This window comes from Nocardia sp. PE-7, from assembly GCF_030486425.1.
Classification (GTDB): Bacteria; Actinomycetota; Actinomycetes; order Mycobacteriales; family Mycobacteriaceae; genus Nocardia; species Nocardia salmonicida_A.
The window spans coordinates 1,894,742-1,951,272 of record NZ_CP129614.1 but is presented as its reverse complement, the minus strand read 5'-3'; the positions used below and the strand labels follow the sequence as shown (position 1 = coordinate 1,951,272).

Annotated in this window: 56 protein-coding genes (1 of these 56 cut by a window edge); 18 read left to right on the top strand and 38 right to left on the bottom strand. The window is 67.3% G+C overall.

Features of this window, described 5'->3' with window-relative positions; translation table 11 throughout:
* The 3 genes from QX204_RS09180 to QX204_RS09170 all read right to left on the bottom strand — a co-directional run.
* On the bottom strand, window positions 1–394 hold the beginning of the coding sequence (locus QX204_RS09180) for an alpha/beta fold hydrolase (protein ID WP_301906158.1). The gene continues 437 nt to the left of window position 1, outside the view; 394 of the gene's 831 nt are visible here — the first part of the coding sequence; its start codon is at window positions 392–394; its stop codon lies beyond the left edge, outside the window.
* Between the two features lie 93 nt (window positions 395–487).
* On the bottom strand, window positions 488–949 hold the full coding sequence (locus QX204_RS09175) for a VOC family protein (protein WP_056823283.1): 462 nt from the start codon (window positions 947–949) through the stop codon (window positions 488–490).
* 46 nt (window positions 950–995) lie between these two features.
* The gene (locus tag QX204_RS09170) at window positions 996–3,170 is read right to left on the bottom strand and encodes an MMPL family transporter (protein ID WP_367620169.1); all 2,175 of its coding nucleotides are present in this window, start codon (window positions 3,168–3,170) and stop codon (window positions 996–998) included.
* 173 nt (window positions 3,171–3,343) lie between these two features.
* On the opposite strand from QX204_RS09170, the gene QX204_RS09165 reads away from it, so the two are divergent.
* Both QX204_RS09165 and QX204_RS09160 read left to right on the top strand, forming a co-directional pair.
* Entirely contained in the window at window positions 3,344–4,168 is an 825-nt protein-coding gene (locus QX204_RS09165; protein ID WP_301906157.1) for a metalloregulator ArsR/SmtB family transcription factor, read from the top strand.
* The gene (locus QX204_RS09160) at window positions 4,165–4,755 is read left to right on the top strand and encodes a dihydrofolate reductase family protein (protein ID WP_301906156.1); all 591 of its coding nucleotides are present in this window, start codon (window positions 4,165–4,167) and stop codon (window positions 4,753–4,755) included. Before QX204_RS09165 ends, QX204_RS09160 begins: the two co-directional genes overlap by 4 nt.
* Here the strand turns inward: QX204_RS09160 and QX204_RS09155 are convergent.
* On the bottom strand, window positions 4,737–5,678 hold the full coding sequence (locus QX204_RS09155) for an alpha/beta fold hydrolase (RefSeq protein WP_301906155.1): 942 nt from the start codon (window positions 5,676–5,678) through the stop codon (window positions 4,737–4,739). The two genes, QX204_RS09160 and QX204_RS09155, sit on opposite strands and share 19 nt — an antisense overlap.
* A gap of 90 nt (window positions 5,679–5,768) precedes the next feature.
* Between QX204_RS09155 and QX204_RS09150 the strand changes: the two genes are divergently transcribed.
* Window positions 5,769–6,617 (top strand): SDR family NAD(P)-dependent oxidoreductase, encoded by an 849-nt coding sequence (locus QX204_RS09150; protein ID WP_301906154.1) that lies wholly within the window; start codon window positions 5,769–5,771, stop codon window positions 6,615–6,617.
* Window positions 6,618–6,825: 208 nt separating this feature from the next.
* Complete coding sequence (locus QX204_RS09145; RefSeq protein WP_056822989.1) at window positions 6,826–7,176, top strand: histone-like nucleoid-structuring protein Lsr2; 351 nt, start codon at window positions 6,826–6,828, stop codon at window positions 7,174–7,176.
* Window positions 7,177–7,234: 58 nt separating this feature from the next.
* Here QX204_RS09145 and QX204_RS09140 read toward each other — a convergent pair whose 3' ends face one another.
* Window positions 7,235–8,536, bottom strand: a complete 1,302-nt coding sequence (locus QX204_RS09140; RefSeq protein WP_301906153.1) for a lipase family protein — start codon at window positions 8,534–8,536, stop codon at window positions 7,235–7,237.
* Between the two features lie 312 nt (window positions 8,537–8,848).
* Here QX204_RS09140 and QX204_RS09135 point away from each other — a divergent pair, with 312 nt between their 5' ends.
* Window positions 8,849–9,493 carry a TRADD-N-associated membrane domain-containing protein gene (locus tag QX204_RS09135; RefSeq protein ID WP_301906152.1) on the top strand — a complete coding sequence of 215 codons (645 nt, stop codon included), beginning with the start codon at window positions 8,849–8,851 and terminating at the stop codon, window positions 9,491–9,493.
* A gap of 89 nt (window positions 9,494–9,582) precedes the next feature.
* Here the strand turns inward: QX204_RS09135 and QX204_RS09130 are convergent, their stop codons facing one another.
* A complete protein-coding gene (locus QX204_RS09130; RefSeq protein WP_301906151.1) occupies window positions 9,583–9,921 on the bottom strand; it encodes a cupin domain-containing protein in 339 nt (112 codons plus the stop codon).
* Between the two features lie 79 nt (window positions 9,922–10,000).
* Between QX204_RS09130 and QX204_RS09125 the strand changes: the two genes are divergently transcribed.
* The 3 genes from QX204_RS09125 (at window position 10,001) to QX204_RS09115 (ending at window position 13,174) form a co-directional block, all read left to right on the top strand.
* The gene (locus tag QX204_RS09125; protein ID WP_301906150.1) at window positions 10,001–11,410 is read left to right on the top strand and encodes an aminotransferase-like domain-containing protein; all 1,410 of its coding nucleotides are present in this window, start codon (window positions 10,001–10,003) and stop codon (window positions 11,408–11,410) included.
* 122 nt (window positions 11,411–11,532) lie between these two features.
* Entirely contained in the window at window positions 11,533–12,435 is a 903-nt protein-coding gene (locus tag QX204_RS09120; protein WP_301906149.1) for an alpha/beta fold hydrolase, read from the top strand.
* Window positions 12,436–12,445: 10 nt separating this feature from the next.
* Complete coding sequence (locus QX204_RS09115; protein ID WP_301906148.1) at window positions 12,446–13,174, top strand: MerR family DNA-binding transcriptional regulator; 729 nt, start codon at window positions 12,446–12,448, stop codon at window positions 13,172–13,174.
* Between the two features lie 227 nt (window positions 13,175–13,401).
* Here the strand turns inward: QX204_RS09115 and QX204_RS09110 are convergent, their stop codons facing one another.
* Window positions 13,402–14,280 carry an alpha/beta fold hydrolase gene (locus QX204_RS09110; protein ID WP_301906147.1) on the bottom strand — a complete coding sequence of 293 codons (879 nt, stop codon included), beginning with the start codon at window positions 14,278–14,280 and terminating at the stop codon, window positions 13,402–13,404.
* Window positions 14,281–14,388: 108 nt separating this feature from the next.
* On the opposite strand from QX204_RS09110, the gene QX204_RS09105 reads away from it, so the two are divergent.
* Window positions 14,389–16,395 (top strand): AfsR/SARP family transcriptional regulator, encoded by a 2,007-nt coding sequence (locus tag QX204_RS09105; RefSeq protein WP_301906146.1) that lies wholly within the window; start codon window positions 14,389–14,391, stop codon window positions 16,393–16,395.
* On the opposite strand, the gene QX204_RS09100 is transcribed toward QX204_RS09105, so the two are convergent.
* The 4 genes from QX204_RS09100 to QX204_RS09085 are packed head-to-tail and all read right to left on the bottom strand — an operon-like array spanning window position 16,388 to window position 20,215.
* Window positions 16,388–17,872, bottom strand: coding sequence for a flavin-containing monooxygenase (locus tag QX204_RS09100; RefSeq protein ID WP_301906145.1), 1,485 nt, complete (start codon window positions 17,870–17,872; stop codon window positions 16,388–16,390). The genes QX204_RS09105 and QX204_RS09100 overlap by 8 nt on opposite strands.
* Window positions 17,869–18,429 (bottom strand): NAD(P)/FAD-dependent oxidoreductase, encoded by a 561-nt coding sequence (locus tag QX204_RS09095; RefSeq protein ID WP_301906144.1) that lies wholly within the window; start codon window positions 18,427–18,429, stop codon window positions 17,869–17,871. The genes QX204_RS09100 and QX204_RS09095 overlap by 4 nt, the downstream gene beginning before the upstream one ends.
* Window positions 18,426–19,352 carry a ferritin-like domain-containing protein gene (locus QX204_RS09090; RefSeq protein ID WP_301906143.1) on the bottom strand — a complete coding sequence of 309 codons (927 nt, stop codon included), beginning with the start codon at window positions 19,350–19,352 and terminating at the stop codon, window positions 18,426–18,428. The genes QX204_RS09095 and QX204_RS09090 overlap by 4 nt, the downstream gene beginning before the upstream one ends.
* A 26-nt stretch (window positions 19,353–19,378) precedes the next feature.
* Complete coding sequence (locus QX204_RS09085; RefSeq protein ID WP_301906142.1) at window positions 19,379–20,215, bottom strand: SDR family NAD(P)-dependent oxidoreductase; 837 nt, start codon at window positions 20,213–20,215, stop codon at window positions 19,379–19,381.
* A 101-nt stretch (window positions 20,216–20,316) separates the two neighbouring features.
* Here QX204_RS09085 and QX204_RS09080 point away from each other — a divergent pair, with 101 nt between their 5' ends.
* Window positions 20,317–20,976, top strand: a complete 660-nt coding sequence (locus QX204_RS09080; RefSeq protein WP_301906141.1) for a TetR/AcrR family transcriptional regulator — start codon at window positions 20,317–20,319, stop codon at window positions 20,974–20,976.
* A 38-nt stretch (window positions 20,977–21,014) separates the two neighbouring features.
* Here the strand turns inward: QX204_RS09080 and QX204_RS09075 are convergent, their stop codons facing one another.
* The gene (locus QX204_RS09075) at window positions 21,015–22,034 is read right to left on the bottom strand and encodes a phosphotransferase family protein (RefSeq protein WP_301906140.1); all 1,020 of its coding nucleotides are present in this window, start codon (window positions 22,032–22,034) and stop codon (window positions 21,015–21,017) included.
* Entirely contained in the window at window positions 22,031–23,239 is a 1,209-nt protein-coding gene (locus tag QX204_RS09070; protein WP_301906138.1) for an acyl-CoA dehydrogenase family protein, read from the bottom strand. The genes QX204_RS09075 and QX204_RS09070 overlap by 4 nt, the downstream gene beginning before the upstream one ends.
* A gap of 128 nt (window positions 23,240–23,367) precedes the next feature.
* Here QX204_RS09070 and QX204_RS09065 point away from each other — a divergent pair, with 128 nt between their 5' ends.
* On the top strand, window positions 23,368–24,327 hold the full coding sequence (locus QX204_RS09065) for a TetR-type transcription factor C-terminal domain-containing protein (RefSeq protein ID WP_301906136.1): 960 nt from the start codon (window positions 23,368–23,370) through the stop codon (window positions 24,325–24,327).
* Between the two features lie 108 nt (window positions 24,328–24,435).
* Here the strand turns inward: QX204_RS09065 and QX204_RS09060 are convergent, their stop codons facing one another.
* From QX204_RS09060 to QX204_RS09050, 3 genes are all read right to left on the bottom strand, one after another.
* Window positions 24,436–25,578, bottom strand: coding sequence for a N(5)-(carboxyethyl)ornithine synthase (locus QX204_RS09060; protein WP_301906135.1), 1,143 nt, complete (start codon window positions 25,576–25,578; stop codon window positions 24,436–24,438).
* Window positions 25,579–25,614: 36 nt separating this feature from the next.
* The gene (locus QX204_RS09055) at window positions 25,615–27,099 is read right to left on the bottom strand and encodes a sugar porter family MFS transporter (protein ID WP_301906134.1); all 1,485 of its coding nucleotides are present in this window, start codon (window positions 27,097–27,099) and stop codon (window positions 25,615–25,617) included.
* 258 nt (window positions 27,100–27,357) lie between these two features.
* Entirely contained in the window at window positions 27,358–27,648 is a 291-nt protein-coding gene (locus QX204_RS09050) for a hypothetical protein (protein WP_301906133.1), read from the bottom strand.
* A gap of 791 nt (window positions 27,649–28,439) precedes the next feature.
* Between QX204_RS09050 and QX204_RS09045 the strand changes: the two genes are divergently transcribed.
* Window positions 28,440–29,162, top strand: coding sequence for a GNAT family N-acetyltransferase (locus QX204_RS09045; RefSeq protein ID WP_056822950.1), 723 nt, complete (start codon window positions 28,440–28,442; stop codon window positions 29,160–29,162).
* Window positions 29,163–29,166: 4 nt separating this feature from the next.
* On the opposite strand, the gene QX204_RS09040 is transcribed toward QX204_RS09045, so the two are convergent.
* On the bottom strand, window positions 29,167–30,012 hold the full coding sequence (locus QX204_RS09040) for an alpha/beta fold hydrolase (protein ID WP_301906132.1): 846 nt from the start codon (window positions 30,010–30,012) through the stop codon (window positions 29,167–29,169).
* A 69-nt stretch (window positions 30,013–30,081) separates the two neighbouring features.
* Window positions 30,082–31,338: an aspartate kinase gene (locus QX204_RS09035; protein ID WP_301906131.1), complete on the bottom strand. Its 1,257-nt coding sequence runs from the start codon at window positions 31,336–31,338 to the stop codon at window positions 30,082–30,084.
* 201 nt (window positions 31,339–31,539) lie between these two features.
* Between QX204_RS09035 and QX204_RS09030 the strand changes: the two genes are divergently transcribed.
* Together QX204_RS09030 and QX204_RS09025 are read left to right on the top strand one after the other, a co-directional pair.
* Window positions 31,540–32,685 carry an ACT domain-containing protein gene (locus QX204_RS09030; protein WP_301906130.1) on the top strand — a complete coding sequence of 382 codons (1,146 nt, stop codon included), beginning with the start codon at window positions 31,540–31,542 and terminating at the stop codon, window positions 32,683–32,685.
* 49 nt (window positions 32,686–32,734) lie between these two features.
* Window positions 32,735–33,229, top strand: coding sequence for an SMI1/KNR4 family protein (locus QX204_RS09025; protein ID WP_301906129.1), 495 nt, complete (start codon window positions 32,735–32,737; stop codon window positions 33,227–33,229).
* Window positions 33,230–33,356: 127 nt separating this feature from the next.
* On the opposite strand, the gene QX204_RS09020 is transcribed toward QX204_RS09025, so the two are convergent.
* Window positions 33,357–33,632 carry a YggT family protein gene (locus QX204_RS09020; RefSeq protein ID WP_301906128.1) on the bottom strand — a complete coding sequence of 92 codons (276 nt, stop codon included), beginning with the start codon at window positions 33,630–33,632 and terminating at the stop codon, window positions 33,357–33,359.
* A 178-nt stretch (window positions 33,633–33,810) separates the two neighbouring features.
* A complete protein-coding gene (locus QX204_RS09015) occupies window positions 33,811–34,698 on the bottom strand; it encodes an alpha/beta fold hydrolase (RefSeq protein WP_301906127.1) in 888 nt (295 codons plus the stop codon).
* 90 nt (window positions 34,699–34,788) lie between these two features.
* Here QX204_RS09015 and QX204_RS09010 point away from each other — a divergent pair, with 90 nt between their 5' ends.
* Window positions 34,789–35,385: a TetR/AcrR family transcriptional regulator gene (locus QX204_RS09010; RefSeq protein WP_301906126.1), complete on the top strand. Its 597-nt coding sequence runs from the start codon at window positions 34,789–34,791 to the stop codon at window positions 35,383–35,385.
* Between the two features lie 51 nt (window positions 35,386–35,436).
* Here QX204_RS09010 and der read toward each other — a convergent pair whose 3' ends face one another.
* From der to QX204_RS08950, 12 genes are all read right to left on the bottom strand, one after another.
* Window positions 35,437–36,852: a ribosome biogenesis GTPase Der gene (gene der / locus QX204_RS09005; RefSeq protein WP_301906125.1), complete on the bottom strand. Its 1,416-nt coding sequence runs from the start codon at window positions 36,850–36,852 to the stop codon at window positions 35,437–35,439.
* Window positions 36,849–37,553 (bottom strand): (d)CMP kinase, encoded by a 705-nt coding sequence (cmk, locus tag QX204_RS09000; protein ID WP_301907955.1) that lies wholly within the window; start codon window positions 37,551–37,553, stop codon window positions 36,849–36,851. Before cmk ends, der begins: the two co-directional genes overlap by 4 nt.
* 38 nt (window positions 37,554–37,591) lie before the next feature.
* Entirely contained in the window at window positions 37,592–39,022 is a 1,431-nt protein-coding gene (locus QX204_RS08995; RefSeq protein ID WP_301906124.1) for a pseudouridine synthase, read from the bottom strand.
* A gap of 8 nt (window positions 39,023–39,030) precedes the next feature.
* Complete coding sequence (gene scpB / locus QX204_RS08990) at window positions 39,031–39,687, bottom strand: SMC-Scp complex subunit ScpB (RefSeq protein ID WP_301906123.1); 657 nt, start codon at window positions 39,685–39,687, stop codon at window positions 39,031–39,033.
* Window positions 39,684–40,547 (bottom strand): segregation and condensation protein A, encoded by an 864-nt coding sequence (locus QX204_RS08985; RefSeq protein ID WP_301906122.1) that lies wholly within the window; start codon window positions 40,545–40,547, stop codon window positions 39,684–39,686. Before QX204_RS08985 ends, scpB begins: the two co-directional genes overlap by 4 nt.
* A gap of 17 nt (window positions 40,548–40,564) precedes the next feature.
* Window positions 40,565–41,398, bottom strand: a complete 834-nt coding sequence (locus QX204_RS08980) for a ParA family protein (RefSeq protein ID WP_131816759.1) — start codon at window positions 41,396–41,398, stop codon at window positions 40,565–40,567.
* Window positions 41,399–41,648: 250 nt separating this feature from the next.
* Entirely contained in the window at window positions 41,649–42,581 is a 933-nt protein-coding gene (gene xerD, locus QX204_RS08975) for a site-specific tyrosine recombinase XerD (RefSeq protein WP_301906121.1), read from the bottom strand.
* Between the two features lie 56 nt (window positions 42,582–42,637).
* A complete protein-coding gene (locus QX204_RS08970; RefSeq protein WP_301906120.1) occupies window positions 42,638–43,303 on the bottom strand; it encodes an NUDIX domain-containing protein in 666 nt (221 codons plus the stop codon).
* 21 nt (window positions 43,304–43,324) lie between these two features.
* Complete coding sequence (locus QX204_RS08965; RefSeq protein WP_301906119.1) at window positions 43,325–45,046, bottom strand: CTP synthase; 1,722 nt, start codon at window positions 45,044–45,046, stop codon at window positions 43,325–43,327.
* 203 nt (window positions 45,047–45,249) lie between these two features.
* A complete protein-coding gene (locus QX204_RS08960; RefSeq protein ID WP_301907954.1) occupies window positions 45,250–46,191 on the bottom strand; it encodes a copper transporter in 942 nt (313 codons plus the stop codon).
* Window positions 46,188–47,387, bottom strand: coding sequence for a putative cytokinetic ring protein SteA (gene steA, locus QX204_RS08955; protein ID WP_301906118.1), 1,200 nt, complete (start codon window positions 47,385–47,387; stop codon window positions 46,188–46,190). Before steA ends, QX204_RS08960 begins: the two co-directional genes overlap by 4 nt.
* A 76-nt stretch (window positions 47,388–47,463) precedes the next feature.
* On the bottom strand, window positions 47,464–48,075 hold the full coding sequence (locus QX204_RS08950; protein WP_301906116.1) for a TetR/AcrR family transcriptional regulator: 612 nt from the start codon (window positions 48,073–48,075) through the stop codon (window positions 47,464–47,466).
* A gap of 89 nt (window positions 48,076–48,164) precedes the next feature.
* On the opposite strand from QX204_RS08950, the gene QX204_RS08945 reads away from it, so the two are divergent.
* From QX204_RS08945 to QX204_RS08935, 3 genes are all read left to right on the top strand, one after another.
* Window positions 48,165–48,596, top strand: coding sequence for a tautomerase family protein (locus tag QX204_RS08945; protein WP_301906115.1), 432 nt, complete (start codon window positions 48,165–48,167; stop codon window positions 48,594–48,596).
* Between the two features lie 134 nt (window positions 48,597–48,730).
* Window positions 48,731–49,021: a hypothetical protein gene (locus QX204_RS08940; protein WP_301906114.1), complete on the top strand. Its 291-nt coding sequence runs from the start codon at window positions 48,731–48,733 to the stop codon at window positions 49,019–49,021.
* A 121-nt stretch (window positions 49,022–49,142) separates the two neighbouring features.
* Window positions 49,143–49,562 carry an SRPBCC family protein gene (locus QX204_RS08935; protein ID WP_301906113.1) on the top strand — a complete coding sequence of 140 codons (420 nt, stop codon included), beginning with the start codon at window positions 49,143–49,145 and terminating at the stop codon, window positions 49,560–49,562.
* Window positions 49,563–49,664: 102 nt separating this feature from the next.
* On the opposite strand, the gene recN is transcribed toward QX204_RS08935, so the two are convergent.
* The 6 genes from recN to QX204_RS08905 form a co-directional block, all read right to left on the bottom strand.
* Complete coding sequence (gene recN, locus QX204_RS08930) at window positions 49,665–51,434, bottom strand: DNA repair protein RecN (protein ID WP_301906112.1); 1,770 nt, start codon at window positions 51,432–51,434, stop codon at window positions 49,665–49,667.
* Complete coding sequence (locus QX204_RS08925; RefSeq protein WP_301906111.1) at window positions 51,434–52,363, bottom strand: NAD kinase; 930 nt, start codon at window positions 52,361–52,363, stop codon at window positions 51,434–51,436. The genes recN and QX204_RS08925 overlap by 1 nt, the downstream gene beginning before the upstream one ends.
* Window positions 52,360–53,181: a TlyA family RNA methyltransferase gene (locus QX204_RS08920; protein WP_301906110.1), complete on the bottom strand. Its 822-nt coding sequence runs from the start codon at window positions 53,179–53,181 to the stop codon at window positions 52,360–52,362. The genes QX204_RS08925 and QX204_RS08920 overlap by 4 nt, the downstream gene beginning before the upstream one ends.
* A 1-nt stretch (window position 53,182) precedes the next feature.
* Window positions 53,183–53,467 (bottom strand): hypothetical protein, encoded by a 285-nt coding sequence (locus QX204_RS08915; protein WP_301906109.1) that lies wholly within the window; start codon window positions 53,465–53,467, stop codon window positions 53,183–53,185.
* A 13-nt stretch (window positions 53,468–53,480) separates the two neighbouring features.
* Window positions 53,481–54,374, bottom strand: a complete 894-nt coding sequence (locus tag QX204_RS08910; RefSeq protein ID WP_301906108.1) for an HAD-IIA family hydrolase — start codon at window positions 54,372–54,374, stop codon at window positions 53,481–53,483.
* Between the two features lie 292 nt (window positions 54,375–54,666).
* Entirely contained in the window at window positions 54,667–55,605 is a 939-nt protein-coding gene (locus QX204_RS08905; RefSeq protein WP_301907953.1) for a tetratricopeptide repeat protein, read from the bottom strand.
* Between the last annotated feature and the right edge of the window lie 926 nt (window positions 55,606–56,531).

Below are 56,531 nucleotides of genomic sequence, written 5' to 3'. Positions count from 1 at the left end.
CCCATGCGGTTCGGGTCGGTCGCAAGGTGGCCGGGGTGAGCGGGCTGCTGAGCACCAGCGACCGCACCCGGTCGGGATCGCGCCGCGTGTACAGCAGCGACAGCGCACTGCCGAAACAGTGGCCGACCAGCGTCACATCGCGCAGATCCCGCTCCTCGATGAACGCGGTGACCATGGCCAGATAGTTTTCGACCGTGTACCCGGTGTCGGGCGCGTCCGAATCGCCGTATCCGATGAGGTCGATCGCGAAGACCCGATGGTTGCGCTTCAGTGCGTCGAATTGCGCACGCCAGATGTGGCGGTCGCCGCCGAGGTTGTGCAGGAAGACGATCGGCGGCCCCGCACCCGCCTCGTCATAGGCGATCGAGGTTCCGCGAAAGTCGAAATGCCGCATCCCGGGGCTTCCTTCCAGTGGCAGCCACGTGACCACGTCGTCGTGGTCTCACCACGGTAGCGCCGATACCCGCGAGCGGGATGGCGGTCGGCATCAATCCAGACAGAACTCGTTGCCCTCGGGATCGGTCATCACGATCCATCCCGCACTCATCGGCGGCTCGGGTTCGAAGCGCTCGACCCGCTTGCCGCCCAGCGCGACCAGCCGCTCGCACTCGGTCTCGAGGGCCGCCATCCGCTCGTCGCCCTGCAACCCGGGCGCCGCCCGAACGTCGAGATGCACCCGATTCTTGGCGACCTTGCCCTCCGGCACCTGCTGGAAGAACACCCGAGGGCCGTGCCCCTCCGGATCCTCGATGGCCGACTTCGAGTTCCGCTCTTCGGCCGGAACACCGATCCGCGCGAGAAACTGGTCCCACACGACCAGCGGGTCGACCCCGGCAGGGACCTCGACTCCGGGTGGCCCCGGATGCACATAACCCAGCGCGTCACGCCAGAAGGTCGACAGCGCGGCCGGGTCGTGCGCGTCGAAGGTGATCTGAATATGGCGGCTCATCATGACTCCGTTCATGGCGGCTGAACACAGGTGGGAGACCTTTCCGTCACCGTATGTCAGGGGTCCGACAATCTGCCGCGATGGTTGCCGGGGCCGGTGATTCGCCCAGTCCGAATCTGTCGTGGACGGTCTTCATCCACGCCGGCGCCCACCAGCAGTCGTCGCCGAGCAGTTTCATCGTCGCGGGAACGAGGAGCATGCGCAGCACGGTGGCGTCGATGATGAGCGCGGCGATCATGCCGTAGGCGACGTATTGCATCAGGACCAGGTCCGAGAACGCGAAGGCGCCGGTGACCACGAGCAGGATCAAGGCGGCGGCGGTGATGATGCGGCCGGTGTGCGCGGTGCCGATACGGACCGCCTCGGTGGTGGTGGCGCCCTTGGCCCGCGCTTCGACCATGCGCGAGAGCAGGAAGACCTCGTAGTCGGTGGACAAGCCGTAGATGATCGCGATGATCATCACCAGCATGTTGGCCTGAATGGGTTGCGGGGTGAAGTTCAGCGGGCCCGCGCCGTGACCGTCGATGAAGATCCAGGTGAGGATACCCAGCGTCGAGCCGAGGCCCAGAGCGCTCATGAGGGCGGCCTTGATCGGCAGGATCAGCGAACCGAAGGTCAAGAACATCAGCAGCGTGGTGACGAGCAGGACGAGGGCGATCATCCACGGCATGCGCTCGAGCAACGCGTCGAAGCTGTCCTTCTGGATGGCGGGGACGCCACCGACGAGCATCCGCACGCCGTCGGGCAGTTCGATGTCGCGGAGATAGTCGATGGTGGCGTCGGCGGAATCGGAGTCCGCGAGTGTCGTTTTGGTGCGGTACACATCCGACTGCACCGGCGACCGCGACGGCAGTTCGAACTTCGCCGCCAGACCGGGCGCTTGATTGGCCAGTTTCAGGGCGGCGCCGATCGCGACGCTGTCGCCGGAGACGAAGATCAGGTCGATCGGATCGGATCTGCGGCCCGGGAAGGTCGCGTCGATCTGCTCCTGCGCGACGCGAGTGCTGTTGTCCGGCGGCAGATATCGTTCGCTGAAGCCACCGAAGGCGAGATTGCGAGCAGGCAGGATCAACAGCACCAACACCACGCACAGCACCCCCGCCACCTTCACCGGATGCTTCATCACCCACTGGGTGCTGCGGCCCCAGAAACCGTTCTCCACCTCGTGCGCGGATTTCGTTCGCCGAAGCCGCCTACTTCCCCACATGTCCACGCGCGCCCCGAGAATCGCGAGCATCGCGGGCAGCAAGGTGATGGCGGTGAGCGCGGCCAGCGACACGGTCGCGATGGCTCCATAGGCGATGGATTTCAGGAACCCCTGCGGGAACAGCAGCATGCCGCCCGCGCTGGCGATGATCATCGTCGCGGAGAACACCACGGTGCGCCCCGCCGTCGTCATCGTGCGCCGTACCGCCGCCGCGGCGGCGTGGCCCTCGGCGAGTTCTTCGCGGAAGCGACTCACGATGAACAGCCCGTAGTCGATGGCCAATCCCGCACCGATCATCGAAACAACCGGCGCGACAAAAGAGTTCACCTCGGTGACGTAGGTGAAGGTGCGCACGATCCCGCTCGCGCCCAGCATCGTCAGCCCGCCGACGATCAATGGCAACGCGGCAGCGACCACACCGCCGAAGATGAAGAACAGCAGCAGCGCGACCACCGGAAACGCGAGGAATTCCATCCGGCGGATGTCGTCGGCCAGGGTGTCGTTGAGCGTTCCCGCCACCGGTTGCAGGCCGCCCACCTGCACATCGACCCCGGGAATCGCGAAGGCGTCCTTCGCCTTTCTGGTGTTGCGCAGCATCTCGGTGTCGTTGTCGCCGACGATCGCGACAGCGGCCACAGCACGGGTGCGGTCGGATGTGGCGAACAGGGAACCGCTCGCCCGACCGGTTTCCGTCTGCCAGTAGGCCCCGTTGACGCCGGCAATCACCCCGGAGTACGCCTGCGGCAGGCTGTTGAGATTGTCGACGATCTTGCGGCTGAATTCGGGATCGTCGACGGTCTTGCCGGGCGGCGCGGTGTAGAGCACGACCACGTCGAGGTCGTGATTGCGACCGAACGCACTGTCCGCCAAGCGCCCCGCCAGCGCCGATTCCGAGCCGGGGTCGTCCATGCCACCGGAACTCAGCTCGTCGTGCAGCCCGAGCCCGTACCCGCCGAGCCCGAGCAGTGCGGCCACCACCACGCCGAGCACACCGAACCGGAACCGATAGACCACATCCCCCCAGCGCGTGAACACTAGCTCGTCGTCCGTTCGTCGGCTCCGAGTGCAATCTTCAAGAGGCCGCATCCTTTCAGGTGGTCCGCCCGATGTGCCTCCCACCAAAAGTACCGCCTCCCCGCTAGTTTCCATGGAGCGATTTATATTCCTTGACAGGAATATTCACTGGAGTGAATACTCAGATCATGGACGCGGTCGCATCAGCTCTCGGAGACGGCGCACGGTGGCGCATCGTCGAACTCCTCGCAGAGCACCCCCGCTCGGTCGGCGAACTGGCCGACCTGACCGGTTTGCGGCAGCCCCAAACCACCAAGCACCTGCAAACATTGGCGCGGGCCGGGCTCGTCACGGCCTTTCCACTGGGGCAACGTCGCGTCTACGCCGTCGAGTCGGCACCGCTACAGGAACTCGCGAGCAGACTCACCGACCTGGTCGCAACCATCTCCACTCATGCGGACGAGCGCGCGGTCATCGAGCGATACCGCGCCGCTATCGAGGCGGAATCGCTTGCCGCGCAACGGGATCGCTGGGCGGACGGGCGGAAATTCACCTTCGAGCGCGAGCTGACCGCGTCCCGGGATCTCGTCTGGCAGCACTGGTCAGATCCGACCCTGCTCCGATCCTGGTGGGCCCCAGCGTCGATGACGATCACGCACTGCGTCATCGAGCCGAAGAAGGGCGGTCGCGCCGCACTGGACTACCGCGATGCCGAAGGACGGCGATACCGCTCCGAGGGGCGAGTCACGGCCGTGAGGAGACCGGGCCACCTCGAGTTCGACCTCTCGGTGCTCGATGCGGCGGGCGCCGTCTCCTTCACCGGCCACTACACCCTGACCCTCGAGCAGCGGTCCGGCGCCACCCGCCTGAGCCTCGACCTGACCATCACCGAAACCACCGTCGAGGCCGTCCCCTACATCGCCGGCATCGAAACCGGCTGGAGCCGAGTCCTCGACAACCTCGCCGACACACTCCCCCACAGCAAGGAACAGCCATGACCGAGCGCACTGTGACCGCGAATATCGGCCTCACCCTCGACGGACGCTACAACGGCCCCGGCGGCCCCGGCGACATGCAGGCGATCGTCCGCTACGCCACCACCGAGGTCGCCCGCGATCACCTCACCCGCATCTGGGAGGGCGCGACGACGGCGCTGCTCGGCCGGGTCAATGCCGAAGGCTTCCTGGGGTTCTGGCCGACGGTCGCCGCCGACGAGAACGCCGACCCGCGCGACCGCGCCTACGCGAAATGGCTGGTCGACACCGAGAAGGTCGTGTTGTCGACCACGCTCACCGAGTCGCCGTGGGAGCGCACCCGCATCGCGAACGCACCGGCCGCCGACGTCGTCACCGCACTGAAAGCCACCGGTACGGGTGACATTCTCGTCAACAGCAGCCCGACCGTGATCAAGGATCTGCTCGCGGCGGACCTGATCGACCGACTGCACCTGCTGCTGTGCCCCGAGATCGCCGGCGACGGACAGCGACTGTTCGACGACGGCCTACCCGGCTCGCGGTGGACGCTCACCCGTCACGAGGTCGGCGAACTGGGCGAGACGGCCCTGACCTACGACCGCGCGCGCTGATCGACACCGACCTCACGCAGCGCGGTGACCAGGAAGTCGTTGACCGCGTCGGTTCGCTCGAGGTGCACGAGATGGCCCGCACCCGGAAGTTCCACTACCGCACGGAGATCGGTGACATTCGCCCGCAGCGTGGCAAGCGGGTCGCGGCCGCTGAAGCCCTCCATGTCGGGGTCGTTCTCGCCGTAGAGGAAGTAGGTCGGGACCTCGATCCGGGCATCGGCGAACGGCTCGGCGAGTTCCCAGTTGCGGTCCAGATTGCGGTACCAGTTCAATCCCCCGGTGAAGCCGGTCCGCTCGAAGTCCGTGGCGATGGTGTCGAATTCACTGTCACTGAGCCAGGTCCACGGCAGTGCGGGCGCCTGGGGCAGCACATCCAGATAGCCGAGCCCCGGCGGGTTCTTCCAGGTGTCGAGATAGTGGTAGTCCCCGGAGAGCGAGAAGTAGACGCGGGACAGGAATTCCCTCGGCCGCGCGGCGAGTTCGACATCGGCGACGCCGGGCTCCTGGAAGTAGGACAGGTGCAGGAAATGGCGTTGGGCGGCCTTCGTCCAGAAGGCCGACGGCGGACGCGGCGGGCGCGGCGAGTACGGATTGTTCAGCACCACCAGCGCTTCGACGCGTTCGGGAGCGCGCAGCGCCAGCTCCCACACCAGTTGGGCACCGAAATCGAGGCCGACGAACACAGCCTTGTCGGCGCCGATGTCGTCGAGCAGCGCCAGGAGGTCACCGATCACGGCCTCGTTGGTGTACGCGGCGACCTCAGCGGGCGCCTCGGTTCGACCGTAGCCGCGAAGGTCGGGCGCGATGGCCCGGAATCCCGCCTCGGCCACGGCCGCTATCTGCCGGTGCCAGATAAACCCCGTGTGCGGAAATCCATGACAGAACACCACCGGGTAGCCCTGCCCCTGCTCGGTGACATGCATCCTGATTTCGCCTGTATCGAGAAATCTCTGCTCCACTACCGCCTCCAATTTCTAGAACGTGTTCTGATTTGACGGTAGTGTCCTCAGGTCATGAGCGGAACACCCAAGATTCTGGCCGGGCGCGTCGCGGTCGTCACCGGGGCAAGTCGCGGCATCGGCAAAGGCATCGCCCTCGAGTTGGGCGCGGCCGGGGCGACCGTGTACGTCACCGGACGCACCACCGAGCCCGGGAAGCTGCCCGGCACCGTAGGCGAGACCGCCGCGATGGTCACCGAGCTCGGCGGACGCGGCGTCGTGGCAGTCTGCGATCATCGCGACGACGATGCGGTCGAGAAGCTCTTCACCCGGATCCGCGAGGAGCAGGGGCGCCTCGATGTGCTGGTCAACAATGTCTACAACTCCCCCGCCGCCGCCCGCTGGCTGGGCCGCAAGTTCTGGGATGTGCCACCGAAGGCGTGGGACGAGACCTTCGAGATCGGCGTGCGATCGCACTATGTGGCCAGCGTTTTCGCCGCACCGCTGCTGATCGAGTCCGCGGGCCTCATCGTCAATGTGTCCTCCCCCGGCGCGCGGCGGTACATGCACAATGCCGTCTACGGCGTCGGCAAGACCGCTCTGGATCGCCTCACCGCCGACCTCGCGCACGATCTGACCGGCACCGGCGCGACCGCGGTCTCGATCTGGCCCGGGATCGTGAATACCGAACTGTTGCAAATGGTTCCGGCCGACGAGCACGGCCGTCGCCAGGTCACCCTGCCCGGCGAAGGCACCTTCGATCTCGACACCGCCGAGTCCCCACGCTTCCCCGGGCGCGCCGTGGTAGCGCTGGCCGCCGATCCCGGCCGGTCGACGCGCACCGGGAAATCCTGGAAAGTCGCCGATCTCGCCGAGGACTACGGGTTCACCGACGTCGACGGACGCATCCCTCGCGCCGACTGAGCACTCCTCGGTGGATTCTTCGGCGACGTCCGAACACCGGTCGACGAACTCGGCATGCTGCTGAAAGTCGACGGCGGCGACACCCGCTTCCGCGATGAGCTGCCACGTCGCGCAGGCTGATCGCGATTGGTGCCGAGCGAATAACCCGCGGCGCGGTCAACTAAGATCGGCGACGGTAATTCTCGGCACCCGAACGAACAGGACTCCCATGGCGCGCAAAGTCGTTGTCACACTTGTCGATGATTTCGATGGCACGTCCGCTGCCGATGCGACTGTCACATTCGGAATCGATGGGGCGGCCTACGAAATCGACCTGTCCGATGCCAACGCGGCAGAGTTGCGTGAGGTGTTCGAACAGTGGGTTCCGTACGCGCGTCGCACCGGTCGGGCCAAAGCAGGCGCCGCACGTCGCCTCGGCTCGGCACCGGCAGCCGAATCCACCCGCCGCAACGATCTGACCGAGATCCGCGCGTGGGCTTCGCAGAACGGGCACACCGTGTCCAGCCGCGGCAGGATCTCGGCGGAAGTCATCTCGGCCTATGAGCAGGCTTCGGCCTAAAGCTTCGGTTCGTCGACAGCACGGCGCGCATTCCCTCCGCGCGCCGTGCTGTTTTCGTCTAGTTGGGCATCGGAATATCGGCTTTGAATCGCTCACCCGGCGGCAGACCGCGCAGCACCGCACTGGTCCAGGCCACCGCGGGCGGCCAGCCCGCGACGGCGTTGACGATGTGTTCGGGCAGCGGCATCGTGTAGAACCGCAGGTCCGCGCCGCGGTTCCAGTAGTCGTTCACCGTCGGCAGGACCGCCGATGTCGGGATCAGTTCGTCCCAGATTCCGTGCCACCAGAAGATCGGGCTGTCCGGAATATGGTGCCCCAGACTCTGGTCCGCGAGAACCTCCATCACCCCCGGCGCCGTTTCCAGTGACTTCCCCGGCTGGAAATAAGCACTGATCGGCCGGTACGCGCCCGCTGCGGCGATCGTGTAAACGCAGCGACTCCGCATATCCGCCACGATCGCCTGACCTTCGGGGGTCAGCAATTCCTTCGCGTCGAACTGGTCGGGGAATTCCCGCGACAACGCGGCGAAGCCGAGCCACATCGTGAAATTACTGGCGCCGGTGAGGCCCGGCTGCTGGGCGATCGCGTAACGGGCCTGGGCGCGGAGATCGGCGGGGAATCCACCCACCGCGGTGCCGAGCAACCGCACATCGGGGGCGTAACTCTCGCGAAGTTCGGCCGCGCGGATCGAACCCGAGCCGCCGCCGGAGTACCCGTAGAGCGCGATCCCGGAGTCCGTCAGGCCCAACGCCGAGTTCTTCATGGCGCGCAGACTGTCGAGCACCATTTTGCCTTCGTCATAGGTGTTGAAGGTATTGAACTTGCCGTCGAAGTCGGCGACGTTGATCGCGAATCCCTGCGCGAGCCAATAGACCGCGAGCGCGGCTTCTTTCATCGTGCCCGTCTGCAACGTGTACGACGGGTTGCACGATGAATCGGTCGCGTCGATGGCTTCCTGGAACGAGACCACCGGTCGCGAACTGCCCGACCACGGGATGCCGGGAACGATCACCGAGGTCGCGGTCGCGATCGGATTGTCGTGGACGTCGTTGCTTCGGAACAGCAGTTGCTCGGTGTGCACCGGGAACGGCAGTCCGAGCAGACGCGTCTGCACCGTTCGGGAGCGGATGATCTGTCCCGGCGCGTAGGAATTCAGGTCGGCCGGGTCGTCGTACCAGGGATCCTCGGCGGGCACCGGGATCGGCAGCAGGTCGTAGAGCTGGGGTTCGGCGGGCAGCTGCGGGAGCTGGTTCTGGTCCGGCGGGAAACTCGGGTACGGGTCGGCGGCGGCGTTGCCCGCGCTCGACACCGCCAGACACACCGCTGCCAGCGGCACTGCCGCCCACCTCGTTCTGAACATTCGTCCCCGGTTCGGTCGACCGCGTCCACCCCGGCGACTCGGGTGAATGGTGGCTGCCGCGCTGCGCTGCATGGCGTCTCCTCTACTTGGTGACGCCGATTACAGCACGAGCGCTTGTTTCTAACAAGAGTGCTTGTTCTTAACTGCCGCCGACAAGGGCTCCGCCGCGACGACCCGGTGACCGGGCCATCAGCTCGGCGATGACCACGAATAACCTTGCGCGAGTGGACAACAGGAAGAGTGGACAACAGCGCACGGTAGAGTGCGCGGGATAGTTCGCAGGGGTGTGGGAGCTGGAATCGGGGGGATACCGTGAACGAAATCTTGGCCTTGATCGGGGTCGGTGGGCTGATCCCGACTGTGATCGCGGCGGTGTCGGCGTGGTTCTCGACGACATTCAGTCGCCGAATCAACAAGCGGACGATCGAAACCACCATGACAGGCGACGCCGTTGCTCCCGCCGTCTCGATACCGACCGAACCAGCGGCGCCGGACACCGACCACATCCTGACGCCGCGACCTCGAACGGAGGAATATCTTCGGCAGGTGCGCAGCGCGATGGCGCAGAGCACGGCGTTCTTCTGGGCGTACATGATCAGCGGGTGCTGTGGAGTCGTGGTCGTTCTCGCCGCGGCGTCGATGGTGGCGTTCGGCAATCGAGACGCCGCCGCCGCGACCTCGATCATGGGTGCGGTGCCGGTCGGGATCACCGCGTTGTTCTACAAGCGTTCCACCGACCTCGACAAAATCGTGGGCGAGAATCTCGCCCGCCTCGGCAAAGCCGACGAGATCGCCGAAGCCAACCGCACCGCGCACGATGTGGTGTCACGCATGGGAGTGGGCGCCGATCAGGACCGGCTGCTGGCCATGATCGGGGTGCGGCAACTCTTTCCGTCCGCGACACCCGCCGAAGTCGCTGAACTCCTGCGGACCGTGCCGGTCGAATCCGGACACTGAGCCGTCCGGTACGACTGCCGGTACTGCTACGCGCGACACCCACGGCGTCGAATGATGTGCACGGAGCGTGTCGCCGACACCGGACCAGTTCAGTTGCCGTATTGCGCTGTCTCCGGGCGCTCGATCAAGAGCACGTGCGCGACCTCGTCGGCGACCGGGCGGTGCCGGATTCCCTTGGGCACCACGAACAATTCGCCCGGATGCAGGGTGACGGGGGCACGGTCTTCCAGTTCGATCCGGAAGGCGCCGTCCCAGCAGAGGAAGAGTTCGTCTTCGTCGTGGTGGTGCCAGGGGAATTCGCCCGACAGTTGGGCGACGCGGACAACGGTGTCGTTGACCATGGCCAGCTCCTGCTGTTGGAAGGGGCCGGGCAGGGCGGCGATGGCCGCGGGGATCGATACCGAACCGGTAGTGCTCGAGGCTGTCATGGTGATCATCGTCGAGCTGCTCGGGGCGACGATCCAGCGCCAATCGGCCATAATTGGTTTGGCTATGGATCCAATTACTGTGACAGATCGGCTCGGTCGCTGGTCGGCGGGGCGCGGGCCGCTGTATGCCCTGCTCGCGGCGGGGTTACGCGGGCTGATCGAGGACGGCGAACTACCTCCTGGCGCGCTGCTGCCGCCGGACCGCAAGCTGGCCGTCGCCCTGTCGGTCGGGCGGAGCACGGTCGTGGCGGCCTATGACTTGCTGCACGACGAAGGGCGGATCGTTCGACGACAAGGTAGTGGCACCCGTGTCGCGGGTTCGCCGCAGGTCGATCCGCCGGAAACCACCAGCGAGCCGATGTTCCTCGACCTGCTCGAGCCGCGATCCGACGTGATCTCGCTGGCGTGCGCGGCACCGGATCGACCTCCCCTCGCATTGACCGAGTCCTATGCGGCGATGCTGCCCGCCTTGGCCGCCACGACCGACGACATCGGCTACTACCCGTCCGGCCATCCGGCGCTTCGGGAGGCCGTCGCCGAGTACTACCGAGGGCGGGGTCTACCGACCGAGGCCGGGCAGATCCTCGTCACCACCGGTGGGCAACAAGCACTTTCACTGCTCGCACGCGCCTTCCTCCGGCCTGGCGATCGCGTTCTCGTGGAGGCTCCGACCTATCCCGGCGCGTTGGAAGCCTTTCGCGCGGAAGCGGCCGTCGTGTCCGGCCTGCCGCCCGGGCTGGACGGTTTCGCGGAAGCGATCCGCGACCAGCGCCCCACACTCGCCTACGTGATCCCCACCTTCCAGAACCCGACAGGCTCGGTGCTGTCCACGCTCACACGGCGCAGGATCGCGGAAACATCAGCAGCAGAGGGGATTCCGCTCATCGATGACGAAGTCCTGGCCGAGCTCGGGTTCCTCGGCCACGAGACTCCGCGACCACTCGCCGCGTTCGCGGACACCGTGATCACCATCGGTTCACTGAGTAAGAGCGTCTGGGGCGGACTGCGAGTCGGCTGGATCCGCGCGGCCTCCCCTGTCGTCACCAAGCTCGCCAGGCTTCGCGCGGTGCACGATCTCGGCGGCAATCTGCCCGCCCAACTGGCCGCGGCCGAGCTACTCCCCCGCCTCGACGACCTGCTGCGCGCGCAAGCCACCGAGCGCCGACTTCGCCACAACCATCTCCGCGCGGAACTCACCCGCCGCATCCCCGAATGGGAGGTTCCGCCGGTCGAGGGCGGACAGACCCTCTGGATCCGGCTGCCACACGGCGACGGCCCTTCCTTCGCGCAAGCCGCACTGCGCCGACATGTTTCGATCCTCGCGGGCAGCGGCCTGGATCCGACCGGCGGCAGCGAGCGCTACCTGCGGCTTCATTTCCTCCATCCGCTGGAAACCCTCACGACGGCAGTCGACCGTCTCGCCGAAGCCTGGCGCACCTACCGCCCACCGAACAGACCCACTGTCACGACACCGCCTCTGGCGATGTGACGTCTCATCTCGGTGTTCCTCCGTCTCGACGTGCGCCCGAACCCAGGCGAGAGCGGTCGGCATCGCCCGCCGCCTCGGCACGGGTTGACCCTGACGCTGCGTCAGGGTTGCACCCTTGTCGCATGACGAACGACAACACGTCCTCGACCCGGCACGCCCCGCCGGTCGGCGGATTCGAGGAGATCGACGGCACGCGCGTCTTCGCGCACCGGTCGGGCAGCGGCGGACCGGCGGTGGTGTTCCTCCCCGGTGCGAGCGCGGTCGGTCTGGACTATTTCGTTGTGCAGCAACAGGTTTCTCAGTTCACCACCGCCGTCGTCTACGACCGCGCCGGCACCGGCTACAGCGATCCACTGCCCTTGCCTCGCACCGCCGAAGCGGTTGCCGAGGAACTGCAACAGCTGCTGCGCGCCCAAAACATCTCCGCCCCTTACATTCTCGCGGCGCACTCCCTCGGCTGCCTCTACGCCCACCGGTTCGCTCAGCTGTACCCGCAGGACGTGGCCGGACTGGTCTGGCTGGACGGCCTGCATCGCGACTGGGACGAGTTCATGCCGTCGGCGATGCGGCTGGCGGCGGCCGCGGCGCCCACGCCCGATCTCGAACAGGTCGAACAGATGCGCACCGCACTGCGTGAGCTGCGCGGCGAGTTGCTCGCGGACTACCCCGAGCACGTGCGGCAGCCGCTGATCGACGCCAAGTCGAGTGCCGAATGGATCCGTGCGGGCTTCGCCGAACGCAGCGGATTGACCGAAGTGGCAACCGAACTGCGCGCCGGGCCGAACCTTCCCGATGTTCCCCTGGTAGCGCTCAGCGTGCTGGGCGCCGACCCCAGCCAGTCCGCTGAGGCGCTGGCCGAGATCCACGACGCCAGGCGACGAATGGACGCGGCCGTCGTCCACGGAGTCTCGCGGGGAGAGCAGCGCATCATCACCGACACCGTGCACCACCGACTCTGCTTCGACCGTCCCGATGCCGTGGTCGAGGCGATCCGCGATGTCGTCGACCAGTTGGCAGGCCCCTAGAATCGGCGCGGTGCTCACCATCGGCCAACTCGCGGCGACTGCCGATGTGACCGTGCGCACCGTGCGCCATTATCACCAGGTCGGGCTGTTGCCCGAGCCGGAGCGCGACGCCTCCGGCTACCGCCGCTATCCCGCGCAGGCGGCGGTGGATCTCATCCGGATCAGGACCCTCGCCGACGCCGGCGTCCCCCTGTCCAGGATCGACGCACTGCTGCACGCGCAACCGACCGAATTCGCCTCCGCCATCAGCGATATCGACGCGGCGTTGCAGCGCAAGATCGATCAGCTCGCCGAGTACCGCCACCGGATCGCCGAACTGGTCGGCGGCGAAAGCCTCTTCCTTCCCACCGAAGTGGTCGCCATCCTGAACCGGATGCGCGGTCTCGGCATCAGCGAACAACGCGTGCGACTGGAACGCGACTCCTGGATCCTGCTGCAAGCGTTGGACGCCGACGCCCTCCCCCAACGAATCCGCGAGAAGAACGCCGAATTCGACGACCCCGAAACCACCCGCCTCTACCTCGCAGTGGACGAATCGGCCGACTGGGACCCCCACGATCCACGCCTCGACCAACTCATCGACGACCTGGACACCTGGCAAATCCGACACCACCGCCCCACCACCCGATCCACCGAACTCGTAGCCTCCCGAATCTCGGAGTCCACCCCCGCCTGGCAACGCATCGTCAACGCCCTCACCCACCGAGCCCAACAGCGGGCCACCGAGCACGGCCGGTGACGTCCCTCAGAAGCGGAGCCGGGCGACGATGTCGCAGGCGGTGAGCCAGCCGAGGCCGAATTGTAGGGGTGGGGCGTTGGTGACGGGGATGACGGTGACGTCGGGCGGACGTAGAACAGGGGGCTTGTTCGGTGGTCAGTAGACGCCTTGCCTGCGCCGACGAGGACGAGGATCTCCTGAAAGGTTCGGCGACGCTTCACCGTCGGGTACTGAGCTGCGTACCCGGCTCAGCGCAGGACCAGCTCGCGAAGGGCCGCGGCCACGGATTCGGGGTCCTCTTCGGCCATGAAGTGACCCGCGTCGACGGTGCGGTGGTCGAGATCCGGTGCCCAACTCGACCACAGCGCCGCCGCTTCGAATCCGAGCGCCGCGCCCCAGTCCTGCTGCAGGACCGTCACGGGCATGGACAGCCGAGCACCTGCCGCGCGGTCGGCGCGATCGTGGTCGATATCGATGGTCGCCGAGGCGCGATAGTCGGCCACGATCGAGGGGACGGCTTCGCGACTGGCCTCCAGATACGCGGCGCGCACGGGCGCGGGGATTGCGGCGGGATCCTTGGTCCACAGGTCGAGGAAGTAGGCGAAGAACGCGTCGGCGGCGGCCGAGATCATCTGTTCGGGCAGACCCGACGGCTGGGCCATCAGGTACAGGTGGAACCCGACTGCGGCGTCGACACCATGCAGAACTTCCCACATGTCGAGGGTGGGTAGCACGTCCAGGCAGGCGAGGTGGGTGATCGTCGCGGGGTGGTCGAGTCCGGCGCGGAAGGCCACGAGGGCACCGCGGTCGTGGCCGGCGAGGGCGAAACGTTCATGGCCGAAAGCCGCTGCCACGGAAACGATGTCGGCTGCCATGCGCCGCTTGGAGTAGGTATCGGGTGCGGCGTCGGCGGGTTTGTCGCTGTCTCCGTAGCCGCGTAGGTCCGGCACGATCACGGTGTGGTCGGTGGCCAGGTCGGCCGCGACATGACGCCACATCAGGTGGGTCTGTGGGAAGCCGTGCAGCAGCACGATCGGGGCACCCGAACCGGCGACGGCGACGTTGAGCGCGACCTCGTCGGCGACGGGGAAGCGGTGGTAGTCGAATCCAGCAATAGTGCGGGTCATCGCGTTGACCTCTTTCGTTCGAAGGCTGGTCCGCGGGGTCTGAGCGGATCGAGTTCGAGCGTGCGGTGTCGCGATGAGCAACCGATGAACGCGCACTACATTGGCCTGATGCGGTTTCAGGTGCTCGGTCCCGTCGCCGCGCACGACGACCTGGGCGGACCGGTCGCGCTGCGCGGGCCGCGCTACCGCGAGGTGCTCGCGCGGCTGATCGTCGCCGACCGGCGCGTGGTTCCGGTCAGTCGTTTGGTCGACGATCTGTGGGACGAGCCGCCCGCGGACGCGGTGGGCGCGGTGCGCACCTTCGTGGCCGGACTGCGGCGCGCGCTCGAGCCCGACCGCCCGCCGCGCACACCGGCGCGTCTGCTGGTCACCGAGGGGCTCGGTTACGCGCTGCGGGCCGAACCCGATGCCGTGGACGCGTGGCGGTTCGACGATGCGGTCCGGATGGCATCGACTCTGCCTGCCGGACAAGCCTTCTCGGTACTCACCGAGGCTCTGGGCTGGTGGCGCGGACCTGCCTACACCGACTTCGCCGATGCGGGGTGGGCCCAGGCCGAACGATCGCGGCTCACCGAGCAGCGACTGCTGGCGGTCGAACGCCGTGCCGAGGCCCAAGTGGCACTGGGCGCCGCCGCGGCAGCGGTTCCCGACCTCGACGCGCACGTCGCCGAGCATCCGTGGCGCGAAGACGCGTGGGGCCTGCTGGCCACCGCCCTGTATCGCTCGGGCCGTCAAGCCGACGCGCTCGCCGTCCTCGCCAGGGCCCGGCGGATGCTGGCCGAGGACCTGGGCATCGACCCGGGACCGGCGTTACACCGCCTGGAACACGACCTGCTGCGCCAGGCGGCACACCTCGACCCGGTCGCGACCGATTCCACCGCGCAGGTCTGGGAACAGGCACGCGCCGCGTACGACAGCGCCGTCCCGCCACGCACCAGAACACGCCTGGAATCGACCGCCGGACTGATGCGCGACCTCGCGGTGACGGGCGGTGGCGGGTTGGCAGCGGCACGCGCACACCGGATTTCCGCTGTCGTCGCCGCCGACGAACTCGGCGACCCCGAATTGACCGCACGGGTGGTCGGCATCTACGACGTACCCGCGATCTGGACCCGTTCGGACGACCCCGCGCAGGACCGACGACTCGTCGACATCGCCGAGAAGACCCTGTTGCTACTGCCCGCCGACGACGATGCCGACCGGGCCAGACTGCTCGCGACGATCGCCGTCGAATCGCGCGGCGGCCTGCCGGTGGACGATCCGACCGAGGCCGGTCTGCGCCCGTTGCGCGCCGCCCGCCAAGCCGAGGACATCGCCCGCCGACTGCACGACCCCGCACTGCTGGCCTTCGCCCTCAACGGAGTGTTCATGCAGAGCTTCCAGCGGGCCGGACTGGCGCAGCGGCGCGACGCCGTCGGCGCCGAGATCGTCGCGGTAGCGACGAAGAACAAGCTCGCCACCTACGAGGTGCTCGGCCATCTGATCCTCGTTCAAACGCGCTGCGCCCTGGCTGATCACCCCGGCGCCGACCGGCACGCCGATGCCGCCGACGCGCTCGCCCAGCGCTACGAACTGCCGCTGGTCGAGGTGTTCACCACCTGGTTCCGCGCCCTACGCACGAGCGCGACAACAGATCTCGCGACCGGCGAGGCGGCGTATCAGGCAGCCGCTACCGCCCTCACCGGTGCCGGTATGCCGGGGCTCGAGCACGGCCTGTTGCCGCTGGCCGAGCTGAGCCTGTATCTGCGACACCAGCAGACCGCGCGGATCGCGGCGATCGCCCCCGACACCGACTGGGGACCCTACCGACCCTGGGTCGAGCCCACCCTGCTCGTCGCCCGAGGGAGGCTCGACGACGCGCGCAATGCCCTGCGCGACATCACCTCACCACCGCGTGACCTGTTGTTCGAAGCGCTGTGGGCGATCGTGGCCCACGCGGCCGTCGCCGTCGATGACGTCGAGATGATGCGCCGAGCCCGGACCCAGCTGACCCCCGCCGCGGCCGAAACCACCGCGCAGAGCGGACTTCTCAGTGTGGGTCCGGTTCGGACCTACCTCGACGACATCGAATCGGCGTTGTCGTCACGCCATCGGGACGACCAGCGGGCTACGTGAAGACATAGTCGGTGAGCGGGAAATGCGTACTGCGCCAAGCGGCTTCGACGGTAGAGCTGGGACGCAGGGGCACGTCGCCGTGTTTGTCGAAGTAGTAGCTGTTGGCGGTGGCGCAGCTTTCGTCCCAGAACACCTGGCCGCCGCGACGGGCGAGCATCTCACGGAAGAAGCGGTCGTTGGCTTCCTCGCTGACCTCGATGCGGTCCGCGTCGTGCGCGCGGGCGTGGTGCAGGCAGCGCAGGATGTGGCGGGTCTGGTTCTCGATCAGGGTGAAGTACGACGCGCCGTTGTAACCGTAGGGGCCGATGATGGAGAAGAAGTTCGGGAACCCGGGGACGCTGACGCCCTCGTAGGCTTGCAGCCGGTTCTTGTCCCACCAGGTCTCCAGATCGCGGCCGTCGACGCCGCGCAGGTCATAGGTCGGCATATTGCCCGATTCCATGACTTTGAAGCCGGTGGCGAGGATCAGCACGTCGGCCCGGTGTTCGGTGCCTGCGGCGGTGCGGACGCCGGTGGCGGTGATCTCGCTGATCGGATCGGTTTCCAGCGTCACGTTCGAACGATTGAAGGTCGACAGATAGTCGTTGGAGAAGCTGGGCCGTTTGCACCCGAGGGCGTATTGCGGGGTCAGCGCGGCCCGCACGGCGGGGTCCTTCACCTGGCGCCGCAGATGGGCAAGGCCCGCGCGTTCGCCGATCGCGGCGGTGGGCAGCGAGTTGTGATAGTGGGCGGCCAGCGGAAAGGTGAACTCGACGTAGGTCTGACTCACCAGTCGGGTCAGCGTTCGTCCGCCGGGGACCTTCAGGGCCAACCGAGCGGCGAGGGGCAACGGCAGGTCGGGGCGGGGCAGGCACCAGATCGGCGTGCGCTGGAAAACCGTCAGGTGCTCGACCTGCGAGGCGATCTCCGGGATCACCTGGACCGCAGAGGCGCCGGTGCCGATGATCGCCACACGCTGTCCCCGCAGATCCTGGTGGTGATCCCAGCGTGAGGTGTGCATGACGGTTCCCGCGAAGGACTCGATGCCGGAAATCTCAGGGAGTTTGGGTCTGGTGAGCACGCCGGTCGCGCTGATCACGAAACGCGCGGTCACGTCGCTGCCGTCGGCGGTGTGCAACACCCACCGGTCGGCCTCCTCGTCGAAGTCCGCGCCGGTCACGGTGGTGCCGAAGCGAATGCGCGGTCGCAGTTCGTATTTGTCCACGCACGACTCCGCGTAGGCCTTGAGCTCGCGGCCGGGCGCGTAGACCCGCGACCAGTCGGTGCGCTGCTCGAAGGAGAACTGATAGCTGAACGACGGAATATCTACAGCGACACCGGGATAGGTGTTCCAGTGCCAGGTACCGCCGACACCGTCGGCCTCGTCGATGATCACGAAGTCGTCGAACCCGGCCTTGCGCAACTCGATCGCTACGCCGATCCCGGAGAACCCCGCTCCCACGATGACGATCTCGTGCTCGATTCCGGTGGTGGTCATGCGATCTCCTTCATCAGTTCCGCCGACGGGTGCAGGCGGCCGGGCCGAGCGACCGTACGTACGACATGGCCTGCGTCATCGGCGTAGACAATGGCGTCCACCCGGTGCTCGATGCCGTCGACGGTACGCACGCCCAGCGGCACCAGTCGGGCGATCGGCCAGGTCACCAGCGTGCAGTGTGGTTGTCGCAGGGCGCGGTAGTAGCTGTTGTGTACCGCGACGCCCGCGGTGTCGTCCGGCGTCAGGCGGTGACGCAGCCACGAATCACGCACCTGGACAAAGAGATTGACGCGAGCGGCGAGCCGAAGCAGTCCTTGCGGTGCGCGGCGCAGCGTCGTCGCCGCGGGCGCCGGTAGGCGTGGGAGGACCCAGACCGCCTCGGTCTGGAACACCGTCACCCGCGCGGCTTCGGCGGCGATGCCGGGCAGCAGTCGCGCGGCCGCCGCCCCGCTGCCGATGATCGCGACCCGCTGACCGGCGAATTCGTGCCGGGGTGCGAAGGCCGTGCGGTGTACCTGGGGGCCGGTGAAGGTATCGGCGTCACGCAGCGTCGTCATTTCGCCACCGGTTCGTAGGTGAGCTCGTCCGACCAGGACGGGCGACGGCCCAGGACACGGATCGGGAACCAGTCGATACAGGCATTGGAGACGTCGGCCAGCAGCTGGAACGGCTGGCGACGGTGAATAGTGGCTTTCCCGTGCATCTTCACCACGTGATACAGCGGGACCCGGCGGATGGCCGGGCTGCGCTCCCCCACGTTCTCGTAGCGGCGCACCGCCTGCCACAGCTTCTCCTCGTCGAGGCCGAGCGCGATGATGTTGGTCGACATCCGCGACAGCAGTGGCGCGTACAGCAACGCGCCGAGCACGAACGACGGACGCACCGCGAAACCGGCTGTCTCGATGGCGATCCGGCGCAGCGGGCCCGCGCCGAGCTGTTCGAGGACCTGGAATCCGACTGCCAGGTGCCGGGATTCGTCGCTGTTGATGTGGCGGAACACCTCGTGGCACACCGGGTCCTCGACCTCGTCGAGCAGGAATTTCACCAGTGCGCCGTCGAGCGCGGTCTCCAGCGAGGGGATCACGGTGCCGAGCACGGGCAGGGTGAGCTGGTCGGCGTAGCGGTCGAGCCAGCTGATGACCAGGCGAATGTTCTTGTTGGGCAACGGCATCGCATCACCGTCGGGGAGCATTCCCCAGCGGCGCATCAGCGCGAGCTCGGCGTTGGCGTGCTTCTGTTCCTCGGCGTGGAAGTAGCGGTAGATCTCACGCAGTGGGCCGGGCGGCGCCTGGTGGGTCAGCGCGGCGAAGCCCCGGGCGCCGACGTGTTCGATCCACACCAGGTCGGCCATGAAGGTGGCCAGCCGTGGACGTTGCTCGTCGGTGATGGTGTCGGCACCCGGTGCGTCCCAATCGATATCGGCCAGCGCCCACTGCTTGGCGCGAATGGTGGCGAGCATCTCGGGATAGGCGAACGTCATTGTTCGATCTCCTTCGGTGGGGTGGATCAGCGCACGACCCGCTCCAGCAGGCCCGCCGAACGGGTATAGGTGGTGGGCAGCCAGCGTTTGGCCTGCCAGAGCATCTTGGCCTCGAGCTGCGGCACCACATAGAGCTCGCCGTGGTCGACCGCGTCGAGGGTGGTGCGGACGATGGCCGCCGGTGCGCGTCCGGTCCAGCGCAGGAGCAATCCGCCCAGGCGTTCGGCGGTGTCGTCCATGGGCGAATCCGCCTGCATGATATTGGTTTTCACGCCGGTCGGGCACAGCACCGTGACGCCGACGCCGGTGCCCGCCAGCTCGGCCGACATCGTCTCCGACAGCGCGAGCACGCCGGCCTTGCTGACGTTGTAGGCGGCCATCCGCGGTGCCGCGCCGAACGCGGCCGCCGAGGCGACGTTCACCAGCGAACCGCGCCCGGCCGCGCGCAGGATCGGCGCGAAGACGTGGCAACCGTGGATGACGCCCCAGAGATTGACGCCGAGCGTGCGCTGCCAATCGTCGAGGGCGAACTCGCCGACCACCGGCCCGCCCGCGCCGATGCCCGCGTTGTTGACCACCACGGTGGGAGGGCCGCCGAACCAGTCCTGCGCGGTCGCGGCCAATTGCGTGACCTCATCGATCACGGTGACATCGCAGCGGGTCCCGATCGCTTTGCCGCCCGCCGCTTCGACGAGTTCGGCGGTCTCGTCCGCGTGGTCCCGATCGATGTCGGAGCACAGCACGCGACCGCCGCGGCGACCCAATTCGACGGCGAACGCGCGTCCGATCCCACTGCCCGCGCCGGTTACCACCGCATCGGCGTTCGTGGTCCGGCGATGACCGCCGAAGGGGAACAATCGCATGGCAACTCCCGGGTCTACCGGCGAGACTCAAATTGGTGGCATCTGCCACCAGTGGCCGCACCTGACACCAATTAGGCGCGCGGAGGTGTACTTTGTCAACCATGGATGTGCGCGCACCGGCACGGACGTGGGGCGGGCGGACCGCCGAGGAGCGCAGGGCACGGCGACGGGTCGGCCTGGTCGAGGCCGCCCTCGATATCTGGCTCGACCACGGGTGGGCCGCGGTCACCATGCGCGGGGTCTGTCAACGGGCCTCGCTCAACGACCGCTACTTCTACGAGCACTTCGCCGATCGCGACGAGTTGCTCGCCGCGGTCTGGGACGAGGTGCGCACCGAGGTGTTCGCCGAGCTGGTGAACGTCGTGGTCGACCAGGCCGACCGGACGCCACTCGAGATCACCCGCGCGACCATCGCCCGCGCCGTCTCGCTCCAGACCGATCTCCGCGGGCGGGCCAGGATCCTGCTGGCCGATCACGCCGGCAGTGCCGTGCTCGAACAGCGGCGCAAAGCCATGCTCACCGACGCGACCGATGGGCTGATCGCTATCGCCTGGCCCTATCTACGCCCCGATATCGACGAAACCGCCATGCGCATGAGCACACTGGCCGGTATCGGCGGTTTCATGGAACTGATGTCGGCCTGGCGCACGGGCGTGCTCGACGTGGACGCCGAGCGCATCGTCGAACACAGCAGTGCGATCGCGATGCAGCTCGGCGCGAGATTCCTGCCGACCGAGATCATCGGCGACCAGGATTCCTGACGACAGCGTGGGGCCGACCCGCGCCGCTTCGATGATGACTACGCGGACCCCTTCAGTGCGCGCAGACCGGCGGCCATGAATTCCGGCGTGGCATCGGCGGCCCGGTCGGCGGCGGATCCGGTATCGGAGCCCTGGAGGGCGCGGTGGGTGATGCCTTCGCCGATGATGCCGAGCTTGAAGTTGGCCAGGGCGAGATAGAAGCCCCAGTTGTCCAGCTCGCGCCCGGACGCGGCGGCGTAGGTCTGGGCGAGGTCGTCGGGCGTCGGTAGGCGCGAGCTGGTCCACGCGGCGCGGGTACCGAGGATCATGTCGAATATCGGGGCCCGGTACACGCACATCAGAGCCACGTCGGTGAGCGGGTCGCCCAGGGTGGAGAGTTCCCAATCGACTACGGCACGCACGGTTTTCGGGTCCGTGCTGTCGAGGATGGTGTTGTCGATCCGGAAGTCCCCGTGCACGATCGAGGCCGACGACTCCTGCGGGATCGCGGCGGACAACGCGGCGTGCAGGGTTGCCACATCGGGGAGCTCGCGGGTTTTGACCCGCTCCCACTGGGATGCCCAGAGCTTGACCTGCCGGGCAACGAAACCGTTCGGCCGACCGAATGATTCGAGCCCGACCGCGGCCGGGTCGACCGCGTGCAGCTCGGCCAGCACGCGAACCAGTTCGCGCGCACTGGAATTCACCTGCTCGTCGGTGAGCGCCGCCAGCTCGTCCTGATCGCGGTACACCGTCCCGTCCACGAACTCGACGACGGTCATCGGCGCGCCGAGCGCGGATCCGGTCGCATCGAAGGCGATCGTCTTCGCCACGGGCACCGCGGACTTCTGCAGCGCGCTGGTGACGGTGTACTCGCGGGCCATGTCGTGTGCGGACGGGGTGAGCCCGGCGACCGGCGGACGGCGCACCACCCAGCGCGAGACGTCATCGGCGGCGGCGAACGTCAGATTGGACCGGCCACCACTGATCAGTTCGACGCGCAACTCGCCGCGCACCTCGACGCCCTGCCCGCGCAGGAACTGCTCCAGCGCGGCGATGTCCATGCCCGGCAGTGTCATTCGGATTCTCGCTTCGCGCGCTTGGCCGCGCTCACCGCGCGTTTGGCGATGGCCCAGCGGTGCACCTCGGACGGGCCGTCGTAGATGCGGAACGGACGCACTTCGCGCGAGAGCCGCGCCAGCGGGAGGTCGGCGGAGACACCGAGACCGCCACACATCTGCATACTGCGATCGACGATGCGGAAGATCGCTTCGGCGGCATAGGTTTTCGCGATGGAGGTCGCGTTCGCGGCAGGTTCACCACGGTCGAGTTCCCAGCAGGCGCGGGTCAGCAGCGCGCGCGTGGCGGCGATGTCGATCTCGTTGTCGGCGATCATCTTCTGGACCATGCCGAGGTCGCCGAGCCGTGAGCCGAAGCCCTCGCGCTGCGCCACGTGCGCGACCGCGACGTCATGGCCGCGGCGAGCGGCGCCGAGCCAGCGCATCACGTGGGTCATACGGGCGGGGCCGAGGCGCACCTGGGCGTATTCGAAGCCGCGGTCGACCTCGCCGAGTACCGCCGATTCCGGAACGAGCAGGTCGTCGAAGAAGACCTCGCAGTGGCCACCGATCATCGACTTGTCGAGGGTGTCGAGGTGACGGCCGACGCGGATGCCGGCGCTGTCGGCCGGGGCGAGGAACATGGTGGCTCCGCCGCGTTGGCCGGGCTCGCCCGAGGTGCGGGCCATGATGATGAAGAATCCCGCGCCGTCGGCGCCGGTGATGAACCATTTGTGGCCGTTGACGCGCCAGCCGCCGTCGGCGCGGACCGCGCGGGTGCTCAGCGCGGACGGGTCGGAGCCCGCGCCGGGGGCCGGTTCGGTCATGGCGAAGGCCGAGCGCACCTCGCCGCGCGCGAGCGGGGCGAGAAACTGCTGCTTCTGCTCCGGGTCGGCGATGTGGGCGAGCATGTGGACATTGCCCTCGTCGGGGGCGGCGATATTGAGGGCCGTCGGGCCGAACAGCGAGTAGCCCGCCTCCTCGAATACCGGAGCGCGACTCGACATGTCGAGACCGTGGCCGCCGTATTCGATCGGCGCGTGCGGGGCGAAGACACCCGCGTCGCGGGCGGCCTGCTGCAGTTCGATGCGCAACTTCTCGCCGCCTGCCGCGGCGATGTCGCCGTCGTGCGCGTCTTCGACCGGGAGCACGTGTTCGCGGATGAACGCGCGGGTGCGCTCGGCCAGGCTCTGCACCTCGGACGGATGGGACAGGTCGATCGGCACGGGTCCGCTCCTCGGCTCGGTTGCCGAACGCTCGCTCGGCAATAGACTGCAATGACAGTGGCATGTGGGCATTACTGCTGTCAACAGGACTGGTCACCGAGCCGTTGTGTTCAGGTATTCTGAACAACATGGAGTCGACGACAACCGAACACGCGGTGGGCGCGCGGGTGCGCCAGGCGAGGACCGCGGCGGGGCTGTCGCTGCGGGCGGTCGCCCAGCGGATCGGCGTCAGTCCGGCCACGCTGAGCGCCATCGAGACCGGCAAGACCGGCGCATCGGTCGCGCGCCTGCGATCGCTGGCTGTCGAGTTGGGCACGACGGTGGCCTGGCTGATCGGCGACCAGGCCAGCACCCGAGCTGATGACACACCGGGCTCCGAACGCCGCGCGGTGCCCTCCCCCGAGCCCCCTTCGCGCTCTTCTCGCCGCCGCGCGCTCGACGAACCCGGCCCGCACACCTACGCCACAGCGGATTCCTGGCGCGAGTTCCCGCCGCTGGATATCGACCCGGTGCTCGCCGCCGCCATCGACTCCTTCGTCGAGACCGGCTACCACGGCGCCACGATGCGCTCGATCGCGGCGCGTGCCGGCATGAGCGTGCCCGGCGTCTACCACCACTACCGCGATAAACAGGACCTGCTGGTCCGCGCCCTCGACCTCACCATGGACGAATTGCATCGGCGGGTACGCGCGGCACGTCTCGACGGCGCGAACGGCCGCGAACGAGTGATCCGGGTCGTCGAGGCACTCGCGCTGTTCCACACCCACCACCGTGAACTCGCCTTCATCGGCGCCAGCGAGATGCGCAGCTTGAATCCGGCCGATCGCGATCGAATCACCAGCTCCCGCAACGAGATCCAATACATTCTCGATGCCGACATCGATACCGCGCTCGCCGAAGCGCACAGACCGACCGACCGCGCCCGTGACGCCGGGCGTGCCATCGCGACGATGTGCACCGCGCTCCCCCAATGGTTCCGGCTCGACGGCCCGTCCTCCCCCGAACAGATCGCCACCGCGTACGCGGATTTCGCCCTCGGCCTGCTCGGCTTGGCACTCGGAGGCCGAGAAACAGCACAGCCGCGATAATTCCCCCGATGACGTCTGCGGCGGCCGACGGGAATCGGCCGACCCGTTCCGAGCAGACAGACCAGCCGCGCACGGGAAATACCCCCGTGCGCCGCTGCTGGTCGACGGTCAGTTCACAGCGTACGGATACGTGTCGGAGCGACCCTGGAACGACAGAATCCGCGGGTTCTGCACCCGACCGTCGCGAATCTCGATCGCCCGGCGAATCGTTTCGCTGCCATCCCACGCTTCGGGACCGCCGAGCACGACGGGCAGGTACTCGAGCAGGGCTTCGGAGTTCTCCCACGTCGCCGAGTCCCAGAGGAACGAGGGGCTGTGGTCGACACCGTAGTAGTGCAGATCGTCACCGACGGTGAACATCGGATCGGCGAACGAGGTCGGGCGCGAGAACTCGAAGCCCATTCCCTCATCGCACGAGACGTCGACGAAAAGTGTTCCGCGCGTGAACAGTTCGAGGTCTTCGTTCATGACGAACGTCAACGGGTCCTCGGTGTCCTGGAACATGCAGTTCACGATCACGTCGTAGTTGGCCAGCATCTCCGCCAGCGGCCCCGGCTCCGGCGCCTTCAGCGCGAGCGTCCGGCCCGGCAGTCCCGGATCACGCTTGAAATGCTGCATCCGCACCGAGGCGAACGGCGAGGCCACCGCCGACACGCTGCGCTGGGTCAGCACCGTCACATCACTGATTCCCAGTGCCGACAGCGCCCGCACCGCACCACGCGCGGTGGCGCCGAAGCTGATCACCGCCGCGCGCATCCGGCGACCGTAATCTCCACTCACGCCGCGCAATTGGAGAGCGTGCATGACCGAGCAGTAACCGGCCAGTTCATTGTTCTTGTGGAACACGTGGACGCTGAAAGCACCCGACTTGGTCCAGTGGTTCATCGCCTCCCAGGCGATCAGGGTCAGGTCGCGGTCGACAGCCAATTGGGTCATGCTCGGGTCCTGCACACAGTGCGGCCAGCCCCACACGATCGTGCCGGGGCGCATCTGCGCGAGGTCTTCGGCCAGGGGCTTGGCCAGGAGCAGCACATCGCATTCGGCGAAGAGCTCGTCTCGCGTGCGATGGCCCGCTACCAGAGGGGCGAGAACATCGTCGGGGTAGCCGAAGCGATTACCGTAACCGTGTTCCAGGTAGATCTGACCGCGCAGCTCGGGACTGATGCGGTCGAAGTGAGCCGGGTGGATGGCCAGCCGGTGTTCGTTTTCCTTGCGAGAGGTCGCGACGACGCCGACCGTCAGGTTTTTCACAGTTGCTTCACCTGGTCAGCCTACCCGTAGGCCCTTTCAGCTCTCCGCTTCGTTGGTGATGTCGTCGAGCGACGCCCCCATGGTCTCGGGCACCCGGCGATAGCAGAACACCAGCGAGATCGCGGAGACGACCGCGAAGAGGAAGAACATCGTCGAGGCGCCCCACAGTTCGCCCAGCGGCGGGAATATCAGCGAGACAGTGAAATTTCCCATCCAGATGAGGAAGGTGCAGATACTCATCGCGGTGGCGCGGATCGGGGCGGGGAAGATCTCCGAGATCAGCAACCAGGTGGGCACGCCGACACCGAGCTGGAACGCGCAGACGTAGATGATCATCAAGGTCACCAACACGTAGCCGGTGGCGGTGCTCTGCGTGAGTCGTTCCATCAGACCCATGCCGACCAATGCGACGACCATGATTCCCAGCCCGATGAACATCGGCGGGCGCCTGCCGATCTTGTCGACCAGGCTCATGCCGAGCATCACGCCGATCACCGCGCCGATACCGATGCCGATCGAGGACGTGATCGCCGCGTTGTCCCCCATCCCCGCTTGGGCGAGAGTGGACGGCGCGTAGTAGATGACGGTGTTGACGCCGACGAATTGCTGGATCAAGGCCAATCCGACGCCGGTGTAGAACAGCGCGCGCACCTTCGGTTTGCGCAACTGGTCGCTCAAACTGTCCTTGACCGCCTCGTCGGCGGCTTCGGACTGTTCGATCTCGGCGATCGTCGGCTCGACGTTCTCGGGGTAGTAGGACTGCTCGAGCACCTTCTTCGCATCGGCGGTGCGGCCCCGCTTCAGGTACCACCGCGGTGAATCCGGCATGAAATACATGCCGATCACGAGTGCCGCGGCGGGAATGGCCGCCATCGCGAGCATGAGCCGCCAGTTCCCGGTCGGGGCGAGCAGTGCGTTGACGATATAGGCGAGCAACTGCCCGCTGGCGATCATCAGCGAGTTCATCGAGACCAGGCGCCCGCGATAGGTCGGCGGGGAGATCTCGGAGACGTACATGGGCACCACCAGCGAGGCGGTACCGACGGCGACGCCGAGGACCAGACGGGTGATGATCATGACCGTGGCATCGGGGGCGAGCGCCTGGGCGAGCGCACCGACGAAGAACAAGGCGCCGGCGAACAGCAGCGTCATCCGCCTGCCCCACCGGTCGGCCATCCAGCCGCCGGTGATCGAGCCGATCGCGGCGCCGATGAGCAGCGAACTCGTGATGACGCCGACCTGGGTCTGACTGAGCGCGAAGTCGGGCGTGAGGTAGACCAGCACGCCGGAGATGACGCCGGTGTCGTAGCCGAACAGCGCGCCGCCGAGCGCGGCGATGACGACGACGGTGAGCACGAATTTCTTGATCCGGGCCCGCATCGCGACCCGCTCGGGCGACTCGGGCGGGGTATCGACCGGCGGTTCGGTGACCGGCGAGGCGACCACTTTCTCGGACCGATTCATGATGGCACCGAGCCGCTCCGGCTCCTTATCGGTGGATCCACGAGGGAAATCGGGCATGTCCGCACCTCCGCCGGATGGAGTAGGTCGATTCCTGCACACTGATCGAGCTCGCAAGCTCGGTGACAGCTCGAAATCCACGCACATTTCGTCGACGACGAGAGGTAAGTGACGATCGGGGAATGTTATCCCACCCCCTGCGGTGGATAACATTCCCCGATCAACACGCTTTTATCGGAATCGCCGTCACTCGAAATGCTCGACATTTGCCGGTCAGTACCATTTTCGCCCGACTCTCGCGCACGGCCGATCGTTGCGCTATCGCCGGTGCAGCGACCAGACGCTGACCGCACCCCAGAGCGCCAGGCTCACCGCCGCGGCCATATAGAGGAGGTAAGCCATCACGACCAGGACGGGACCGTAATTGCCCACCCAGTCACCGAGGCGAAGTAAGCCTGCCACGCCGAGACCGAGCAGGATCAGACCGAGGATCAACCCGGGCGTCGCCAGCGGGGCGATGGGCGATTCGATCGCCGATGCCGCGGCGAGGCGGCGACGTCGTTCAGTAACTGAAAGATTGCTGTTCGAGTCGAAGTAGATGCTGCTCATATCAACGTGGCCCCTTCCGGACAGCCGTGCCGACACGGCCGATAGACGATCCGCATCGAATCTTTCGATGACCGTCGCGCCGCGGCGGACTGCGAGCCGCCCGTGACCGAGAATCGGTGTAGATCCGGTTGATGATCACGAACGGTTAACGTTCAGCAATTACGAGCTTGCCAGCTCGGTAGGTCAGAGAATAGCGGGTGTGATCTGCATCACATCGAACAATTGTGCGACACAACTGGATAACGCGCGTTACATATCCGAAGAACACGGGTCGGAACTGGCGAAACTCCCCTAGAACTGGACATTTGCTCAAGAAACCGACATGAGTGTCATTTACCGAACCGTTACTGCCCTGACGTGGGAAAACGAGCCATGACTCGCACCGCGATCCAGTTGGTACGTCCACGAGCCCTTCGACACGGCACCGTGACGAAGACCGATCAGCGAGTGCGACACGCGCCCCGAACCCGTACGCCCCGAACCCTTTCAGTCGCTGTGTCGCGCAGAAACCGGGCCGTGACGCGGGATGTCTTTGCCCGGGCCCACGGCGCGCTGTGAGCATCGCAGAAGGGGGCGTCGACCCGCGGTTGAACCGATCGTCACGACCGGAAACTTTCCGGCCGCGACATCTACGTGGGTTCGAACTAGCGAACGCGTCGCGTCGGCTATCTTGCATCTAGTTTTTTCGATGCTGCTGGATCGTTCGTGTCGCTTCGCCGAAATCGCGTGCCGCGTGAGATCCACGCCTCGCGCTGTCGGCGACCCTCTCAGACGAAGGGACGCCGGTCACCATGCCCGCACCCGTTATCCTCCACGGCCGCATCGCACGGCTGGAACCTCTCGCACCCCACCACGTACCCGGACTGATCGCCGCGGCCGCCGCGCTCGACGGACCGGCCGGGTTCACTGTCGTCCCCCACGGCGAACAGGAGGCACGCACCTATGTCTTCCAGGCCGAAGCGGCGCAACTGGCAGGCACGGCGCTGGCCTTCGCGATCGTCACCGTCGCCGACGAGTGTGTAGTCGGGGCGACCCGATTCACCCGGATCGACTACTGGCAGGGACCACTGACCTGGCCGTTGTCGGCCGAACCGGTCACCGCGTTGCCGGGCGGGGCGATCCCCGACGCGGTGGAGATCGGCAACACCTGGCTCACCCCGGCGGTACGGGGCGGTCAGGTCAATCTCGACTCCAAGCTGATGCTGTTGGCCCACGCCTTCGACAGCTGGGGCGTGCGGCGGGTGACCCTGCGCGCCGACGCCCGCAACCTGCGCTCCCGGGCGGCGATCGAACGCCTGGGCGCGGTGAGTGACGGTGTGCGCCGGGCGCATTCGCGTGGGCTCGACGGCGAAGTACGTGACACCGCGTTCTATTCGATCCTGCACGACGAATGGCCGGGGGTGCGCGGACGGATCATCGAGCAACTGGCCGCTCGCGCGGCCCTGCGGCGCGCGCCGTTGATCCCGGCGACCGTGGAAGCCTTGCGGCCGTTGGCTTCTTCGCCGATCGGGTGAGACCTCAGCCCCGCAGCGACTCGATCCGGTCGATGACCAGCGCGGCGAGTTCGTCCGGGCGCTCCTCCGGCAGCCAGTGCGAGCCGTCGAGCACGGCGAGGCGGTAGTCACCGGTGACGAATCCACCGGTGAGCTCGGCGCCGCGGCGGGTCAGCCCCACGTCGCCGGTGCTCCACACATGCGTCACCGGCACGCTGACGCGCGCCGTCACGGCGCGCGGCGTGGTGAGCGCCAGGGCCCGATACCAGTTCAACGCGGTGGTGAGCGCGCCCGAATCGATGATCTCGGTATGCACGCGGGCGATCGAGTCGGCGGGCATACCGGATTTGGCCAGGATCCGATCGAAGACGGCAGGCCGCGCGCGAATGAAGCGCTCCGGGAGCACCGGCAGCTGGAACAACGCCATGTAGTACGAGCGAAGCAGCTGATCACTGCTGATCATCGAGCGGGTGAAGGCGCCGGGGTGCGGCACCGACACGGTCACCAGCGTGCGGACGAGCTCGGGGCGGGCCGCGGCCACCGACCAGGCGACCATCGCGCCCCAGTCGTGTCCGACCAGATGCACCGGACCACGATCGATGTCGTCGATCAACGCGACCACGTCGTCGACGAGTTCGTGCACGCGGTAGGCCATGCGGCCGGCCGGACGGGCGCCCGGTGAATAGCCGCGCTGGTTCGGGACGATGGTGCGGTAGCCGCGGGCGTTGAGCAAGGCGGTGAGCGGCTGCAGCGAGGTGGCGGTCTGCGGAAAGCCGTGCAGCGCGACGATGACGGGGCCGCCGGCTGGGCCGGAGTCGACGAGGTCGAACTCGAGCCCTGCCCGGGTGAAGGTGGTCAACTGGCTACTCAACGAACCCTCCGATTCGGTAATTTACTCTTTGGTAAATTACTACCGGCTCGGGCGTGACGTCAACAAGGCTCATCTGCCCGTTCCACCGTGCACCACGGCGACTTCCGCACCGCCGAGGTCGAAGGCCCGGTGCAGAATGCGCACGGCGTCGTCGAGGTCGATGTCGCGGACCAGCACGGAGATGCGGATCTCCGAGGTGGCGATCAGGTCGAGGTTGATGTTCGCCGCGGCCAGCGCCTCACAGAAGGAGGCGGTGACGCCCGGATTGTTGCGCATGCCCGCACCGATCAGCGAGACCTTGCCAACGCGGTCGTCGTACCGAACATCGGCGAAGCCGATCTCGGCGCGGCGCTCACGCAGCAGGGCGACGGCACGCGCGCCGTCGGTGGCGGGCAGGGTGAAGGTGATGTCGGTGCGACCGGTGCCGGTGTTCTGCACGACCATGTCGATGCCGATCTCGGCGTCGGCGACCGCGCGGAACACCTTCGCCGCGTAGCCGGGTTCGTCGGGCAGGCCGACGACGGTGACCTTGGCCTCGTTGCGGTCGTGCGCGACGCCGGTGAGCACGGCCTGGTCGGCGGGGATGTCGGCCATCGAGCCGAAGACGGTGGTGCCGATCGTGTCGGTGTAGGACGAGCGCACGTGCACGGGCACCTGGTAGCGGCGCGCGTATTCGACGCAACGCAGCATGAGGACCTTCGAACCGCAGGCCGCCATCTCCAGCATCTCCTCGTAGGAGATCTGGTCGAGTTTCTGGGCGTCGGCCACGATGCGCGGGTCGGCGGTGAAGACCCCGTCGACATCGGTGTAGATCTCGCAGACGTCGGCATGCAGCGCCGCGGCCAGCGCGACCGCGGTGGTGTCGGAGCCGCCACGGCCGAGGGTGGTCACATCGTGGTTGTCCTGGCTCACGCCCTGGAACCCGGCGACCAACACCACCTCACCGTCGTCGAGCGCGCGGCGCACCCGACCCGGATCGACATCGATGATCTTGGCGCGACCGTGGGCGCCGGTGGTGATCACGCCGGCCTGGGAGCCGGTCAGCGATCTGGCGTCCGCGCCGAGTGCGTGAATAGCCATGGCTACCAGAGCATTCGAGATTCGCTCCCCGGCGGTGAGCAGCATGTCCAGCTCCCGAGGTTCCGGTGCCGAGGCGATCTGCCCCGCCAATTCGAGGAGCTCGTCGGTGGTGTCGCCCATCGCCGAGCAGACCACCACGACATCGTGCCCCTGCTTCTTCGTCTCCACGATCCGCTCGGCGACCCGCCGGATCCGCTCCGCGGTGGCTACCGACGAACCGCCGAATTTCTGCACAACCAGGGCCATCTACGAAGTCCTCTCCCCTGCTCGCCCGCGTGCGATCCGCGGGTGACCCTTCGAGTATCCAGGCAATCCGGGCACGGCCGTACCAATTCGGAAACGAAAATGGCTGCGGCCGAATGGTTTCGGCCGCGATACTGGCGGGCAGGGGGTGGCGCGCGCTGTGTCGGCTCCCGGTTCGGCAGTCTCGGCGTTAGGCGAATTCCCATGACCCATCAGCACATCGCTGTTCTCGGCACCGGCCCACTCGCCGCGGAGGCGGTGCGGATCATTCGCGACACCGTCGACGATCTGAGCGAGCGTGCCGGAACGCGACTGGTGCTCGGTGCGATGCCGGATGCCGAGCTCGTCATCGACGCGACCGAGACTGTCGCCTCGGCGCCTGCCGTGCTCGACGCGCTGCGGGCGGGACGGTCGGTGATCACCGCGAATACGGCGCTGGTCGCCGAGCACGGTCCCCGGTTGTCTTCGGCCGCTGAGGAATTCGGAGCCGATCTGTTCTTCGAGGCGGCGGTGACCGGCGGGGTCCCCGTGGTCCGGCCGCTCACTCAATCGCTGTCGGGTGATCGGGTGCGGCAGGTGCTCGCGGTCTTCCCCACCGACGGGACCAACGCGGTGGCGCAGGCGGCGATCCTGGCGACGCTCGCCTTCCACACCCGAGTGGACGTCACCGACGTGCATTTCGAGGAGTTCGGCACGGCCGACCCACACGACCTCGCCGCCGCGGCAGCGCTGTCGCTGCGGCTGCGACCCCTGACCGTCTGCACCAGGATCAGTGAGCGACCCGGCCCCGAAGCCGGTGGCAAAGAAAGCATTTCGGTACGCGTGCACCCCGCCCTGCTGCCGGAGGCACACCCGCTCGCCCAGGTGGACGCCCGCTTCAGCGCGGTGACCGTCGAAGCCGACAGCGCCGGACGACTGATGTTCACCGGCCGCGACTCCCCGACCGCCACCGCGTCAGCTCTGCTCGGCGACCTGGTCACCGCCGCGCGCAATCGCGTCAACGGCGGCCGCGCACCCCGCGCCTCCTACTACGCCGAACTCCCCGTGAGCCCCCTCGGCGACACCCCGACCCGCTACTACCTGAACCTGCGCGTCACCGACCATGCCGGCGCCTTGGCCCAGGTCGCCTCGATCTTCGCCGACCACGGGGTGAGCATCGAGCGGGTCCGCCAAGAGCACCACAACGACGCCGCCCACCTCATCGTGCTCACCCACCGCGCCAGGGAATCCGCCCTCACCGACACGGTCGACGCGCTCACCGACGCATCCTGCGTGCGCGCGGTGCTGACACGCTGGCGGGTGGAGGGTGCGTCAGATGCGCCCGGCCGGATTCGCCGCGCCGGGCGTTGAGTACACCGCGGCGGATCCACATCGTCGCCCATTCGAGTGAAGGTGACCTATGGTGCGTGACGCCAGTAACCAAGACATAGCGACCTTCGGTCGCGAGTTGATAGAGTCCGGATTTGCAACGAGCGACTCGCTCATAGGGTGCGACTCTGCACAGATCGCAGAGGTCTATTCCGTCGCACCCGAAGGCTTCCCTATCCCTGATGAGTATCAGGCTTTTCTTGAATATATGGGACAGAAGGCTGGCACGCTCTTCAGCGGAACTGACCTATTCTTTCCGCGGATGCTCGATGCCATAGAGGCGGCCGAAGACGTCTCCGGCAAGGGATTAGAGTTGGATGGCCAGTTCTTCTTCGGGCATCACCAAGGTTATAAAGTGTATTTCTTCAAGCGCGGATCCAGGGCAGTCTATGCCTATCAGGAGGGCTCTTCCGAGGACCGGGAGCTTGCAGAGGGGTTCATCGAATTCCTTCGGCAGTCCTGGCGTATCCAGCAGAAGACTCGCGAATCCACGGAGGCGATGCGTAGGGTGAGAAATCAATTGTAGGGTGCCATGGGGGACTCAAAGAAGTCCTATTCACGAGGCCCCCACCGTTCGGTCACCCAAACCACAGGAATCGCCGACATCGAACTGCGGCGCGACCTAGACCGCGCGCCCGGGCACTCATCGATAACTACAGGCTGAAAGCCACCGCGCGCAGGATCAGGACGGCGATGAAAACCACGGTGAAGGCGAGGTCGAGGGAGAAGTCGCCGATGCGTATCGGCTTCAACACTTTCCGCACGGGAGCGATGACCGGCTCGGTCGCGGCGTGGGTCACCTCCCGCGCCTTGCGCGCCCACTGTGGACCGTTGCCGAGGGCATCGATCCAGTCCACCACCATCCGGGCGATCAACAGCACCAAGAAGATGGTCAGCGCGTAGCCGACCAGGGTTCCGACAAGACTCATGACGCACTCCCTCGCGGAGGCCACAGAGGACCTCTTACCGCTATCAACGTGCCCGACATTGCCAAGGTGTCCACCGACTGGTTGTTCTCAGCCGATTATCAGGCCCGCGGTCACGTTCTTCGGGGTGATCGCGGGCGCGGCGTGGTGGCAACTGAACGGCGAGGGCGAGCGGCGTCGATTACTCGCCGCGGCGGGCTCCCGTCGACTCGTAGCGGCGAGTGAAGTCGAGAATGCGGGCAGTCACCAGTTTCGGGAACTGGTGGAAGAGACCGTGTCCCGCTCTCGGGACGATCTCGATTTCGCAGGTCGGCACGTTGTCGCGCAGGCGTTGTTCAGCGAGTTCGGGATCGACCACCAACGACTCCGACCCGATCAGCACAAGGGTCGGAGTGGTGATCGTGGCAAGCCGCTCGTCGGTGAACAATTTCGGGTAGCCGATTGTGGGGATGTACCCGAGAGCCGCCTTCACACCGGCGAATTCCGCGTCGGTCAGGGTGACGCCGGGGTTGAGCCGCGCGTTCATCGTGCGGAGGTTCTTGTCCGTGGGCCGGGCCCCGACGCGGAGCATCATCCACAGCAGGCTCCATTTGATCTTCGTCAAGGTGCCGCTCGGCTCCACCACGTTCACGCTCGCCAGTCGTTTCTGCTGATCGGCTGCGATGACCAGCACCTGCCACGCGCCCTGCGAGTAGCCAACCAAGTGAACCCGGTCGACGCCGAGACCGTCGAGCACCTCACCGAACCAGGTACCGAAGCCCGATTCGTCGATCGGCGCGGTCTGCACGCTCAGACCGGGGGCGCCGATCATTTCGGGCATGTAGACAATGCGGTCACGAGCGAAATCCTCGATGACGTGGTCCCAGGACAGGCTGTTGCCACCGAGTGAGTGCATCAGCACGATCGGCACCCCTTCTCCCGCACCGGCTTTGCGGACGCGAGTGGTTCCGAAGGAGGTGCTGATGTCGACCGTGGTCGACGGGATCCGCCACTTCTTTTCCAGTTCGCGATAGGTCCGCAGATACTCCTCGCGCGCCTTGTCGTTCTTGAACCGCCCGATCTTGGCCATGACCACCCCTGTATCTCGTTGGTGATATCAACGTACCACAACAATGGTATGGGCGTACCATGAAAACCTGCCGGGACAGAAGGAGGCGCGATGCCACGGTTGGCCGATCACGAAGAACGGCGCAGATCGATCACCAGTGCCGCGCGACGGGTGATCGTGCGGGGCGGACTCGAAGCCGCGACGTTCCAGTCCGTCGCCGCCGAAGCGGGGGTCTCGGTGCGGTCGGTGCAGTACTACTTCGGCACCAAACGGGAGTTCCTGCTCGCCACGCACCGCGCGGTCGTCGAGGATTCCGGCGCCCGGATGGCACAGGGGTTCGCGACGCTCGGGCCGGACGCCGGTCCGCGCGATATCGTCCGCACGATCCTGCTCTCGGTCCTGCCCCTCGACGAGCCCAGCCGATGCGATGCCGTGATTCTCGGCATCTTCCACGCCGCGACGCTCACCGGTCCCGATGTGGCATCGGCCGACACGGTGGGGGCGCCGAACTACATCGTCGACGCGGTCGCGGGACAACTACGGCAGCTGCGCGGTCCCGACGCCGACGAGACGACGCTCGTCGCCGATGCCGAGGTGGCCTTGCTCGCGGTCGGTGGGCTGGCACAGGGAATGCTCACCAATGACGACTACGCCTCGCGCGCGACACAATTGGTCGATCACCTGCTGGACCGGGTAGTCGGCAGCTGAAAAACGAAGAGCCCCGGCGATATTCGCCGGGGCTTTCGTCTGACACACGAATTACTTCTTGCGTTCCTTCTTCTCGCGCACGCGCACCGAGATGCGCACCGGCGAACCGTCGAAACCGAACTCCTCACGCAGACGGCGCTCCAGGAAGCGGCGGTAGCCTGCCTCGAGGAATCCGGTGGTGAACAGCACGAACGTCGGCGGGCGAGTGCTCGCCTGGGTGGCGAACATGACGCGGGGCTGACGGCCGCCGCGCATCGGCGGCGGGGTGGCCGCGATGACTTCCTTGAGCCAGGTGTTGAGGCGGCCGGTGGAGATGCGCTTGTCCCAGGACTCGAGCGCGGTTTCCATCTGCGGCACCAGCTTGGCCACGGCGCGGCCGGTGTGGGCGGAGATGTTGACCCGCTGGGCCCACGGCACCCGCACCAGATCGCGATCGATCTCGCGCTCGAGCATGTAGCGGCGGTCCTCGTCGACCAGGTCCCACTTGTTGAACGCCAGCACCAGCGCGCGACCGGACTCGGCGACCAGGCTGATCACGCGCAGATCCTGTTCGGTGATCGGCACCGAGGCGTCGATCAGCATGATCGCGACCTCGGAGGCCTCCAACGCCGACTTCGTGCGCAGCGACGCGTAGAACTCGGTGCCGGTGGCATTGGAGACCTTGCGACGCAGACCGGCGGTGTCGACGAACTTCCAGGTCTTGCCACCCAACTCGACCAGCGAGTCGACCGGGTCGACGGTGGTGCCCGCGACATCGTGGACCACCGAACGCTCATCGCCCGCCAGCTTGTTGAGCAGGCTGGACTTGCCGACGTTCGGCTTGCCGACCAGCGCCACGCGACGCGGTCCCGCCACAGCGGTGCCTTCGCGCGGGGTCTCGGGCAACGCGCCGAGCACGTCGTCGAGCAGGTCGCCGGTGCCTCGGCCGTGCGCGGCCGAGACCATGCGCGGCTCGCCGAGACCCAGCGACCACAGTGTGGCCGCCTCGAGCTCGACCTTCTGGTCGTCGACCTTGTTGGCCACCAGGATCACCGGGATCTTGGAGCGGCGCAGCTTGCGCACCGCGGCCTCGTCGGTCGTGGTCGCGCCGACGGTGGCGTCGACGACGAGCAGGATCGCGTCGGCGGTCTCCATCGCCACCTCGGCCTGGCGAGCGACGTGCTGCTGCAGACCCTTGGCGTCGGGTTCCCACCCGCCGGTGTCCTGCACCATGAAGCGACGCCCGGCCCAGTTGGCCTCGTACGAAATGCGGTCACGGGTGACGCCCGGAACGTCTTCGACGACCGCTTCGCGGCGGCCGAGAATGCGGTTGACCAGGGTCGACTTGCCCACATTGGGGCGCCCGACCACGGCGAGCGTCGGCATCGCGACGTGCTGTTCGCCTTCGCCGTCCGCATCGATATCGAGAACGTCCCATTCGGACTCGTCGGTCCAGGTTCCGTCGCCTACGAGAATCTCTTCGATCATCGCGGACCTCCTGTCGTGGCCGAAAGCTGCTGAGCCACCACGCGATACAGCTCCTCGATGGTCTGTGCCATCGTCAGGTCGCTGGTGTCGACGAGCACCGCGTCGGCGGCGGGGCGCAACGGCGACACTGTGCGGGTGGAGTCGAGGGTGTCGCGGCGCTGCACGTCGGCCAGCACGGCCGAGTAATCGTCGCCGCGGCCCTCGCGGATGTTCTGAGCATTGCGCCGTTCGGCGCGTGCCTCCGCGGAGGCGGTGAGATAGATCTTGGCATCGGCGCCGGTGAGCACGACGGTGCCGATATCGCGACCCTCGACCACGATGCGCCCCGACATCGCCGCGATCTCGCGCTGCAGGGCCACGAGCTGCTCGCGCACCGGCGCCACCGCGGAAACCGCCGAGACGGCCTTGGTGACCGCGTCGCCGCGGATCTCCTGCGAGACGTCCTCGCCGTCGAGCTCGACGACCTCGTGGCTGGGATCGGTGCCGATCGAAAGCGGCAGTGCCGCAACGGTTTCCGCGATCGCGGCCGCATCGGTCAGCTCGACGCCCGCACGCAGCACGCGCAGGGTCGCGACCCGGTACATGGCACCGGTGTCGAGGTAGCGGGCGCCCAGGCGCGCCGCCAGACGACGCGACACGCTGGACTTGCCGGTACCGGAGGGTCCGTCCATCGCGACGATGAGCGTCGCGTCACCGGTCATCCGGTCGCTCGCGAACTCCAAGGGAAAGTCCACACCGTTCACAGCTGCACCGCCTCGTAGAGTTTGCCGATCTCGTCGCGGCCGAGCACCCGCAGCGTGCCGGGGCGCTGGTCACCCAGTGCCACCGGGCCGAGGTGGGTGCGCACCAGCCGGATCACCGGGTGGCCGACCTCGTCGAGCAGCCTACGCACGATGTGTTTGCGGCCCTCGTGCAACACGAGCTTCACCAGCGACCGGCCCTGGTAGGCCTCGAGCACCATGAACTTGTCGACCTTGGCCGGCCCGTCCTCGAGCTCGACGCCTTCGCGCAGGCGCTTACCGACCAGGCGGTAGTTCACCTCGCCGTCGACGGTGGCCAGGTAGGTCTTGGGCACCTCGAACGAGGGGTGCATCAGTCGATGCGCCATCTCGCCGTCGTTGGTGACCAGCAGCAGGCCCTCGGTGTCGGCATCGAGACGGCCGACGTGGAACAGGCGCTGACCAGCGGCGATCCGCTCGGCGATGATATCGCCGACGCAGGGGCGCCCCAGATCGTCGGACATGGTGGACTGCCAGCCCTTGGGCTTGTTCAGCACCAGGTGCACGAGTTCGTCGCGCACCACGACCCGGGTGCCGTCGACGCGCACCACCGCGTTCTCGGCGTCGATGCGCAGACCCTGCTCACGCACGATCTTGCCGTCTACCTCGACGCGACCGGCGGCGATCATCTCCTCGGCGGCGCGACGTGAAGCCACACCCGCCTTGGCGAGGACCTTCTGCAGGCGTTCGCCTTCGCCCCACGGGAGCTTCTTGGGGCCCTCGGTGACTTCGGCGTGCTGGTGACGCGCGGGCTTGGCGTTGTTCAGGATCGTCGGAGCGACGACCTTCTTCTGCGGCTTCGAGGAGGTCTTCTTGCGCGCCGCGAAGGCTTGGGAGCCTGCCGAAGCGCCGCTGCGCTGACCAGCCGTGCCGCCACGCTGTCCGCGGTCTGCGTCACCACGCGGGTAACCGCCACCGCTGGAAGCACCGGTGCCGCGACGGTCGTCACGCTGACCTCCGCCCGCGGGGGCGCCACGACGGTCGTCACGCTGGTAACCACCGGCGGACGGGCCACGACGGTCACCACCGGCCGGGGCGCCACGACGATCGTCACGCTGATAACCACCGGGCGAACTGCCGCGGCGGTCACCGCCCGCGGGGCCGCTGCGACGATCGTCGCGCTGGTAGCCACCACCGGTCGAGGTGCCACGGCGACCGCCGGACTCCGCGTCACGCTGGAAGCTGCCCGCGGACCGGGCGGCTGTCTGATTACCGCGCTGGAAGCCACCCGCGCCGGTGCCGCGTCGGCTGGGAGCCGCTGCGCGGGAGCCACCCTGCCCGGTGCGCGCACTGTCGCCACGGTTACCCGCGGTTCGATTCGCGCCACTTCGGGGCTGGTCGCTGCGATTTCTTCGATCCGGTGTGCCATCTCGGCGAGCGGAATTATTCATCTGTCCTGTCAATCGTCGGTGCCGAGATCCATGTCGGACTCGGCGGGTTTCTTCAGCCTGGTGAACCGCGGATCGGTTTCCAGGCTCTCGCTGATCTCGTCGATCAGATCGACGCCGGGAAGCAGCGGCGCCAGCAGTGGCAGGTCGCCGAGAGAGGCGAGCCCGATCCGTTCGAGGAACAACTCGGTGGTGCGGTACAACGTGCCGTTGGTTTCGGGGTCCTGACCTGCTTCCGCGATCAAGCCTCTGGCCAGCAGCGTGCGCATCACTCCGTCGACGTTCACTCCTCGGACCGCGCTGACCCGCATGCGAGTCACCGGCTGGCGGTAGGCGACCACCGCCAAGGTTTCCAAGGCGGCCCGGGTCAGTTTCGTCCGGGCCCCATCGAGCAGTACACGCTCGACATAGGGCGCGTACTCCTGTCGAGTATAGAAGCGCCATCCGTCACCGACGAAACGCAGGTCGATGCCGCTGCCCCGTTCGGTCAGTTCCGCCGCCATCGCGCGGAGCACGGTGTCGATGCGCTCGGTGGTGTCGTGCAGGGCCGCTGCCAGCTGTTCTGTCGGCGCGGGGGCGTCGACGACGAGCAACATCGCCTCGAGCGCCGAGCGCACTTCGAGGTCGTCGAGTGGCTCGGAGGTGAATTCCACCACTGCCTCGGTCATCCGTAGTCCTCCTCGAAAGTCAACGCCGCGGCCTCGGCGTCGGGATCCAGCTCACCGAGCCAGCTCACCGCGAGGGGCCCGAGCGGATCCGATTGGTCGAACGCGATGGTCTTGCCCCGGTACAGCTCGAGCAACGCCAGGAATCTCGCCACGATTTCCACCGGGACTGTGCAGTCGACCACCAATTCGGCGAAGGTCGTCCAGCCACCCGGACCGCGTTGCTTCAAGATGGCCAGCACCAGCTCGGCCTGTTCGGCGACCGAGATGGTGTGCATGTGCAGATGCCCGAGCCCGACTTCGGCGATCGGGCGTGGTCGAAAGGCCGCCGCGGCGATCTCGGCGAACGCGGCGATATCCACGCCGAGGGTGACCTCGGGCAACAGTCCTTCGAACTGTTCCTCGAGCGCCACCGAGCGCGGATACCGGCGCAGCGCCGCGGCTTCCAGCTCGGCGAGCAGCTCGGCCACCTGCTTGAACGCGCGGTATTGCAGCAGTCGCGCGAACAGCAGGTCGCGAGCATCGAGCAGTTCCAGGTCGTCGGCGTCGGTCATCTCGCCCGAGGGCAGCAGTCGCGCCGCCTTGAGGTCGAGCAAAGTGGCGGCGACGACGAGGAATTCGGTGGTCTGATCGAGAATCTTGTCCGCGCGCAGCTTGGTGTTGCCTGCCAGTTCGGCGGTCAATGCCTTGGTGTAGGCGATGAACTCGTCGGTGACCTGATGAAGCGCGACTTCGGTGACATCGAGTTTGCGCGAGCTGATCAGCGTCAGCAGCAGATCGAACGGCCCCTCGAAATTAGTGAGCCGCAGATGAAAGCCGGTTTTCTCCTCGGCCGGCACCGCGTCTTCGGGTACTGCTTGCACCGCAGGTGTAGCTCCGATCACCGGCCAGACCGGTGGATGACCTCACGGGCCATCGCTCGATACGACTCGGCGCCGCCCGATTTCGGCGACCAGGTGGTGATGGGCTCCCCGGCGACGCTGGCATCGGGGAAGCGCACGGTACGCGAGATGGCGGTGTCGTAGACCAGATCGCCGAACACCTCGACCACGCGCGACATCACCTGACGCGAATGCAGCAGGCGCGCATCGAACATGGTGACCACGATGCCGTAGAGGCTCAGCCGCGGGTTGAGGCGGTCGCGCACCTTCTCGACGGTGTCGTTGAGCAAGGCGAGGCCGCGCAGCGAGAAGTACTCGCACTCCATCGGAATGATCACACCGTCGGAGCAGGCCAGCGCGTTGACCGTGAGCAGGCCGAGCGAGGGCTGGCAGTCGATGAGGATGTAGTCGTAGCGATCGCGCACGCTGTGCAGGGCACGCCCGAGCGATTGTTCGCGACCGACCTCGTTGACCAGCTGGATCTCCGCGGCCGACAGGTCGATGTTGCTCGGCAACAGGTCCATGCCGTCGACCTTGGTGGTCTGCAGCACATCGTCGACCTTGGCCTTGCCACCGATCAGCAAGTCGTGCACGGTGAGATCGAGATCGTGGTGCGCGACCCCGAGCCCGGCCGAGAGCGCGCCCTGCGGGTCGAGGTCGACGAGCAGCACCCGGCGGCCGTATTCGGCCAGTGCCGCACCGAGATTGATGGTCGAGGTGGTTTTTCCGACCCCGCCCTTCTGATTGCACATGGCGACGACGAGTGCGTCGCCATGTCGCTGGACCTGGGGTGGATCGGGAACCAGTCGCAGCGGGCGGCCTGTCGGGCCCATCTCGACGGCCTCGGCGACCTCTTCCGGTCCACCGTCCCACGGTGTTTCCGCTGTCGTCACGATCCGCTGCTCCTTATATGTTTCCTTGCCGGTAACCCCTGTCGAGGGTAGCGAGGCCGATACGGGACCGGCTCGCTTTCGTACGGTCTGACTCTGGGGTAGACGCTACCGCTCGGACCGGTGAGGTACAGCATGGCAACGCCGGGCGTGTTCGCACGATACCTGCTCAGCGCGTATCGGAGGTGATGGTTCAGGTGGCACGGGGATGGGCGGTGGCCCACACTTCACGCAGAGTGCTCACCGTGACGAGGGTGTAGATCTGGGTCGTGGTCACCGAAGCGTGGCCGAGCAGTTCCTGCACCACCCGCACATCGGCGCCACCGTCGAGCAGGTGGGTGGCGAAGGAATGACGCAGGGTGTGCGGTGAGACCGTCGCCCCGATCCCGGCCCGCTCGGCGGCGGTCTGCAGTACCTGCCATGCGCTCTGCCGTGACAGCCTGCCGCCGCGAGCGTTGAGGAAAAGCGCTCCGCCGGAACCTTTCCCGCTCGCGGCGAGGGTGGGACGACCGCGCACCAGATACGCGTCGACGGCGGCCAGGGCCGGACGGCCGACCGGCACGAGGCGCTGTTTTCCGCCCTTGCCGTGCAGAACCACACAGCGTTGCTCGGCGTCGATGTCGTCGACGTCGAGCCCGACCATTTCCGAGATCCGCGCGCCCGTGGAGTAGAGCAGTTCCAGCAGTGCGCGATCGCGCAGTCCGCGCGGTCCTCCGTCGGAGCCCTCCGGTTCACCGCCCGCCGCCTCGAGAAGTCGCAGAACCTGGTCGTAGGGCAATGCTTTGGGCAACCGGCGTCCCGGCGCGGGTGGTTTCACCGCGTGCGCCACATCGGTATCGGTGATGCCCTCGGCGGCGGCGAAGCGGTGTAGTCCGCGGACCGCGATCAATGCCCTGGCCACCGAACCGGCTGCCAGGGCAGGATGATCGGCGCCGCCGGAACGCAAGGCCATGGTGAATTCGGCGACGTCGCCTCGGGCCACCGCGCTCAAGGACTCGACGCCACGTCCGGTGAGGAAATTGCGGTAGCGGGCCAGATCACGACGATAGGCGCCGAGGGTGTTGCGCGCGGCTCCGCGCTCGACCGCGAGGTGGTCGAGGTAGGCGTCGATCTCCCGCTCGAGCACGCCCTTGCCTGTCTAGTACGCGGGTTCGGCTGCCGAGGCGCGCGCCGCTGCTGTGCTCACGCGTGGCTACCGTGAGCCAGCGCCGACTGCGCCTCGGCGGCTTTGCGCCGCAGGAACTTCGTCGGTTGACCGGGCCACGGCGCGTCGGGAGAGCGCAGCGGCGCCCCGCTCGCCTGAGCGGCCGCGTAGGCGAGCACGCCCGCGACCGCGGTCGCGTTCACGATCTCGCCCGCCAGTGCGGCGCGCACCGCCTCGTCGAGCGGCAGCCGCACCAGTTCCAGATCCGCTTCTTCGTGTTCGGGATCGGGCCGGTCGGTGACGCTGAGACCGGTCGCGAAGAACACCCGAAGCGCCTCGTCGGTGAAGCCCGGCGACAACGCCACATCCACCAGCACCGACCACTGCGCGGCGGCGAGGCCCGTCTCCTCGGCCAGCTCACGCTTGGCCGCGGTGAGCGGGTCCTCACCCTCGATATCGAGCAGCCCGGCGGGCAGTTCCAGCAGCCGGGTGCCGATCGGATGCCGATACTGACGGATCAGTACGACATTGCCGTCGTCGTCGAGCGCGAGCACCGCGACCGCACCGTGGTGCTCGATGACCTCGCGCTCAGCGACCCGCCCGTCCGGCATCCTGACCTGATCCTGGCGCAGAGCCAGGATCGCGCCGCTGTAGAGCACCCGGCTCGACACCGTCTCGAAGTCGTGACTACCGGGCTCGCTCATGCGTTCCTATCGCCGATGTTCCTAGGCCTGCGCGGGCTGCTCCGCGAGCTCTTCCTCCGGAAAGTCTACGGGAAGGCGTTCGGCCAGTTTGTATTTCAACGCGGCGCTGATCAGCGCCGCGAACAGCGGATGCGGTCGGGTCGGACGGCTCTTGAGCTCCGGATGCGCCTGGGTGGCGACGAAGAACGGATGCACCGAAGCCGGGTATTCGACGAACTCGACCAGGTGCCCGTCCGGCGAGGTACCGGAGAAGACCAGCCCGCTCTTGGCGATGGCGGCGCGGTAGGAGTTGTTCACCTCGAACCGGTGCCGGTGGCGCTCGGACACATTCTCGGTGCCGTACGCCTGCGCGACGACCGAGCCCTTCTTCAGGGTGGCGGGGTAGGCGCCCAACCGCATGGTGCCGCCCAGATCGGCCGCACCGGCGACCACGTCTTCCTGATCGGCCATGGTCGAGATGACCGGGTTCTTGGTGTCGGGCTCGAATTCCGCGGAATTCGCGTCGGCGATACCGACCGACCGTGCCGCCTCGATGACCACACACTGCAGACCCAGACACAGCCCGAGCAGCGGGATACCGCGGTGGCGGGCGTAGCCGATCGCCCCGAGCTTGCCCTCGATGCCACGGATGCCGAACCCACCCGGGATCAGCACGGCGTCGACATCACGCAGCGCCGCCTGAGCGCCGACCTCGGTCTCGCACTCGTCCGAGGGCACCCAGCGGATGTTCACCTTGGCGCGATGGGCGAAACCACCCGCGCGCAGCGCCTCGGTCACCGACAGGTACGCGTCCGGCAGATCGACGTACTTGCCGACCAGCGCCACCTCGACGGTCTCGCGCGGGGCATGCACGCGATCGAGCAGGTCGCCCCACACCTTCCAGTCCACATCGCGGAAGGGCAGCCCGAGCTTGCGCACCACATAGGCATCGAGGCCCTCGCTGTGCAGCACCTTCGGGATGTCGTAGATCGACGGCGCGTCCGGCGTGGAGATGCACGCCTCCACATCGACGTCACACATCAGCGCGATCTTGTTCTTGAGACCCTGCGGCACCTCACGGTCGCAACGCAGGATCAGCGCGTCGGGCTGGATACCGATATTGCGCAACGCGGCCACCGAGTGCTGCGTCGGCTTGGTCTTGAGCTCACCCGAGGGCGCCAGGTACGGCACCAGCGACACATGCAGGAAGAACACATTGTCGCGACCCACATCGTGGCGGATCTGGCGGGCCGCCTCGAGGAACGGCTGCGACTCGATGTCACCGACGGTGCCACCGATCTCGGTGATCACCACATCCGGCACATGCCCCTCGAGATCAGGACCCTGCATCGCCAGGATGCGGCTCTTGATCTCGTCGGTAATGTGCGGAATGACCTGCACCGTATCGCCCAGATACTCACCGCGACGTTCCTTGGCGATCACCGTCGAATAGATCTGACCGGTGGTCACGTTCGCGTCCATCGTCAGATCGCGGTCGAGGAAGCGCTCGTAGTGACCGACGTCCAGGTCGGTCTCCGCGCCGTCTTCGGTGACGAACACCTCGCCGTGCTGGAACGGGTTCATGGTGCCCGGATCGACATTGAGATACGGGTCGAGCTTCTGCATCGTCACCCGCATGCCGCGCGCGGTCAGAAGCTGACCGAGGCTGGAGGCGGTGAGACCCTTACCCAATGAGGAGGCGACGCCACCGCTCACGAAGATGTGCTTGGTGGCATTTTTAGCCTGATTCCGTTGATGACCCACGGACCACCACTGTACCGCTAGTCCGCCTCTCCGCGTATTTTGCCGGTCGTTTGCGGGCCCGCGTGTTGAGCTGCCGGGCCTGCGGAGCGGGGTGGGAGACCGCTGGACGTGCCCGGCGAGTTACCCATGTTCTCGCGAAATCAGGAGTTTTGTCGGGACGCGAGTCGCGGGAACTCGCCTCGGGAAGGTGGTGAGGTTCTCAGTCAGCGGGGCATGGCTACCAGGGTCAGCGAGGTCGCTGTCGGTCCCGTGCCGTAGCGGCCCGCGCCGCCGGTGAGTTGTTCGGTGAGGGCGAGTGCTGTTGTCACCCGGCCTGTTTCGCGGTCGAGGTTGTCGACTGTGGTGACTGTTGTGGCCAGGGGGGCTTGGGATCGGACGGTGGCTATCGGGGCGTTGCCTTCGGCGGCGCCCGCGCGGCCCGCGAGGACGGTGCCCGCCGCTCGTGCTCGCAGGGCGCCGGTGAAGCGGGCGATAGTCGCGCCCTGGCCGGTGTCGGATTCGACACCGTTGCCGGTGACGACGACGGCGAGTTGTGCGGGGCGGGTCGGGGTGTCGCCGTAGGTGAGGAAGCCGCCGCCGCGGAGGGTCTCGAGGATCAGGGCGAGTTCCTGGGGAGTGCTGCGTGGCTGGTTCGTCGTGGGGTCCTGGAGCAGCGCGAGGCCGAGCAGATCGCCCGCGAGGCTGCCCTGGTCCACGGCGCCGGTGTTCAGTTGGGCGCCCGCGGGGACGATGTTGGTCAAGGTAGAGCGCATGCGGTCACCCTCCCCCGCGTCGACGAAGGACTCGGTGAGGGCTACGCGGCCGGTCACTGTCGCGCCCGCTGTTTGCAGCGAATTGCTCACGCCGTCGATGTCGCCGGGGTCGGCATCGGGAGTGGTGAGGACGACGACCGTGCGGTCGGCCAGGGTGCCGCTCAGGATGCGTGCTGCCGAGCCCGCGATGAACTGATCGGCGGAGTCGAGGCGGGCGGTGAGTTGTGCGTTCTGGGCGGCCAGTTCGTCCACCTGGGTGTTCAGGTCGGTCTTGTCCGACCGCAAGCCCGAGATCATGCCGCCCGCGAGGGTGTGTGAACCGAGGACCACCCCGATCGCGAGCGCGAGGAAGATCGCCGCGATCGAGATGGCGTGTTGGCGCAGCGAGATCACAGCAGACCACGCACCCACAGGACGAAGCTGTTCCAGTACCCGATGGCCCAGTCCAGCATCTCGGAGCCGTTGTGCGAGGCCAAGATCACCACCACGATCGCCACCAGCGCGGCCAGCACCACCAGCGCCACCGCGGCGCCCGCGGAACGATGCCGGTACAGCGTCGACACCGCGTTCGCGTCGACCAGCTTCGCACCGACCTTCAACCTGGTCAGGAAGGTGGCCGGATTGCTGTCGCGACGCCCACGGTCGAAGAAGTCCTCGAGCGAGGCAGGAGCGCCCGCCAGCACGATCAGGGACGCGCCGTGATGATCGGCCAGCATCAACGCGAGGTCGGTGGGCGAACCCGAGGACGGGAACGTGGTGGCGCCGATACCGAGATCCTGGATGCGCTCGAGCCCCTTGGCATGCCCGTCGGTGTCGGCGGGCAGGATCATCTCGGCGCCGGATTTCAATGTCTCGGTGCTGATCTCGTCGGGATCGCCGACGATCAGGTCGGGCGTGTACTTGAGTTTGCGCAAGGTATCCGCGCCGCTGCCGACCCCGATCAGGATCGGCGCGTACTCCTTGATGAACGGCTTGAGTCGCTGCAGTTCCGCGAGATGGCCCGAGCCGTCGGCGATCACGACCACGTGCCGGTCGCGCATGTCCAACTCGATATCGGGCACGCCGACACCGTCGATCAGCAGCGCGCTCTCGGTGCGGACGAATTCGGTGGTGTTACCCGCGAACGCGTCGAGGTGGTCGGCGAGGCCGTTGCGCGCCTCGATCATTCGATCGGCGATGGCCGACTCGTCGAATTCGATGCCCTCGACCAGGACCTCGGGTTCTTTCTTGGTGAGCTTGTCGGCGTAGACGATGCCACCGTCGATGCGGACCTTCGACCCGTCCTTGATCCTGCCGAACGCGTCGGAGGACACCGTGTCCATCAACACGATCCCGTTGGCCACCAACACTTCTGGTCCCAGATTGGGATACCGTCCGGAAATCGATGGGGAGGTGTTGATCACCGCGAGCACCCCCGCCTCGACCAACCGGTCAGCGGTGTGACGGTCCAGATCGGTCTCGTCGAGGACGACCACATCCCCGGGCCCGACCCGCCGCAGCAATCGTCCGGTATCGCGATCCACCCGGGCGATCCCGGCGACACCGGGCAACGTTTCCGTGTTCCGTGACAACAACGCCGGCATCTTCATGAGGCCGATGATGAAGCCAAACCCTCAACCTTTGGTGGAGGCGCGCCGAATCACCAGTCACATTCGTCACTGTGATCTATCGGGTCCCACCGGCCCCACTCAGCACCATCTGCACCAGGAGTTCCAGCTGGTCGGCGATGCGATCGAGAGGTTCGGCGCTGCGTTGCGCACGGCATATCGCCACGCTTCCTTCGACTGCGGCGATGACCAGGGTGGCGGTGCGCTCCGCCTGGAGCCGCTCGGCGCCGTGTGCGCACAACGACGCCGTGAGCAGTTCCGACCATCTCGCGAAGGCCGCCGCTGCCGCTTCCCGAGGAGCCCCCTCGGCGTCGGGCGAGTCTTCGATCGAGACCGCGAGAACCGGACAGCCCGCGCGGAAGTCGGTGTCCACCACGATCTTGCGCCACATGCGCAGGAAGGCCCGCAGCCCGTCGACGGGACCGTTGCCGAGCTCGCGCTCGAGCACCGACGCGGTGAGGTCGCCCGCGAAGGCAACCGCCTCGGTGGCCAGCTGCGTCTTGCCGCCGGGGAAGTAGTGATAGGTCGATCCCAGCGGCGCACCCGCATGTTTGGCCAAGTCACGCACGCTCGTGGCACCGAGGCCGCGCCGCCGGATCAGGTCGGCCGCACCCGCCACCAGCTTCTGGCGCGAATCCGGGGAATCCGCTGATGTGCTCGACTTCCTCACCTCCTGGCTATAACAACCGTCATATAGTACCGTTCTGCGATTATAACGATCGTTATAAGACGTTCGATCAGGCCGCGAAGGAGCGCACCATGCCGATGATTCACCTGACCCTCCCCGCCGAGGTACTGGCCGCCCAGGCACGCGCCGACTTGATGAAGTCGCTGCCCGCGACCTTGCTGAAGTGGGAAGGCGCCCCCGACAACGCGTTCTTCCGCGCGCAGGCTTGGTGCCGCGTCGAGGAGGTCACCGACGGCGGCTTCGCGGCGCTCGACGACGGGCTCGCCCGGTTCCTGGTGACGGTGACCGTTCCGGCGGGTGCGCTCTCGGAGCGCCGCAAAGCCGGACTGGTCAAGGAGGTCACCGACCTCGTCCTCGCCGCGGCGGGCCTCACCGAGGCCGACGCCCTTCGCGTGTGGGTACTCGTCCACGAGCAGCCGGAGGGCACCTGGGGAGCCGCGGGCAACGTGGTGAAGTTCCAGGAACTCGCCGCGCTCGCGCAGGGGCGGCACACGAATGCGTGAGCTGCAGTTCATCCGTACCGGGCACCTGGAGTGGCGGGAACGCCCGACCCCGGTGCTCCAGGATTCGCGCGACGCGATCGTGCGGCCCTTTGTCGCGGGGCGCTGCGACGGCGACACGATGCCGATCCACCGCCATGTCTCGCGAGCGATGCAACTCGGGCTACCTACCGCCGGGCACCAAGGTTCCGCTCATGCACATGTACGCCAACGACGCCACCTTGAAGATCGGCGTCTCCAACGTTCGACCGGTCCTGCCCGAACTCCTGGATTTCCTCGCGCGAGAGGACTTCCCCGCCGAGTTGGTCACCACGCTCACCGCCGACTGGGAGGACGCACCGCACGCGTACACGGCCCGCACCACCAAACTGGTCCTGCGCCGCGACCCTCTCCACACCGCCGAAACTGGTCAGGCTGTGACGCGCTGAGGTGATTGCCGGATGACACCGGCGGCGATTCGCGGTGCCGTCCGCGGCGACCGCACCGGAAAGAATCCGGCAACTACCCGTATGCTCCGGGTCACACACATTTCGGACAGGAGACACATTCATGCCACGCAGCACCGTCGAGACGGTTTTCGACGCACCTCGCGACATCGTCTACCGCCTCTTCACCGAGCGTGAGAGCGTCAGCCCGTACCTGCCGATCCAGGTCAAGCTCGTCAAAGCGGGCGACCCGACCACCGGCGTCGGCGCCCAGCATGTGCTCGGCTTCGGCAAGGTCGGCGTCACCGAGGAGATCACCGCGCTGGTTCCCGGCGAGCGGATGGAATACAAGATCGTCAAGGGCGCGCCGGTCAAGCGCCACGTCGGCGCCATCACCTTCGCCGACACCACCGAGGGCGGCACCCGCGTGGTGTACACGATGGAGTCCGAGCCGTCGCTGCCCGTGCCCGCGCCGGTGCTCGAGTTCGGCCTGCGTCAGCTGACCAACCAGCTCATCGGGGGCGTGCGCAAAGCCCTGCGGTAATTCTGCAGCGCCGGCGCGATCGAGTTCGCACCCCCTTGTGCACCGTCGATCAGGTGCTGTTGCTTGTCGCCTACGCAACAGAACCTGATCGACGGGACGCAGCTAGGCCGGGGCTCGTTCGGCCCTGGCGGTTTCCAGCAGTTCTTCCGCGTGCGCGCGGCCGGTCTCGGTGTCGTCCAGACCCGCGAGCATGCGTGCCAGCTCCACCACTCGTTCCTCGTCGGTCAGCGTGCGAACCCCGCTGTCCACCTTGCCTTTTCCGTCGTCGGACTTGTTCACCACCAGGTGGGTGTCGGCGAAGGCCGCCACCTGGGGCAGGTGGGTCACGACGATGACCTGGTGGGTGCGGGCCAGTCGGGCAAGGCGCTTGCCGATCTCCACCGCGGCCCGGCCGCCGACCCCCGCGTCGACCTCGTCGAACACCATGGTCGCGCCGTGATCGGAACCGGCCAGCACCACCTCGAGCGCGAGCATCACCCGCGAGAGTTCACCGCCGGAAGCGCTCTTGCTCAAGGGCAGCGACTGCGCGCCGGAGTGCGCGGAGAGCCGGAATTCCACTTCGTCGCACCCGTTCGATCCCGCGTGCAGCTGTACCCCGCCGATCTCGAGCGGCGCCGAATCCTGGGCGCTGGCCGGGAGCGGGCGGACGTGGACTTCCAAACGCGCCTTGCCCATCGCCAGCCCACCGAGCTCGGTGCTCACCGCGCTCGCCAGCTTGCCCGCCGATTTGGCGCGCGCGGCACTGAGTTTGCGTGCCGCCTCCCGTACCTTGCCCGCGGCGGTCTCGACCTCACCGGCCAGCTTGGCCAGCGCGTCCTCGGACACATCGAGCGAGTCCAGACGCGCGCGCGACTCGTCGGCCCAGGCGATCACGCCGTCGATATCGGGTGCGTATTTGCGGGTCAGGGATTTGAGTTCGGCCTGTCGATTGAGCATCGTGTCCAGCGCGCTGGGATCGGACGGCAATTCCGACAGGTAGCTGCTCAGTTCGGTCGTCACGTCGACGACCACCGCGATCGCCTCGCCCAGCCGGGGAGCCAGCGCGGCCAGCGCCGGGTCGTCGGCGGAATCCAGGCGGGCGCGGGCACCGCCGAGCAGATCGAGCACGCCGCCGCCGTCGGCCGGTGCGTCGCTGGGGCCCGACATCGACTCGTGCGCGGCGACGGCCGCCTCGCGCAACGAATCGAGGTCGCTGAGCCTGCGGATCTCGGCGACCAGGCGGGTGTCCTCACCGGGTTCGGGCGCGATGCCGTCGATTTCGGTGAGCGAGTACTTGAGCCGGTCGGCCTCGAGCGCCAATTCCCTACTACGCGCGGTGCGTTCGAGCAGTTCGGTGCGCGCGTCCAACCAGGACCGGCGATGCACCTGGTACTTGCGCAGTAGCCCGGCGACCCCGTCGCCGGCGAACTGGTCGAGTGCCGACAGTTGCTGTTCGGGCCGCTGCAACCGCAACTGGTCGTTCTGACCGTGCACGGTCAGCAGTCGCGAGGTGAACTCGCCGAGCACCGCGGCGGGCACTCCGCGCCCACCTAGGTGTGCGCGCGAACGTCCGTCGCTGTTGACGGTGCGGACCGCGATCACGCTGCCGTCCTCGTCGGCCTCGGCGCCCGCCGATTCCAGCACGTCTCCGACCGCCGCACGGGCCGCCTCGTTCACGTCATCGACGACGAAACGGCCCTCCACCACGGCTTTCGTCGCGCCCTGGCGTACCCGTCCCGCGTCGGCGCGCGCACCGCTGAGCAGGTGCAGGCTGGTGACGACCATGGTCTTGCCCGCACCGGTCTCGCCGGTGAGCACGGTCAGACCGGCATGAAACTGCGCGGTGGCCGTCGAGATGACACCGAGTCCGTCAATCCTGATCTCTGTCAGCATCAGTGCTCTTCCGTTCGCTGTCTGCCCCGCCAGCCGGTGACCGGCAGCTGGAACTTGCGCACCATCCGGTCGGCGAACGGCGCCGAATCGAGCCGCACCCACCGCACCGGATGTTCGCCGCGCACCACTTCGGCACGGCCGCCTCGCGGCAGCGCGAGGGTTCGCCTGCCGTCGAGGAACACGATCGCATCGTGCCCGGTCGCCACGGTCTCCACCGCGATCCGCGAATCCGGACTGGTCACCAGCGGCCGCGCGAACAACGCGTGCGCATTGCTCGGGATCACCAGCATCGCCTCGACTTCGGGCCAGACCACCGGCCCACCCGCCGAGAACGCGTAGGCGGTCGACCCGGTGGGCGTGGAGATGAGAATGCCGTCGCAGCCGAACGCCGAGACCGGCCGCCCGTCCACTTCGAGCACCACTTCCAGCACACCCATGCGCTGCGCGTTCTCGAGGCTGGCCTCGTTGAGCGCCCAGCCGTGTTCGACGATCGTGTCGTCGACGCGCACGGTGACATCGATGGTCATCCGGTTTTCCACCTGGTAGTCGCGATCGACCACCTGCGAGAGCGCCTCGTCGAGATTCTCGGCCTCGGCTTCGGTGAGAAATCCGATGCGGCCCAGGTTGATTCCGAGCACTGGCACACCGGTGGGCCTGCCGAGTTCGGCCGCGCGCAGGAAGGTGCCGTCGCCGCCGAGAGCGAGCACCATCTCACAGCCCTGTGCCGCGGACGGGCTGTGCGGCACCACCCGCACCGGGTATCCGGCTTCGTCTTCGAACCGGGTGCTGTCGGCCTCGTCGGCCAGCACCCGCAGGCAGATGCCCGCTTCGGCGAAGATCTTCGCCACCCGGTGCGCGGTCTCGATGATCTCCGCGCGGCCGGGATGGGCGACGAGCAGGATCTCCCTGCCGCCGGGACGCGTACTCACTGCGGACCCTCCTCGACAGCGTGTGCGACCAGCGCCCGCACCTGTTCGGCGTCGTAGTCGAACGGGCCGACCTTGCGCAGCCACAGGAAGTACTCGACATTGCCCGACGGGCCCGGCAGCGGACTGGCGACCACACCGAGGGTGCGCAGTCCGAGCGCGGCCGCGGCGTTCGCCACCTCGCACACCACCTCGGTACGCAACGCCGGGTCGCGCACCACCCCACCCGAGCCGACCCGGTCCTTGCCGACCTCGAACTGCGGTTTCACCATCGGCAGCAGATCGGCGCCGTCGGCCGCGCAGGCCGCCAGTGCGGGAAGGACGAGCCCGAGCGAAATGAAGGACAGGTCGCCGACGACGATTTCGACTGTGCCACCGATGGATTCGGGGGTGATGTTGCGCACGTTGGTGCGGTCGAACACCCGGACCCGATCGTCGTTCTGCAGTCGCCAGATCAGTTGGCCGTAGCCGACGTCGACGGCGACCACTTCGCGTGCACCCTTGTTGAGCAGCACGTCGGTGAAACCGCCGGTCGACGCACCAGCGTCCAGACACCGCTTATCCGCGATGCTGAGCCCCTCGGGTTCGAATGCCTCGAGTGCGCCGAGCAGTTTGTGCGCACCACGCGAGGCCCACGACACCTCGTCGGGTTCCTCCCGCACGATCAGCGGGGTTCCCGTCTCCACCGCCGTCGCGGGTTTCACGGCGACGGTTCCAGCAATCAGGACGCGGCCCGCACCGATCAGTTCGACCGCGTGTTCTCGCGATCGCGCCAATCCGCGGCGAACCAGTTCGGCGTCCACGCGCGCTCGCCTGGCCACCTCAGATCTTGTCCACTGTCGCCAGCGCGTCCACCAGTACGTCGTGCGCCTGCTCGAGGATGCGCGCACGGCGGGTGATGTCGGCGCCGGTCTCGGTGTTCTCCGCCGGGCTCACGGCGGGACGCGGACCGAGTTCGGCGAGCAGTGCATCGACATCGGCCTTGATCCTGCTCGGATCGGCCGGTTCCTGATGTGCCGGGGCACCGGGCAGGTGAGCGCCCGGCACGGGAATCCCGGGCCGGGGTGGCTGTGACGCGCCGTTCGGCGGTGAACTCGCAGTACTCATCGTGGCGTCAACGCTATCGGATTTCCGAATCGGCTGCGCGCACCCGTACCGCCCGGCCGGGATGCTGTCGCAACAGTTCCGCGATGTCCGCGGGCGCGGCGGGCTCGGCCAGGGCGGTGTCGTTGAGGGCGTCGAGGGTGGCGGCGATATAGGTGGGGATCCGGGCCGCGGGTGCGTCGATCACCTCGTCGAGGGTGCTGACTCCGGTCAGCACCAGCAGCGAGTCGAGGCCGAGTCCGTTGGCGCCCTCGATATCGGTGTCGAGACGGTCGCCGACAACCAGTGCCCGGCGGGTGCCCGCTCGCTCGATCGCGTCTTCCATCAGTGGTGCGTAGGGCTTGCCCGCGACCGACGGCTCGCGATCGGAGGCGGTGGCCAGCGCGGCGACCATCGAGCCGTTGCCCGGCGCGAGTCCTCGCTCGTTGGGCAGGGTGCGGTCGGCATTGGCGGCGATCCACAGCGCGCCGGCGCGCAGGGCGTAGGCGGCTTCGGCGAGGTCGGGCCACGCGGTGGTCGGCGAATGACCTTGCACGACAGCCGAGGGCGGGGTGTCGCCGAACCGGCGGATGGGCTCGAGCCCGACGGCTTTCACCTCGGCGACCAGATCGTCGGTGCCGACCACGAGCACCCTGTCACCGGGGCTCAGACGTTCGGCCAGCATGCGCGCGGCGGCTTGCGCACTGGTCACCACGTCGTCCGCGGTGGCCGGGTAGCCGAGCTCGTCCAGGTGGTGTGCCACGGCACCGGGACCGCGCGCGGCGTTGTTGGTGACGTAGACCAACCGTTGGGCCGAATCACCGTCCGGTACCAGCGCTTTGGGAGCACCCTCGATGACCTCGGGTCCGCGGTACAGCGTTCCGTCCAGGTCGAGCAGCAAAGCGTCGTATTGATCGCGCAGCCGGTTCATCCACCCTCACTCCGTTGTCACTGCCGGGCCGAGCACATCCGCGACCCTAGGCGAAGGCACCGACAGCTTCGGTTCTGCTGCGCTGTCGAATAGCATTCGCACCCTTCATGATCGAGCATGTGCCGAGTATTCGTGCACGGTGTGCCGCTTCCCACTTCGGCGACCAGCGAGTCGCGGGCGAGACCGTCGCCTGCTCCTGACCCGGCCGCCCTGGTTCGGCACCCTTCTGACATGCAAAAGGCCGCAGTCCGGGAACCCGTGAAGAGTTCTCGGCCCGCGGCCTGGTGCAGATCTACTGCGCGTCGCCGGTGAGTTCGGTTGCCCGCTCCTCGGCGTCGGTTTCGTCGTCGAGGTCGGCGGCCGCGGCGTTGAGGAACCACTGCAGTCCGTCGTCGGTCCGGCCTGCCGCCACCAGCGCATCGGCGTAGGCGTAGAACAGGCGCGCCGCGGCGGAACCGGTGCGCGAGGGATCCAGGTCCGAAGCCTGCAGCGTCACCACGGCCTGGTCGAACTGACCCAGATCCATCCGGGCGCCGGCCACCACCATGCGCAGCTCGGCGGCTTCGTCACCGGTGAGCGTCTGCGCTTCCTCGCTGCGGCCGAGCTCGATGGCCCGTTCCGGCCTGCCGAGACCACGTTCGCAGTCCGCCATCACCGCGAGCAGCCCGGCACCACCCGACATCCGTCGCGCGGTCCGCAGCTCCGACAGCGCCTCGGCCCACTCCTCGGCGTGGTAGGCCACCACACCGGCGGTCTCACGCACCACCGCGATACGGCCCGCACGCTGCCGCGCGGCCCGTGCGTGTGCCAGCGCCAGGCGCGGGTCGTCTTCGAGCAACTCGACGGCCATCACCATGTGCCGGGCCACCGAATCGGCGTTGTTCTTGTCCAGGCTCAGCAGATCGCGGCGCACGGCCGGATCCAGATCGGAGGCCTGCACGTCCTCGGGCAGATCGGGCTCCTCCGGACGAGCCGCACGGCGATCGTCCGGCCGTCCGCCCGCCGTGCGAGCACCTTCGCCGCCACGACGACGGTCCTCGCCACCGGACTCCGAACCACTCCGCGAACGGTCGTCACGATCTGTCCGGGTGCCGCGATCGGCGAATCCACGCCGCTCGCCGCGATCGGAGTCACCGCGAGCCCGATCGCCGCGATCGGCACCGCCGGAACGATCGTCTCGACCGGTACCACGCGGGCTGTCATCGCGATCCGAATCGCTACCGGCACGCAAGGTCTCGCCGTGATCTGCAGCGTTCCGGGGATCATCGCCGTGGTCCGAAGCGCGATCGCTGACGGCCGGAGTTTGCGACTGACCATCAAGGGTCACAGCGCTCCGCGATTCGTTGTCGTCTCGATCCCCGGAGCCTGCCCGGTCGTCACTATCCGACACTTCGCGAAGGCGATCGCCCGCATCCGCGTCGGCGTCAGCCGATGTGCTTGCGGTGGCCTTGTCGACGTCGGCTACCCGAGCCTCATTCGACTCGGAACGCTCGGATGAGGCGTTCTCGGACTGCTCAGTGGACGCAGCCGACTTGTCGGTCGCTGCCGCGGAGATGTTGTCCGACTCGCTGATCGAGGCCGCGCTGTCGTCGATGGTCGACTCGTCGATGTCGGACGCGGCCGAGACGACGCCGAGTACATCGCTTTCGCGCTCTGTGCGCTTCTCGCGGTAGGTGCCGTTGAGCGGCTTGCCGTCCTCGCCGACGAACCGTCCCTGACCGCCACCGGCGCGAGCATCGCGCTTGAAGCCGCCGCGACCACGATCGTCGTCCCGTCGGGGACCCCGATCGTTGTCATCACGCTTGGGGTAGCCGCCCTTGTTGCCGTCGTCGCGACGCGGGTAACCACCCTTGTCGTCGCGCTTCTGGTAACCGCCACGATCCGAACCACCGCGCGAGCGATCATCACTGTCATTGCGACGGAAGCCACCGCGATCCGAGCTGCCGCCACGGTCGCTTCCACGATCGGAGCTGCCGCGCGAACGGTCGTCGCCTTCGCCGCGACGGAACCCTCCGCCGGAGCCGCCACGGGGGCGGTCGTCGTTGTTGCCGCGGTATCCACCACGGTCACCGCCGCGATCGTATGCACCGGAGGGACGGTCGCTGCCGCCTTCATTCCGCTTGAATCCGCCACGATCGCTCGAGCCGCCACGACCGG

Bases quoted from the DNA above. Each gene is read 5' to 3' on its own strand.
- QX204_RS09175 (WP_056823283.1), bottom strand. From the start codon at position 949: ATGAGCCGCCATATTCAGATCACCTTCGACGCGCACGACCCGGCCGCG.
- QX204_RS09160 (WP_301906156.1), top strand. From the start codon at position 4,165: ATGACCGAGCGCACTGTGACCGCGAATATCGGCCTCACCCTCGACGGA.
- QX204_RS09155 (WP_301906155.1), bottom strand. From the start codon at position 5,678: ATGCATGTCACCGAGCAGGGGCAGGGCTACCCGGTGGTGTTCTGTCAT.
- QX204_RS09150 (WP_301906154.1), top strand. From the start codon at position 5,769: ATGAGCGGAACACCCAAGATTCTGGCCGGGCGCGTCGCGGTCGTCACC.
- QX204_RS09145 (WP_056822989.1), top strand. From the start codon at position 6,826: ATGGCGCGCAAAGTCGTTGTCACACTTGTCGATGATTTCGATGGCACG.
- QX204_RS09140 (WP_301906153.1), bottom strand. From the start codon at position 8,536: ATGTTCAGAACGAGGTGGGCGGCAGTGCCGCTGGCAGCGGTGTGTCTG.
- QX204_RS09130 (WP_301906151.1), bottom strand. From the start codon at position 9,921: ATGACAGCCTCGAGCACTACCGGTTCGGTATCGATCCCCGCGGCCATC.
- QX204_RS09120 (WP_301906149.1), top strand. From the start codon at position 11,533: ATGACGAACGACAACACGTCCTCGACCCGGCACGCCCCGCCGGTCGGC.
- QX204_RS09110 (WP_301906147.1), bottom strand. From the start codon at position 14,280: ATGACCCGCACTATTGCTGGATTCGACTACCACCGCTTCCCCGTCGCC.
- QX204_RS09105 (WP_301906146.1), top strand. From the start codon at position 14,389: ATGCGGTTTCAGGTGCTCGGTCCCGTCGCCGCGCACGACGACCTGGGC.
- QX204_RS09100 (WP_301906145.1), bottom strand. From the start codon at position 17,872: ATGACCACCACCGGAATCGAGCACGAGATCGTCATCGTGGGAGCGGGG.
- QX204_RS09095 (WP_301906144.1), bottom strand. From the start codon at position 18,429: ATGACGACGCTGCGTGACGCCGATACCTTCACCGGCCCCCAGGTACAC.
- QX204_RS09090 (WP_301906143.1), bottom strand. From the start codon at position 19,352: ATGACGTTCGCCTATCCCGAGATGCTCGCCACCATTCGCGCCAAGCAG.
- QX204_RS09085 (WP_301906142.1), bottom strand. From the start codon at position 20,215: ATGCGATTGTTCCCCTTCGGCGGTCATCGCCGGACCACGAACGCCGAT.
- QX204_RS09080 (WP_301906141.1), top strand. From the start codon at position 20,317: ATGGATGTGCGCGCACCGGCACGGACGTGGGGCGGGCGGACCGCCGAG.
- QX204_RS09075 (WP_301906140.1), bottom strand. From the start codon at position 22,034: ATGACACTGCCGGGCATGGACATCGCCGCGCTGGAGCAGTTCCTGCGC.
- QX204_RS09065 (WP_301906136.1), top strand. From the start codon at position 23,368: ATGGAGTCGACGACAACCGAACACGCGGTGGGCGCGCGGGTGCGCCAG.
- QX204_RS09055 (WP_301906134.1), bottom strand. From the start codon at position 27,099: ATGCCCGATTTCCCTCGTGGATCCACCGATAAGGAGCCGGAGCGGCTC.
- QX204_RS09050 (WP_301906133.1), bottom strand. From the start codon at position 27,648: ATGAGCAGCATCTACTTCGACTCGAACAGCAATCTTTCAGTTACTGAA.
- QX204_RS09045 (WP_056822950.1), top strand. From the start codon at position 28,440: ATGCCCGCACCCGTTATCCTCCACGGCCGCATCGCACGGCTGGAACCT.
- QX204_RS09035 (WP_301906131.1), bottom strand. From the start codon at position 31,338: ATGGCCCTGGTTGTGCAGAAATTCGGCGGTTCGTCGGTAGCCACCGCG.
- QX204_RS09030 (WP_301906130.1), top strand. From the start codon at position 31,540: ATGACCCATCAGCACATCGCTGTTCTCGGCACCGGCCCACTCGCCGCG.
- QX204_RS09025 (WP_301906129.1), top strand. From the start codon at position 32,735: ATGGTGCGTGACGCCAGTAACCAAGACATAGCGACCTTCGGTCGCGAG.
- QX204_RS09020 (WP_301906128.1), bottom strand. From the start codon at position 33,632: ATGAGTCTTGTCGGAACCCTGGTCGGCTACGCGCTGACCATCTTCTTG.
- QX204_RS09015 (WP_301906127.1), bottom strand. From the start codon at position 34,698: ATGGCCAAGATCGGGCGGTTCAAGAACGACAAGGCGCGCGAGGAGTAT.
- QX204_RS09010 (WP_301906126.1), top strand. From the start codon at position 34,789: ATGCCACGGTTGGCCGATCACGAAGAACGGCGCAGATCGATCACCAGT.
- der (WP_301906125.1), bottom strand. From the start codon at position 36,852: ATGATCGAAGAGATTCTCGTAGGCGACGGAACCTGGACCGACGAGTCC.
- cmk (WP_301907955.1), bottom strand. From the start codon at position 37,553: ATGACCGGTGACGCGACGCTCATCGTCGCGATGGACGGACCCTCCGGT.
- QX204_RS08995 (WP_301906124.1), bottom strand. From the start codon at position 39,022: ATGAATAATTCCGCTCGCCGAGATGGCACACCGGATCGAAGAAATCGC.
- scpB (WP_301906123.1), bottom strand. From the start codon at position 39,687: ATGACCGAGGCAGTGGTGGAATTCACCTCCGAGCCACTCGACGACCTC.
- QX204_RS08980 (WP_131816759.1), bottom strand. From the start codon at position 41,398: ATGGGCCCGACAGGCCGCCCGCTGCGACTGGTTCCCGATCCACCCCAG.
- QX204_RS08970 (WP_301906120.1), bottom strand. From the start codon at position 43,303: ATGAGCGAGCCCGGTAGTCACGACTTCGAGACGGTGTCGAGCCGGGTG.
- steA (WP_301906118.1), bottom strand. From the start codon at position 47,387: ATGAAGATGCCGGCGTTGTTGTCACGGAACACGGAAACGTTGCCCGGT.
- QX204_RS08945 (WP_301906115.1), top strand. From the start codon at position 48,165: ATGCCGATGATTCACCTGACCCTCCCCGCCGAGGTACTGGCCGCCCAG.
- QX204_RS08940 (WP_301906114.1), top strand. From the start codon at position 48,731: ATGTCTCGCGAGCGATGCAACTCGGGCTACCTACCGCCGGGCACCAAG.
- QX204_RS08935 (WP_301906113.1), top strand. From the start codon at position 49,143: ATGCCACGCAGCACCGTCGAGACGGTTTTCGACGCACCTCGCGACATC.
- recN (WP_301906112.1), bottom strand. From the start codon at position 51,434: ATGCTGACAGAGATCAGGATTGACGGACTCGGTGTCATCTCGACGGCC.
- QX204_RS08915 (WP_301906109.1), bottom strand. From the start codon at position 53,467: ATGAGTACTGCGAGTTCACCGCCGAACGGCGCGTCACAGCCACCCCGG.
- QX204_RS08910 (WP_301906108.1), bottom strand. From the start codon at position 54,374: ATGAACCGGCTGCGCGATCAATACGACGCTTTGCTGCTCGACCTGGAC.